General features: G+C 69.7%; 57 protein-coding genes, 1 tRNA gene and 1 riboswitch (1 of these 59 cut by a window edge). Of the genes, 22 read left to right on the top strand and 36 right to left on the bottom strand.

All coding sequences use genetic code 11. From position 1 onward, the window contains the following. The 5 genes from OG206_RS20725 to OG206_RS20705 all read right to left on the bottom strand — a co-directional run. Positions 1–357, bottom strand: the 5' portion of a protein-coding gene (locus OG206_RS20725) for a DNA cytosine methyltransferase (RefSeq protein WP_327118230.1). 939 nt of this gene lie to the left of the window's left edge; 357 of the gene's 1,296 nt are visible here — the first part of the coding sequence; the start codon lies at positions 355–357; its stop codon lies off the left edge, out of view. Between the two features lie 388 nt (positions 358–745). After that, positions 746–1,456: a protein NO VEIN domain-containing protein gene (locus tag OG206_RS20720; RefSeq protein ID WP_327118228.1), complete on the bottom strand. Its 711-nt coding sequence runs from the start codon at positions 1,454–1,456 to the stop codon at positions 746–748. A 43-nt stretch (positions 1,457–1,499) separates the two neighbouring features. Beyond that, entirely contained in the window at positions 1,500–3,323 is a 1,824-nt protein-coding gene (locus OG206_RS20715) for a DEAD/DEAH box helicase (protein WP_327118226.1), read from the bottom strand. Positions 3,324–3,325: 2 nt separating this feature from the next. Further along, positions 3,326–4,750, bottom strand: coding sequence for a transcriptional regulator (locus OG206_RS20710; RefSeq protein WP_327118224.1), 1,425 nt, complete (start codon positions 4,748–4,750; stop codon positions 3,326–3,328). Between the two features lie 101 nt (positions 4,751–4,851). Next, the gene (locus tag OG206_RS20705) at positions 4,852–5,535 is read right to left on the bottom strand and encodes a hypothetical protein (protein ID WP_327118222.1); all 684 of its coding nucleotides are present in this window, start codon (positions 5,533–5,535) and stop codon (positions 4,852–4,854) included. A gap of 282 nt (positions 5,536–5,817) precedes the next feature. On the opposite strand from OG206_RS20705, the gene OG206_RS20700 reads away from it, so the two are divergent. After that, positions 5,818–6,564, top strand: coding sequence for a hypothetical protein (locus OG206_RS20700; RefSeq protein ID WP_327118220.1), 747 nt, complete (start codon positions 5,818–5,820; stop codon positions 6,562–6,564). A 127-nt stretch (positions 6,565–6,691) separates the two neighbouring features. On the opposite strand, the gene OG206_RS20695 is transcribed toward OG206_RS20700, so the two are convergent. Next, positions 6,692–6,883, bottom strand: a complete 192-nt coding sequence (locus tag OG206_RS20695; RefSeq protein WP_327118218.1) for a DUF397 domain-containing protein — start codon at positions 6,881–6,883, stop codon at positions 6,692–6,694. Continuing rightward, entirely contained in the window at positions 6,880–7,743 is an 864-nt protein-coding gene (locus OG206_RS20690; protein ID WP_327118216.1) for a helix-turn-helix domain-containing protein, read from the bottom strand. The genes OG206_RS20695 and OG206_RS20690 overlap by 4 nt, the downstream gene beginning before the upstream one ends. 157 nt (positions 7,744–7,900) lie before the next feature. Here OG206_RS20690 and OG206_RS20685 point away from each other — a divergent pair, with 157 nt between their 5' ends. Continuing rightward, positions 7,901–8,443, top strand: a complete 543-nt coding sequence (locus OG206_RS20685) for an ATP-binding protein (RefSeq protein ID WP_327118214.1) — start codon at positions 7,901–7,903, stop codon at positions 8,441–8,443. Here OG206_RS20685 and OG206_RS20680 read toward each other — a convergent pair. Then, positions 8,434–9,423, bottom strand: coding sequence for an SDR family oxidoreductase (locus OG206_RS20680; protein ID WP_442805877.1), 990 nt, complete (start codon positions 9,421–9,423; stop codon positions 8,434–8,436). The genes OG206_RS20685 and OG206_RS20680 overlap by 10 nt on opposite strands. A gap of 336 nt (positions 9,424–9,759) precedes the next feature. On the opposite strand from OG206_RS20680, the gene OG206_RS20675 reads away from it, so the two are divergent. Further along, a complete protein-coding gene (locus tag OG206_RS20675) occupies positions 9,760–11,967 on the top strand; it encodes a HelD family protein (protein ID WP_327122345.1) in 2,208 nt (735 codons plus the stop codon). Between the two features lie 402 nt (positions 11,968–12,369). Then, a complete protein-coding gene (locus OG206_RS20670) occupies positions 12,370–13,626 on the top strand; it encodes a MarR family transcriptional regulator (RefSeq protein ID WP_327118210.1) in 1,257 nt (418 codons plus the stop codon). Positions 13,627–13,736: 110 nt separating this feature from the next. Here the strand turns inward: OG206_RS20670 and OG206_RS20665 are convergent, their stop codons facing one another. After that, positions 13,737–14,543 (bottom strand): hypothetical protein, encoded by an 807-nt coding sequence (locus OG206_RS20665; protein ID WP_327118208.1) that lies wholly within the window; start codon positions 14,541–14,543, stop codon positions 13,737–13,739. Positions 14,544–14,959: 416 nt separating this feature from the next. Here OG206_RS20665 and OG206_RS20660 point away from each other — a divergent pair, with 416 nt between their 5' ends. After that, positions 14,960–15,826, top strand: coding sequence for an AraC family transcriptional regulator (locus tag OG206_RS20660; RefSeq protein WP_327118206.1), 867 nt, complete (start codon positions 14,960–14,962; stop codon positions 15,824–15,826). Positions 15,827–15,912: 86 nt separating this feature from the next. On the opposite strand, the gene aac(3) is transcribed toward OG206_RS20660, so the two are convergent. After that, positions 15,913–16,833: an aminoglycoside 3-N-acetyltransferase gene (gene aac(3), locus OG206_RS20655; RefSeq protein WP_327118204.1), complete on the bottom strand. Its 921-nt coding sequence runs from the start codon at positions 16,831–16,833 to the stop codon at positions 15,913–15,915. Between the two features lie 256 nt (positions 16,834–17,089). Between aac(3) and OG206_RS20650 the strand changes: the two genes are divergently transcribed. Both OG206_RS20650 and OG206_RS20645 read left to right on the top strand, forming a co-directional pair. Further along, positions 17,090–17,737: a hypothetical protein gene (locus OG206_RS20650; protein ID WP_327118202.1), complete on the top strand. Its 648-nt coding sequence runs from the start codon at positions 17,090–17,092 to the stop codon at positions 17,735–17,737. A 101-nt stretch (positions 17,738–17,838) separates the two neighbouring features. Beyond that, entirely contained in the window at positions 17,839–18,423 is a 585-nt protein-coding gene (locus tag OG206_RS20645) for a cysteine hydrolase family protein (RefSeq protein ID WP_327118200.1), read from the top strand. Positions 18,424–18,457: 34 nt separating this feature from the next. Here the strand turns inward: OG206_RS20645 and OG206_RS20640 are convergent, their stop codons facing one another. Beyond that, a complete protein-coding gene (locus OG206_RS20640) occupies positions 18,458–19,219 on the bottom strand; it encodes a hypothetical protein (protein WP_327118198.1) in 762 nt (253 codons plus the stop codon). Positions 19,220–19,366: 147 nt separating this feature from the next. Here OG206_RS20640 and ligD point away from each other — a divergent pair, with 147 nt between their 5' ends. Next, positions 19,367–20,326 carry a non-homologous end-joining DNA ligase gene (gene ligD / locus OG206_RS20635; RefSeq protein WP_327118196.1) on the top strand — a complete coding sequence of 320 codons (960 nt, stop codon included), beginning with the start codon at positions 19,367–19,369 and terminating at the stop codon, positions 20,324–20,326. 52 nt (positions 20,327–20,378) lie between these two features. Here ligD and ku read toward each other — a convergent pair whose 3' ends face one another. From ku to OG206_RS20620, 3 genes are all read right to left on the bottom strand, one after another. Next, positions 20,379–21,362, bottom strand: a complete 984-nt coding sequence (gene ku / locus OG206_RS20630) for a non-homologous end joining protein Ku (RefSeq protein ID WP_327118194.1) — start codon at positions 21,360–21,362, stop codon at positions 20,379–20,381. 200 nt (positions 21,363–21,562) lie between these two features. Continuing rightward, positions 21,563–21,802: a hypothetical protein gene (locus OG206_RS20625; protein WP_442805876.1), complete on the bottom strand. Its 240-nt coding sequence runs from the start codon at positions 21,800–21,802 to the stop codon at positions 21,563–21,565. A gap of 66 nt (positions 21,803–21,868) precedes the next feature. Next, entirely contained in the window at positions 21,869–22,564 is a 696-nt protein-coding gene (locus OG206_RS20620; RefSeq protein ID WP_327118192.1) for an SDR family oxidoreductase, read from the bottom strand. 138 nt (positions 22,565–22,702) lie between these two features. On the opposite strand from OG206_RS20620, the gene OG206_RS20615 reads away from it, so the two are divergent. From OG206_RS20615 to OG206_RS20600, 4 genes are all read left to right on the top strand, one after another. Continuing rightward, a complete protein-coding gene (locus OG206_RS20615) occupies positions 22,703–23,611 on the top strand; it encodes a helix-turn-helix transcriptional regulator (RefSeq protein ID WP_442805875.1) in 909 nt (302 codons plus the stop codon). Between the two features lie 409 nt (positions 23,612–24,020). Continuing rightward, positions 24,021–24,863 (top strand): class II fructose-bisphosphate aldolase, encoded by an 843-nt coding sequence (locus OG206_RS20610; RefSeq protein WP_327118191.1) that lies wholly within the window; start codon positions 24,021–24,023, stop codon positions 24,861–24,863. A gap of 29 nt (positions 24,864–24,892) precedes the next feature. Further along, on the top strand, positions 24,893–25,672 hold the full coding sequence (locus tag OG206_RS20605; RefSeq protein WP_327118189.1) for a DeoR/GlpR family DNA-binding transcription regulator: 780 nt from the start codon (positions 24,893–24,895) through the stop codon (positions 25,670–25,672). Positions 25,673–25,947: 275 nt separating this feature from the next. Next, a complete protein-coding gene (locus tag OG206_RS20600) occupies positions 25,948–26,247 on the top strand; it encodes a hypothetical protein (protein WP_327118187.1) in 300 nt (99 codons plus the stop codon). Between the two features lie 478 nt (positions 26,248–26,725). On the opposite strand, the gene OG206_RS20595 is transcribed toward OG206_RS20600, so the two are convergent. Both OG206_RS20595 and OG206_RS20590 read right to left on the bottom strand, forming a co-directional pair. Continuing rightward, entirely contained in the window at positions 26,726–27,298 is a 573-nt protein-coding gene (locus tag OG206_RS20595; RefSeq protein WP_327118185.1) for a TetR/AcrR family transcriptional regulator, read from the bottom strand. Beyond that, complete coding sequence (locus tag OG206_RS20590; protein ID WP_327118183.1) at positions 27,295–28,767, bottom strand: MFS transporter; 1,473 nt, start codon at positions 28,765–28,767, stop codon at positions 27,295–27,297. Before OG206_RS20590 ends, OG206_RS20595 begins: the two co-directional genes overlap by 4 nt. A gap of 146 nt (positions 28,768–28,913) precedes the next feature. On the opposite strand from OG206_RS20590, the gene argG reads away from it, so the two are divergent. Both argG and OG206_RS20580 read left to right on the top strand, forming a co-directional pair. Next, on the top strand, positions 28,914–30,362 hold the full coding sequence (gene argG, locus OG206_RS20585) for an argininosuccinate synthase (protein ID WP_327118181.1): 1,449 nt from the start codon (positions 28,914–28,916) through the stop codon (positions 30,360–30,362). Positions 30,363–30,527: 165 nt separating this feature from the next. Continuing rightward, entirely contained in the window at positions 30,528–30,830 is a 303-nt protein-coding gene (locus tag OG206_RS20580; protein WP_327118179.1) for a hypothetical protein, read from the top strand. 151 nt (positions 30,831–30,981) lie between these two features. On the opposite strand, the gene OG206_RS20575 is transcribed toward OG206_RS20580, so the two are convergent. Then, on the bottom strand, positions 30,982–32,373 hold the full coding sequence (locus OG206_RS20575) for a DUF445 domain-containing protein (protein ID WP_327118177.1): 1,392 nt from the start codon (positions 32,371–32,373) through the stop codon (positions 30,982–30,984). A gap of 177 nt (positions 32,374–32,550) precedes the next feature. On the opposite strand from OG206_RS20575, the gene OG206_RS20570 reads away from it, so the two are divergent. Beyond that, positions 32,551–33,810, top strand: coding sequence for an SGNH/GDSL hydrolase family protein (locus OG206_RS20570; RefSeq protein WP_327118175.1), 1,260 nt, complete (start codon positions 32,551–32,553; stop codon positions 33,808–33,810). Between the two features lie 52 nt (positions 33,811–33,862). Here the strand turns inward: OG206_RS20570 and OG206_RS20565 are convergent, their stop codons facing one another. The 7 genes from OG206_RS20565 to OG206_RS20535 form a co-directional block, all read right to left on the bottom strand. Then, complete coding sequence (locus tag OG206_RS20565) at positions 33,863–34,555, bottom strand: DUF1707 domain-containing protein (RefSeq protein ID WP_442805954.1); 693 nt, start codon at positions 34,553–34,555, stop codon at positions 33,863–33,865. Positions 34,556–34,801: 246 nt separating this feature from the next. After that, positions 34,802–35,644, bottom strand: a complete 843-nt coding sequence (locus OG206_RS20560; protein WP_327118171.1) for an alpha/beta fold hydrolase — start codon at positions 35,642–35,644, stop codon at positions 34,802–34,804. A 190-nt stretch (positions 35,645–35,834) separates the two neighbouring features. After that, entirely contained in the window at positions 35,835–36,590 is a 756-nt protein-coding gene (locus tag OG206_RS20555; RefSeq protein ID WP_327118169.1) for an SDR family oxidoreductase, read from the bottom strand. 179 nt (positions 36,591–36,769) lie between these two features. Beyond that, the gene (locus tag OG206_RS20550; RefSeq protein ID WP_327118167.1) at positions 36,770–37,294 is read right to left on the bottom strand and encodes a cupin domain-containing protein; all 525 of its coding nucleotides are present in this window, start codon (positions 37,292–37,294) and stop codon (positions 36,770–36,772) included. Between the two features lie 236 nt (positions 37,295–37,530). Next, positions 37,531–38,511: an ABC transporter ATP-binding protein gene (locus OG206_RS20545; RefSeq protein WP_327122343.1), complete on the bottom strand. Its 981-nt coding sequence runs from the start codon at positions 38,509–38,511 to the stop codon at positions 37,531–37,533. Positions 38,512–38,529: 18 nt separating this feature from the next. Beyond that, positions 38,530–39,396, bottom strand: coding sequence for an ABC transporter permease (locus OG206_RS20540; RefSeq protein ID WP_442805953.1), 867 nt, complete (start codon positions 39,394–39,396; stop codon positions 38,530–38,532). Positions 39,397–39,403: 7 nt separating this feature from the next. Continuing rightward, a complete protein-coding gene (locus OG206_RS20535) occupies positions 39,404–40,204 on the bottom strand; it encodes an ABC transporter permease (protein ID WP_327118163.1) in 801 nt (266 codons plus the stop codon). 166 nt (positions 40,205–40,370) lie between these two features. On the opposite strand from OG206_RS20535, the gene OG206_RS20530 reads away from it, so the two are divergent. Further along, positions 40,371–42,896, top strand: a complete 2,526-nt coding sequence (locus tag OG206_RS20530; protein ID WP_327118161.1) for a transglycosylase domain-containing protein — start codon at positions 40,371–40,373, stop codon at positions 42,894–42,896. 4 nt (positions 42,897–42,900) lie between these two features. On the opposite strand, the gene OG206_RS20525 is transcribed toward OG206_RS20530, so the two are convergent. The 3 genes from OG206_RS20525 to OG206_RS20515 form a co-directional block, all read right to left on the bottom strand. Continuing rightward, a complete protein-coding gene (locus tag OG206_RS20525) occupies positions 42,901–43,221 on the bottom strand; it encodes a DMT family transporter (RefSeq protein ID WP_327118159.1) in 321 nt (106 codons plus the stop codon). A 35-nt stretch (positions 43,222–43,256) separates the two neighbouring features. Next, positions 43,257–43,328, bottom strand: a riboswitch (guanidine-III (ykkC-III) riboswitch). 51 nt (positions 43,329–43,379) lie between these two features. Continuing rightward, positions 43,380–43,715 carry a GroES family chaperonin gene (locus OG206_RS20520; RefSeq protein ID WP_327122342.1) on the bottom strand — a complete coding sequence of 112 codons (336 nt, stop codon included), beginning with the start codon at positions 43,713–43,715 and terminating at the stop codon, positions 43,380–43,382. A gap of 142 nt (positions 43,716–43,857) precedes the next feature. After that, the gene (locus tag OG206_RS20515) at positions 43,858–44,178 is read right to left on the bottom strand and encodes a DUF3618 domain-containing protein (RefSeq protein WP_327118157.1); all 321 of its coding nucleotides are present in this window, start codon (positions 44,176–44,178) and stop codon (positions 43,858–43,860) included. Positions 44,179–44,306: 128 nt separating this feature from the next. Here OG206_RS20515 and bcp point away from each other — a divergent pair, with 128 nt between their 5' ends. The 3 genes from bcp to OG206_RS20500 all read left to right on the top strand — a co-directional run bounded on the left by bcp (position 44,307) and on the right by OG206_RS20500 (position 46,689). Beyond that, positions 44,307–44,774, top strand: a complete 468-nt coding sequence (gene bcp / locus OG206_RS20510; protein WP_327118155.1) for a thioredoxin-dependent thiol peroxidase — start codon at positions 44,307–44,309, stop codon at positions 44,772–44,774. A 126-nt stretch (positions 44,775–44,900) separates the two neighbouring features. Continuing rightward, positions 44,901–46,397, top strand: coding sequence for a glycine betaine/L-proline transporter ProP (gene proP / locus OG206_RS20505; RefSeq protein ID WP_327118153.1), 1,497 nt, complete (start codon positions 44,901–44,903; stop codon positions 46,395–46,397). Between the two features lie 208 nt (positions 46,398–46,605). Next, positions 46,606–46,689, top strand: a tRNA-Leu gene (locus OG206_RS20500). A 62-nt stretch (positions 46,690–46,751) separates the two neighbouring features. Here OG206_RS20500 and rdgB read toward each other — a convergent pair. The 4 genes from rdgB to OG206_RS20480 form a co-directional block, all read right to left on the bottom strand. Then, a complete protein-coding gene (rdgB, locus tag OG206_RS20495; RefSeq protein ID WP_327118151.1) occupies positions 46,752–47,354 on the bottom strand; it encodes an RdgB/HAM1 family non-canonical purine NTP pyrophosphatase in 603 nt (200 codons plus the stop codon). 66 nt (positions 47,355–47,420) lie between these two features. Beyond that, entirely contained in the window at positions 47,421–47,810 is a 390-nt protein-coding gene (locus OG206_RS20490) for a hypothetical protein (protein WP_327118149.1), read from the bottom strand. A 101-nt stretch (positions 47,811–47,911) separates the two neighbouring features. Continuing rightward, the gene (gene rph / locus OG206_RS20485) at positions 47,912–48,649 is read right to left on the bottom strand and encodes a ribonuclease PH (protein ID WP_327118147.1); all 738 of its coding nucleotides are present in this window, start codon (positions 48,647–48,649) and stop codon (positions 47,912–47,914) included. Positions 48,650–48,773: 124 nt separating this feature from the next. After that, positions 48,774–49,046, bottom strand: a complete 273-nt coding sequence (locus OG206_RS20480) for a glucose PTS transporter subunit EIIB (RefSeq protein WP_078597797.1) — start codon at positions 49,044–49,046, stop codon at positions 48,774–48,776. A 182-nt stretch (positions 49,047–49,228) separates the two neighbouring features. Here OG206_RS20480 and OG206_RS20475 point away from each other — a divergent pair, with 182 nt between their 5' ends. After that, positions 49,229–50,488 carry a PTS transporter subunit EIIC gene (locus OG206_RS20475; protein ID WP_327118143.1) on the top strand — a complete coding sequence of 420 codons (1,260 nt, stop codon included), beginning with the start codon at positions 49,229–49,231 and terminating at the stop codon, positions 50,486–50,488. Between the two features lie 239 nt (positions 50,489–50,727). After that, on the top strand, positions 50,728–51,996 hold the full coding sequence (locus tag OG206_RS20470; protein WP_327118141.1) for a PTS transporter subunit EIIC: 1,269 nt from the start codon (positions 50,728–50,730) through the stop codon (positions 51,994–51,996). 77 nt (positions 51,997–52,073) lie between these two features. Here the strand turns inward: OG206_RS20470 and OG206_RS20465 are convergent, their stop codons facing one another. Further along, positions 52,074–52,826 (bottom strand): MBL fold metallo-hydrolase, encoded by a 753-nt coding sequence (locus tag OG206_RS20465; protein ID WP_327118139.1) that lies wholly within the window; start codon positions 52,824–52,826, stop codon positions 52,074–52,076. A gap of 171 nt (positions 52,827–52,997) precedes the next feature. On the opposite strand from OG206_RS20465, the gene OG206_RS20460 reads away from it, so the two are divergent. Continuing rightward, on the top strand, positions 52,998–53,468 hold the full coding sequence (locus OG206_RS20460; protein ID WP_327118137.1) for a type II toxin-antitoxin system PemK/MazF family toxin: 471 nt from the start codon (positions 52,998–53,000) through the stop codon (positions 53,466–53,468). 90 nt (positions 53,469–53,558) lie between these two features. Here the strand turns inward: OG206_RS20460 and OG206_RS20455 are convergent, their stop codons facing one another. From OG206_RS20455 to OG206_RS20440, 4 genes are all read right to left on the bottom strand, one after another. Then, positions 53,559–54,509: a PLP-dependent cysteine synthase family protein gene (locus tag OG206_RS20455; protein ID WP_327118135.1), complete on the bottom strand. Its 951-nt coding sequence runs from the start codon at positions 54,507–54,509 to the stop codon at positions 53,559–53,561. Beyond that, positions 54,509–54,787, bottom strand: a complete 279-nt coding sequence (locus tag OG206_RS20450) for a MoaD family protein (protein ID WP_327118133.1) — start codon at positions 54,785–54,787, stop codon at positions 54,509–54,511. The genes OG206_RS20455 and OG206_RS20450 overlap by 1 nt, the downstream gene beginning before the upstream one ends. 114 nt (positions 54,788–54,901) lie before the next feature. Continuing rightward, on the bottom strand, positions 54,902–55,015 hold the full coding sequence (locus OG206_RS20445; RefSeq protein ID WP_327118132.1) for a putative leader peptide: 114 nt from the start codon (positions 55,013–55,015) through the stop codon (positions 54,902–54,904). 120 nt (positions 55,016–55,135) lie between these two features. Then, on the bottom strand, positions 55,136–55,570 hold the full coding sequence (locus tag OG206_RS20440) for a M67 family metallopeptidase (RefSeq protein WP_327118130.1): 435 nt from the start codon (positions 55,568–55,570) through the stop codon (positions 55,136–55,138). Between the last annotated feature and the right edge of the window lie 39 nt (positions 55,571–55,609).

Below are 55,609 nucleotides of genomic sequence, written 5' to 3'. Positions count from 1 at the left end.
CTGCTTACCCGCATGCGAGAACGGAGGGCACGGAACACCACCGGCGAGAAGGTCTAGATCTCCACGAGAAAGCGGCTTCCCGGTGTACTCCTGAGCCTTTCGCAGATCAGACTCGCAACCCCCATCGGGGGGAATTGGCGAGAAGTTGTTGACGTCACCAGAAATGACGTCACAATACTTCCTCTCCCAGCTCCAGTCATTCAGATTATCAATGTTATTCTGAAGCGTCTCTGCCGCGTGCGGATCAATTTCCACAAGCGCCAGGTGCTTGAATCCGGCCTCATGAAGGCCGATGGCCTGCCCTCCGGCCCCCGCGCAGATCTCGATTGAGGTCAGCACGTCTTCGCTGGGACCCATCGGGTCCTCCGGGTGAGGCGGGAGGCCCATCGGCTCAGGCTCCTTTTCGTACGGTTGATTGACGGTAAGCACGTGTCGCGTCGAGGCAAACCCACAGCGGGCCGATCACCCAGGCAACCGCTTCGGCTCAAAGCTGACGCGCGGTACGCGCAGAGCCTACCCGTGCCCGGGCACCACAAGGCCGCCCAAGGAGGGAACCGGACTCGGCGACGCGTGAAGGCACGCCAGCTCGGCTCAGCGCAGACCAGAGGCTGACGCGGTCGCCAGTATATTCGAACAAGCAATCCATTTGGCTCCGGTTGGAATCATGCGCCAGCTCATCAGCGCACTGCCGCCTGGTGTCTGGTGTCTGGTGTCTGGTGTCTGGTGTCTGGTGTCTGGTCCTGGCTCAGGCAGACGCCAGCGGTGACGGCTGGAATCCCCAGACGGGACCAATCGACAGCAACGCCCCAGTCAGCAGCACCCAGGCCTCCGTGGCCAGACCCTGCATGAGGGCACGACCCGGAACCGTCAACCGCACAGACTCCCAACGACCGCTCCTCCCCTGATCTGTTGGGACCGCCGAATGAAGCCACTCGCGCTTGACGGTGGCGACACTCGCCGCGGTCCCGTCCCTGCCCACCAGAACTGCGGCCAGACACCAGTCGGCATCCGCAGCCATGACCTCATACTCATGGCGCGTCAGGTGAACCACGAGACGGGTCGGGTCGGTAGTGGCCTTGACCTCAATGTGCGCCCGTTCAGATACGGACCGGGCGGCCTCTATGTCGTATCCGAAGGCATCAGACTCCGCAGCCACGTGTCTGACGTGCGGCACTCCGCCCTCCCGCAAGAGCCGAAGCAGTGCCTTTTCGCCAGCCGCCCCGACAGCCTTCTTCGCGTCTTCAGCAGACTGGCTCCAGAGCACACGCGGAACCCGGCCGACTGTTACGTCATCCGGCAACTCCCCGTCGATTACCTGAACCACGGGCCGTCCCGCCGGGGTCACCATGCCCATCCGCCTCAGCCACGCGAGACCCTCGGCATACTGCGCCGGCGTGAGATCCGCGTACAGAGGGTGGTTAGCAAAGAGCACCCGCACCCGTGGCACATCAGCCACCTGCAATTCGCTGAGCCACCGAAGCGCCGCGCGGCGCGTGGGCTCAGTGGCCAGCGAGGGCATCGACGTGATTCAGCAACGCACGGACATCCGCCATATCCATTCCTGCTGCCCCGGACGGCTCATCTTCCAGATCACCCAGCTGCTGCACCGACGGGTCATCGAGTATCCGCCCCATGAATTCGAGCTTCTCCTCAAGCCTCATCGCCACCACTTCATCAATCGTGCCCTCGACCGCGAGTACGGTGACGCGGGTCTGAGTATCAGGCGCCAGTCCGAGCCGGTGAATACGGTCCAGACTCTGAAGAAATCGGCCCGCCATGAAGTCACGATCAACGTACACAGCGTCATGACAGATATGGTGCAGACTGATCCCCTCCCCGAGGGTGGCGGGATTGGAAAGAAGAACATGGCAGTCAGGGTCCTCCCTGAAGCGCCTGATCTGCTCCTCCCGGTCGGGGGTTCCACCGTGCACCACGGCAGGCTTATACGCCTCAAACAGGCGCTCCATCGTCGTGATACTGCGCACGAAGGTCGTCCAGACCAGCGTCTTCCGCCCCATCGCGGCATTCGTCGCGACAATATTGAGGGCTTCCTTGTACTTGGGAGAAAGTTCGTGGGCCGGCAGGTTCCTCATGAGCGCATAAAGTGATTCACCTTGCGGTACTTCGAGTGGCGGGACTTGGTACGTCAGCGGCTCATAGCGGCTTCCGCCCTCGATCAGCAGTGCCGGACTGGTGGCTGCCATGAGGAGCCGAAGCATCGCCTTGCCCAGGGCGTCAAAGTCGTCACGCGACGCCTCCGCCCTCGTGGTGAATCGCCCCACCAGAGCGTCGTACACCTCACGATGCAGGTCCGGCATCTGCAGACGCCGGATACGCGTCTCGAACGGGGGCAGCCCCAGTTCCTTCTTCGTCGTACGCGTGAACAGAGGCCTCAGTACCGAACTCGCGTAGGCGAGATCGCCGCCTGCGACAGCTTGTGTGACCACTCTCCGGCCATGCCCCGGCCAGACAAACGACAGCAGGTTCTCCAGATCACGGGCCCCGTTCGGAGCGGGAGTTCCCGTGAGAATGAGACGTCGCCGGGTCAGAGGTCCAAGCGCCATGCATGCGCTTCCGTACTTTCCCTGAGCCCCGAGCTTCATCCGATGCGCTTCATCCAGAATGATCATGGAAGGCGCACCCCTCAGCCAACTCGCCAGCGAGGCCAGCGACCTGTCGAGACGCTCATAGTTGACCACTAGAATCTCGGCCCTGCCGTCGGGGGTCTTCCCCATGAGAGCAGCCAGCGGAGGCTCCTTGAAGCACAGCTCACTCTCAGTGAGCCACGCCTCGTAGGCGGATTTCGGGCTGACAACCAAGAGTCGGCGGACCTCGCCGCGCTCGCGCATGGCTGCGTATACCGCCAGCCCCACCCGTGTTTTTCCAGCCCCAGGAACACTGAAGTTGGCCCCGTGCTGCAGTGACAGAAGTCGCCCGATATCCCGGCGCTGGAACTCCGTGAGGTCAGCACGCCATGTCGGGCCCAGCGCCGATTCAACAGCGCTGGCAGCCCACTCCGCGTCCGAACGAGGTGTCTGAAGTTGCCGCTCAGCTTGGTCGGCGTCGTCTAGTACCTCTCCGACCAGGGCACTCAGCTCATCAGCCCAGACAACAGACTCAGGGTGCGGCCAGTCAGCAAGGACGTCGATACCGACCAGAAAATCATCGAGAGCCAGTTCAAGGGCGAGACGGTCGCGCGTCCCCCCGGGGAACCTGGCCGCAAGCCGGTTCAGGTCGCTGCGGCACTGCTCGCTCGCGCGCAGCACGGCTTTGGTCCGCGTGACATCAAAGCCGATATGCAAGGACGATTCTGCAGATGTCATGGTCACGCCTGTCCCTGCCGCACCGCGTCACGCAGCCACTCGACGCCCTCTCCAGGCACTTCGATGGTTTGTGTGGTGGCCTGGGCCAGCTTCTTCAGGGTGGCCCTCAACTTCATGACCGCCTCGTCCAGTGCCTCCTCGTCCAAACTGCGGGAAGCACTCGCCAGCACCATGTCAGTGATGCACTGTTCGATGTCCTGGCAGGCATCGTTGAGACGGTCGGGGGCGGCTTGCTTGCGCTTCCGGACACGAGCATCCTTGCCGGCAGGCTCAAGTGCGTCCTCGACCGCCTTGTGCGCCGCTTCGAAGACAGAGGTGGCCGCATCCAGCTGGGCCGAGGGCACCTTCTCCTTCGCCCGGACTACAGCCTTCGCCTGGAGCACCGCGTCAGTGAAGGCACGAGCCGCGGCTACCTGGGGCGCCTCTGCCTTAACCGCACGGTTGATACCGGGGATCACCCGCGCCGGGGAAGTCGCGGGCGCCGCCTTCAGTTCGTCCGGCAGCCGGTGCTCCAAGTAGCGACCACGAAAATCAGCTTCGATGAGACGGACGTCAGTCTTGGAGAAGTTCATCACGATGGCGGCCAGGCGGTTCTCCTTGAGCAGTTCGGCCTTCTGTGCATCAGCCTTCGATTCCTTGGCGAAGGCGCGGTGCACCTCCCGGAAGCTCTCCTGCGCGTCCTCAAAGTCCAGTAGCCGCAGCTGCACGCCTCCGGCCGCAGACCTGTCGCTCATATCCCGGAGGCAGGAGAGTACCCACAGATCCTGTTCAGCCGTGGACTCCCTGATGCGGAAGTCCCGGGCAACCTCCTTCAGCGGGCGGCCCGATTCCACCTGCTCGTCGATCGTGAGGAGCCTGTTGATGTACGAATAGGGCCGCCGAGTGTCGTGGCGGAGCTGAAGGGAGAGTTCGACCCTGTTGATGTCTGCCCAGGTGCAGGAGTCCGGCAGTACGGCCACCCGGATGTCTCCGACACCCAGCTCGCGCAGGGCTGCTGCCCTGGTGTTGCCGTTCACCAGGATGCCTTCGCGGGTGATAAGCCCCGGCTCGTTCTGCTTGAAGTCAGCAAGGCTCTGCTTCAGCGTGTCGAAATCCTTGTCCCTCTTCGACGGATCAGAAGGTTCCGCTTGGAGCAGGTACTGAAGGTACTTCTGGCTGTCCTCACTCCAAGGGTCCTCGTCAAGCCGGCGATCAAGCTGGGGGTCGTAGCTGCGCTGCGCCCTGATCCGGTGAGTCCCCGGGTTGTAGTAGAGCGAGTCCACCGGCATGTCGATGACCTGAACGACCTGCGGCTTCGTACGCCACTCGATGGTCAGGGTCTCCTGCAGCCCGGTGCCGGCGGATACGTCGCGGAGACGCTTCTCCACAACATCCCGGTTCTCGGCGGCGTACGGCGGCAGCCCAATGTCTCCGTCGTTCTTGATCACAGCTCGTTCTCCTCTGACTGGCGAAGGGTCTGACTGGGCACACGGGTGGGGCTGGCTGCTGCCGGCAGCAGCCAGCCCCACCACGGCGCTACGGGAGGGCCTCAGGCGGGAGGCAGGCCAAGGGACTCGCGGACCTCGTCACGTGCATCTGCCGGCAGCGAGCGGAAGTCCGCCCACACCCGCTCCACGACGCTGAACTCACGCTCGTCAGCCGAGACCCAGTCCTTGAGAGTCTGCAACTGCAGGCCTCCGAGCTTCTGGACGCGTTCAAGCACTTCAGCGAGATCTGCTTCCAGAGCCCGGCCGCCCACCCGGCAGCGATTGCATTCAGCGATGAGCTGCACCGACGAGGTGCCGTTGGGCAGCTTCACCTTCCTGCGGGCAATGTCGATCTGCGCGGTCTCGAAGGTCTCGGAGTAGGTCTGCCCAGGCGTGATCCCGCACGACCGGCAGCGGTTGCCGTCACGGGTCAGGGTCGTCCGCCGCTGAGTGTCCGTGATGGCCGAGCTGCTCTTGGTGGCCTTGCCCGGCTCCCAGACAGGCTGGCCCGCCGCGACAAACCGCTGCTCGTGCTGGCCCAGACTCGCGTCCTCACGGTGAGTATCGATCTTCCACCCGTAGTCGCGGAGGTCACGCACCCTGCGATCCGCTTGACTGATGCCAGGGAAAGCGGCCTTGACGTCTTCCTTGGTGAAGGTGCCGCCCTCCTGCACAACATGAACCAGCCACAACCCGGCCCTCTTCATCGTGCCGAGCTTCTCGTTCTCCCACGACGGCATAGTCATCCACAGCCCCCAGCTACGTCCGATGCATGACAGTCCCGGATACCAGTCCTCTGACACCCCTCGCTGACTCCACCACTCTCGCTGCTTGACGACCTGTCACGCCAGGTTCTGCAAGGTTTCGAGGGGTGATGGAAAACATCCATGCGCTGCCGAAATCTGCCCGTGTGGCACACAATTGGTGATCAACGCCGCCCTCACGAAGAACGGAAACTGTGCGTGACGCCGAGGCCGAGGACATGGAAAGAGCTGCCGTCTGGCATCACCGCCGCACACAGGGCGTTAGTGACCGCACTACGTCAGATCCGGGAGTGCAGCACGCGGACGCAGGCCGCCATCGCCAGGGACGCTCACCAGGAGCCGACCACCCTCTCCAACCATCTGAACGGCGGCCGCATCCCTGATGAACCACTTCTGCGTGACTTTTACGCCGTTGTGGAAAAGGACGCCTCGGGCAGTGGCCCTCTGCCGCATACCCTGGAGTCCCTTCTTCATCTCCGCGAACACGCCAGGAAGAAGCACTGCGCATGCTGCTCGGTGGGCTACCCGGTCACAACCGCACCTGCCCAGGCAGAGCCACAGCCGCCGGCTTCGGGCAGCGTCAAAGAACCCGAGCTGGCGCGAGCGCGGTACCTTCGCCGCCAGGTCTTGCAGCACGAACTCCCGATCCTCCAGGAACGCGCCGGGGTGCCGGTCCCCCGAGTCGAGGGGGACCGGCACCCCGCAGACGCGGCGGAGCTCAGCTGGTCCGAGACTGGAGTGGTGGCCCGATACCTTGCCGATGGCCAAAAACGAGACGCTGGCTTCCTGCTCTGGCAGGCGGGCACGTCCTACTCGGCCGCGGAAGTCGTGCTGGCCGTCGGCTCCTGCCGCAGAGCCGGACTGAACGATGCCGCCGAGGCAATACTGATCAATGTCGCAGAACGGACAGATAGACAGGCGGTCTTGAACATCGCCGCAGCGCTGAACGAGGCCGGCCGGCACGACGACGTCACGTTCGTGCTCGCTGCGGCGCTCCAGGCCACAGAGTGACACGGGGAGGGCGAGCCAAGATCGAAGTCGGATACGGTCGAGCAACTCCTGTGGCGTGATGCCCGGCTGTACTCACATCAGCGCCGCAACCCAGAGCCGGCCGGTGAACCTGCGTAGGCATCCGCCCTCAGGCGCGTGAGCCGACAGCGAGTGCTGTGAACGCAGACCACGCGCGAGGAGAGACCGCCAGTGCGGACCTCTGCGTGTCCTTCGAGTCCCGGACCAGTACGACCTCGGTGCGTACGGCGACCTCGATGCAGTTGTCACCGCCAGTGCCGCTGTAGCTGCTCTTGAACCAGGCGGGTTCAAAGTTGGTCATAGCGCTCCTCGCAAGTGCTCAAGCAGGCTGGTGGAGGCCTCATGACTGAGGGCCTGCGACCGCATCTTGCCATAGCGCTGGAGCATGGAACTGACCTGATTCCCATGGGTGGCAAGCGCGCTGGTGTCGTGCCCCTCGACGTATCCGACCCACTGATGACCGGGAGTCTCTGCCAGATACATCGAGCCGTCCAGCCCCGCGTGCGCCGCCTGCCGTAGTGGCATGAGCTGGATCTCCACGTTGCGCTGACGGCTCACCATCAACACGTGGTCGATCAGGGAGCGCGTCACGTCCGGACCGCCGGTGCCCCGCTCGATCAGAGCCTGCTCGATGATGAAGCTGAACGCGGTATTGCCCTTGTCCGTGAGCAGACGCTGACGATCCAGCCGGGCAGCGACCTGCGTCTCCAGCTCACCGTCCGTCAAGGGCGGCAAGCGGCTACTGAAGACCGCCCTGATGTACGGATCCGGCTGCAGCAAGCCCGGAATGACGCGGCACTCGTACGCGCACAGCGTGACCGCCTCCTCCTCGATCGCCGCCCACTGCAAGAACCACGACGCAAGCCCCACCTTCCGCGTCAGGCTCTTCGCCGCCGCCTCCAGCACCCGCGCAGCCGTGGCCCCCAGCACCTCCTCCGACCGGTCCAGCAGGTCCCGCGGCGGGTAGCGCTTGCCCTGCTCGATCTTGGCGATGTACGCGGTGGAGTACTGGACCAGCGGCGCGAACTGCTCCTGTGTCAGGCGGGCTTCGTCGCGCAGGGCCTTGAGTACCGCCCCGAACGTTCTGAGGCTGTCGGACAACTCGGGCTCGCCGCAGCCCGCGCCGCCCCCGCCCCTGACACCGCCGTTGTCCGTCACCATGCGCGCCCGCGTCTCCCTGTGCCGCACTGAGCCATGCCCGACCGAATCCATGGTTACGCACCGTGACTCGCCCAGTCCAGCGCGTGAACCAGTACAAGGCGATCTGTATCGGTGCCGTGCCTGCCGCCGGGTCCCACATCTCCGCAGGCTGGACTCCATGCCAGCCCCTCGCACCCAAGCGCCCGTCCGTCCACGTGCGTTCGCTCAGCGTTTCTCCGCCACCCGGCGCGGAGCACGCCTCGCGCGCCTGCTCGCCGCACTCCAGCTCGTCGAGTGGGGGCATCCGCGCGGTTCGGAGCACCACGACACGGTCACGGTCGTCGTCGCCGAGCTCGCTGCCAACGCCGTGCTGCACGGTCTCGTCCCCGGCAGGGACTTCGCCCTGTTCCTCGCACACGACGACAGCAGGGGCATCACCCGGGTCGAGGTGTCCGACACCCATCCCTCCCGCCCGGCCCATGACCTCCGGCCGGCCCACGTCGCGCCGGCCCTGGACGAGGACCACGGCCGTGGCCTGGTCCTCGTCGACGCCCTCGCCGTCCGCTGGGGTGTCCGTGACCGCCTCGGCCCCGGCAAGACGGTCTGGGCGGAATGCGGGCTCTCCGAGCGACCGGGTACACCCGGGCACGGAGAGCCCGCCGCCCCAGGAGCCGGAGCCGGGCAGGAGCCGGAGCCCTGGGAGGCTGAGCCTCAGCGGTAGTCCTCGGGGGATCCTTCCTTGCCGCCGTAGACGACGTCCTCGAAGTACGCCCAGGCGTCCGGTCGGCTGCCGTCCACGTCCGTCACCCCGTACACCCTGGCGAGTTCCCCGCTGGAGGTGGACTTGCCGTTCCACCGCTTCGCCCGGTCCGGGTCGGTGGCCAGCGCCACGAGCGTCCGGGCCAGGTATCGCGGGGACTCCGCGATCGCGAACGCCGGCTGCTGCGCAATCGCGTCACGCCAGTTCTCCTCACTCACACCGAAGTGGGAAAGCATCTGCTCCGAGCGCAGGAAGCCCGGCGAGACGGCGACCGCCGCACCTCCGTACTCAGCCAGCTCCTGCCCCAGCCCGAACGCGAGGCGGATGGGGGCGTTCTTCGCCAGGTCGTAGTACATGTTCTCCCGGTAGCGGCGATTGGAGTGCGCGGTGCCGTCGGTGACCTCCACGTGCAGCGGCGCGTCGGAGCGGATCAGCAGGGGAAGCAGCAGCGCCGCCGTGATCACGTGCGAGCGTGCGCCGAGTTCCAGGATGCGCAGGCCGTCAGCGAGTGGTGTCTCCCAGCTCTTCTTCCCGAACACCGAGGTGGCCAGAAGGTGCTCACCGCCCCACAGATCGTTGACGAGGATGTCGAGCCGCCCGTACTCCCGGTCGATCCGCTCGACGAGGGCACGTACCTGGACCTCGTCGAGATGGTCGGCAGGAACCGCGATCCCGGCGCCGCCCGCTGCTGTGACCAGCTCGGCGGTCTCCTCGATGGTCTCGGTGGTCCGGCCGACCTCGCTGGCCCGAGCCCGGGTGGTACGGCCGGTTACGTACACGGTCGCGCCTGCCCTGCCCAGCTCCACAGCCTGAGCCCGCCCCGCCCCGCGGGTAGCACCCGCCACGAGCGCGACCCGCCCCGCGAGTGGACCCGCCGGGGCAGCCTGCGGAGTGTTCCGAGTGTTCCGAGTGTTCCGGGTGGTGCTGTTCTCGTTCGTCATGCCATCCATCGTTCACGCCAAACCCGACAGAACACGTCACCTTTTGGAGCTCCTTTTTGGAGGTCGTTTTGGGAGGTCGTTCAAAGGGGTCGGACGTGTCGGCCCGTCAGCCGGCCGGACGGGCCGGCCCTCGCGCTCGGAGGGACTCGTGGGCGGTCTCCGCCTGCGCCCGCTTTACCGGAACGCACGAAATCCCCGCTCCGCAATTGCCGGACGGGGATTTCCTCACGTATATTGGGTGTTTCTGTGCGCCCACAGAAAAGGCCCCACACCGGGGGCCACAAGAATCACCTTATCCGGCAGGGAGCGGTTTTGTCAACTCGCGAAAACGTCGAATTGCAGAAGGAGCAGGAATTCGTCGACCGGCTCTACGACCGTGTCGACGCGCTTCGCGGGGACACCGCGCTGGGGGTCGAGGACGCGCTGACCCCGGTCGGGAACGGCCTGCAGGCCCGGCTGGAGCGGGACGTGCTCGTCTCCGAACGCTCGGGCCTTCTGGCTGCCCTCAATGCGGTGGACGGCTCACTGTGCTTCGGTCGCATCGATCTTGTCGACGGGGCCGCGCACCATATCGGCCGCATCGGAATTCGCGAGGACGACACCGAGCACACGCCCCTGCTGATCGACTGGCGTGCACCCGTCGCCCGGCCTTTCTATCTCGCCACCGGGCATACGCCGATGGGGCTGCGCCGGCGTCGGCACATCACCAGCGAGGGCCGCACGGTGACCGAGCTGCACGACGAGATCCTCGACCTCGGGGACGACGAGCGCAGCGGTTTCGAGGACCCGACCGGTGACGCCGTGCTGCTCGCCGCGCTGAGCTCCGCCCGTACGGGCCGCATGGGCGACATCGTGCGGACCATCCAGGCCGAGCAGGACCGCATCATCCGCGCCCCGCACCGGGGCGTCCTCGTCGTCGAGGGCGGTCCCGGTACGGGCAAGACGGCGGTCGCCCTGCACCGTGCCGCCTTCCTGCTGTACGAGCACCGCGAGCTCCTCGCCAAGCGGGCGGTGCTGGTGGTGGGCCCGAACCCGGCGTTCCTCCGCTACATCGGTGAGGTGCTGCCCGCGCTCGGTGAGACCGGTGTCATGCTCGCGACGCAGGCCGAGCTCTTCCCCGGTGTACACGCCCGGGGCACGGACACCCCCCGTGCGGCGGCCGTCAAGGGCGGGGCGGGGATGGCGGAGGCGCTGGCGCTGGCCGTACGCGACCGGCAGACGCTGCCCGAGCCCGGCGCCCCGGTCGTCGTCCCGCACGACGACGGTGACCTCGTCCTGGACTGGGAGATCGCCTACGAGGCCCGGCAGGTCGCCCGCGACACCCTGCTGCCGCACAATCTCGCCCGCCCGTACTTCGCGTTCCAGATCATCGACGCCCTCACCGCGCAGCTCACGGAGCGCATCGGCGCGGACCCGTACGGCGGGCCCAACTTCCTCGGTGCGGACGACATCGCCCAGCTCGGCAAGGCCGTCGCCGCGAGCGAGCAGGTGCACGCCGCCGTCGCCGAGCTGTGGCCGATGCTCACCGCCGAGGAGTTCCTCGCCGACTATCTCGCCGAGCCCGTGTACGTACCGGACGAGGAAGCCGAGGCCATCCGGCGCTCTCCCGGCGGCGAGTGGACTCCGGCCGACGTGCCGCTCCTCGACGAGGCGGCCGAGCTGCTCGGGTCCGACGACAGTGCCGCGCGGGCCGCCCAGGAGGCCGAGCGCCAGGAGCGCGTCGCCTACGCGCAGGGTGTCCTGGAGCTGTCCCGGGGTTCGGAGTCCTTCGAGTTCGAGGACGAGGAGTCCGAGCGTCTGGCCGCCCACGACATCATCGACGCCGAGCGGATGGCCGAGCGGCAGGAGGAGGCCGATCACCGGAGCGCGGCCGAACGTGCCGCAGCCGACCGGACCTGGGCCTTCGGCCACATCATCGTGGACGAGGCGCAGGAGCTGTCACCGATGGCGTGGCGGCTGCTGATGCGCCGGTCGCCCACCCGCTCGCTGACGCTCGTCGGCGACCCCGCGCAGACGTCGGAAGAGGCGGGCGTGGGGTCCTGGGAGAAGATCCTGGAACCGTACGTCGGCGACCGCTTCGACCATGTGCGCCTGCGGGTCAACTACCGTACGCCCGCGGAGATCATGGACCTGGCGGCCAGAGTCGTCCAGGCCGAGGATCCCTCCTTCGAACCGCCCGGGTCGGTGCGTTCGACGGGTGAGACGCCGTGGACAAGGGAGTCCGGGGCCGATCTGGCGGGTACCGTGGCACGCGCCGTCGCGGAGCTGACGCCCGAGGAGGGGCGGCTCGCGGTGATCGCGCCGCGTGCGCTGCACGAGGAGATCGCGGCGCCGCTCGACGGTGTCACGGCCGGCGCCGAACCCGACCTCACCCGGCCCGTGGTGCTGCTCGGCCCCCGCGAGGCGAAGGGCCTGGAGTTCGACCACGTCCTGGTCGTGGAGCCCGCGCACTTCGGGACCAGCGATCTGTACGTCGCGCTGACCCGGGCTACGCAGCGTCTCGGCATCGTCCACCGGGAGGAGCTGCCCGACTCGCTGCGCTGACAGGGTGATCGGTTCTCAAGTCCGGCCCCGGCGTTCGGAGTCCGGATCCCGGTGCCCGGATCTCGGAGCCCGGCGCCCGTACCCCGGGTCCCGAGCTCCGGGCGTCCGGTTCACACGTTCGAGGGACCCGGAACGCCTGGTTCGCCCGAAGCCTGAGCTTCGGGACCCGGGCTCCGGGATGCGGGATCCGGGATGCGAGCGCCGTCTTTACCCGGGGGGAAAAGAAGGTTCAGGAAAACCTCCCCGACCTCCCTGACCCGTCACGGCCAGCAAGTATGACTAATCGTGAGCAACTTGCGGCGGAGCGTGGCGACTGCCTACGGTGCGAGAACCAAGCGACCCCGACACGGTGTTGGAAGCACCGGGCCGGGGTCTCACCGCAAGATCTCCGAAAGCGATCCCGTGGTTACCCAGCACAGTAGCTCCGCCCTGCGCGCCCCTGCATCCTCGAAGCCGTACCCGATGGCCAAGCCCGGCTACGGCAAGCGCGCGGCGCCCGGACAACCTCCGTGCCGCACAGCTGACTTCGCGCTGCTGCCCGACCGTGAGCGCTACGTCGCCGGATTCATCGACCGGCTCCCCGACGGCGCCGCGATGGACGTCAAGAGCCTCGCCAAGCAGCTGCCGCTGTACGGCCAGCAGGCCGTGGGCTCCGCCCTGAGGATCGTGGCCTCCGCGGGTCATCTGCGCCGCGTGCGGTGCCTGGTGCGCGTGATGGGCCAGTTCCGCTGGGTGTTCAGGACGTTCTGGTCGCGCACCGCCCGCACCGACGAGTGGTGGGCCGCGGCAGTCGAGAACCTTCCGGGCGTCATCAAGACCGTCGTCATCGGAGTCCAGGACGTCGCCGGGGGCCTGGCCGGAGGGCACGTCGGCGAGCGGTTCGGCGAGCCCGTCGAAGGCGAAGACGCACCGGGAGCCGTTGCCTCCTGCGGTCCGGACATCCCCGATGCCCATGCCGTCACCGCCGGGCCCGCGCCGACCAGGCCGTCCGGCGCCTCGGCTCCTCCGCAGGCGGCAGCCGTGACGGCCACCGACGCCACGCCGAGCGCGAGCACGCCGCACTCGCGCCCCTCGTCACGTACGCCCGGTCCTCCCACGGCCGGTCTTCCCACGCCCGGCCTGCCTTCCCCCGCTGCCGCGTCGGTCGATGCCGTCCTGCCGCAGCGGCGAACTCCGGCCTCCGGCGGGCATTCCGCCGCCTACCTCGCGCTGGCGAACCTCGGTCGCATCGACTCCCGGCTGACCCTGTCCGCCGCCGACTGCGCGGTCCTGGAAGCACGGGCCGCCGAGTGGCTCGCGCGCGGTGTGAACACCGACTACCTCACGCAGGCCCTCACCGCAGGGCTCCCGCCCCAGGTGGGTTCCCCCGTGGGCTTCGTACGCCGCCGCCTCACCGACAAGATCCCACCGCATGTGTCCGACACCCCGGCTCCGCCCCCGCCCGCCGCACCCGCACGCCGCGCGATGGACGAATGCGTCAAGTGCGCCGCACCCGGCCGCCCCGAAGCGCTCCCCGACGGTCTCTGCCGCCCCTGCCGCACCTCCGCCCAGGGAGGAGCAGCTGCAGGAGCAGCACCCGAGCCTGCGCCCGGCCTGCCGAGCGAGCGGGACGTGCGCGCCTTCGCCGCCGACCTTCGCGTGCTGCTCAAGTCCCCCTGATCAGAGCCCGGTTCGACGAAGGACTGCCGTGCGATCCGTGCAGGGACGCGTGGGCCGCGCCCCAAGACCCTGAACCGGCCGTCGACCGGCCCAGGGCTCGACCGGCCGCGTCAGTCGGCTTGATGCGTCCTGACGCCCCTGGCCTCGAAGTCATAGACGTTCCGATTGATGCGGAGGCCGTCGACCGCGCCGATCCACATGTGGTCACGGCCCTTGCCCACGGCTGCCGTCAGGATGGTCGCTCCGGCGCCGCCGTCGTTGAGCGCCGCCTGCATCTCCTGGAGGGTGCACCGGGCGGCCTGGTTGCAGGCAGGGGCCTCGTTGCCCGTGAGGTACCAGTAGCCGGACGAGGTGGCGTCGATGAAGTCGCTCCAGCGGTTCGTCACCGGCGAGGCATCCGGTACCCACACCAGCGAGGAGTAGTTGTCGGCCGGAGCCGTGGCCAGGTTCGGATCGATCTCGAACCTGATGTTCGGCATGTTCTCGGCGCCCCCGTAGGTCACGTTCTCCCCGGTCTGGAAGACGTGGAACCCGACCTGCCGCAGGCCCCGCACGGGGTCCCCGAAGAAGTCGACCTCGTTGCCGAAGTCGACCTTCTCGCTGGGCGGACTGAGCGTGGTGGAGTTGTCCGCCACCTCGATGCCGAGACTGCCCCGCCCGTAGGGCGGTGCGGCCGAGGGACCCGTGACGCCGAACGAGCCGAACGGGCCGTTCCGCAGTTCGGCCACGGGAGAGCCGATGGTGTTACGGGCGATCACGCCCCAGTGGTCCGCCTGTCGCGCGTGGTTCCCGTCGTTTCCCTCGCGTCCGTCGTCCCCGTCCGCGACGGCGACCACCGGCCCGGTCATCGAGACGATCAGGGCCAGGGCTGCGACCGCGAGGGCGCGGCCTCGGGTCACACCGAAGTGAGTGCTCACACTCATTCCCTTCAAGTAGGCGCAGGGCTCCCTGCGGGCGCAGGTGCCTCAGCGCGGCGCGCCCACCGGACATGACCCTCAGTGAGTGCGCACTCACCACATAGGGGTACGAACACCCATCACGCAACGGATGATTCAGCGTGCCCATTACTCTCCGTGTCGCATATGCCCGTCGCATCACCGTCGGGCGTTGCGCGGGCTCCGGTGCGCGCGCCCGATCGGCGGAGATCACCGCCGGGGCGTGCGGCACCCATTGGAGGGCCGTGCGGCCTCGGAGCGGAGCGCCGGACGGCCCGGCTCCACGGCTCACGTGGCCATCGGCGAGGCTCATCGCCACCCGACCGCTTCGGGCACAGGATGTCGGGTCCGGCAGGGTGGGCCCTTCCTAACGTGGTGCCGAAAGGAAGGAGTCCGGAATGCTGGACCGGCTGAACCAGGCCCTGGAGCACGTCGAGGCGCACCTCGACGAGCCGATCGACGCGGCCGGTCTCGCGCGCATCGCCGTGACCTCGGAGTACCACTTCCGGCGGATGTTCTCCGCCCTCGCGGGCCTCCCGCTGTCGGAGTACATCCGGCGCAGGCGGCTGACCGTTGCGGGCGCCGAGGTTCTCGACGGGCGGCGGACGCTCCTCGACATCGCGACGCGGTACGGCTACGGATCGGGCGAGGCGTTCGCCCGCGCGTTCCGGGCCATGCACGGCGTGGGTCCGGGCGAGGCCAGGCGCACGGGCGCGGCCCTGCACTCCCAGCCCCGGATGTCCTTCCGGATCGTCATCGAAGGGAGCAGCAGCATGCGATACAGGATCGTGGACCGGGCGGACTTCCGCGTCGTCGGCAGGAAGGCCCGGGTACCTCTCGTCCACGAGGGGATCAATCCGGCGATCGCCGACTTCATCAGGGGCATCGGCAAGGACACCCTGCGGAGGATCGCCGGACTGTCCGACCAGGAGCCTGCGGGGATCGTCGGGGTGAGCGACCAGCTCGACCCGAGCCGTGCGGAGGGAACCGAACTCGACTACTGGCACGGTGTGGTGACGGGCGCCGAGGCCCCCGACGACCTGGACGTGCTCGCCGTCCCCTCGGGGCTGTGGGCCGTCTTCGACACCTCAGGTCCGTTCCCGCAGGCTCTCCAGCACCTGTGGCGGGACGTGTTCACGCAGTGGTTCCCGTCGAACCCGTACGCGAGCAGGCCCGGCCCGGAGATCCTCAGCGTGCAGGTGTCCCCGGACGGGTCCACGGCGGAAGCACAGCTGTGGATTCCCGTGGAGCGTTCGGCGGCCTGAGATCCGGAGGACTGACGGTACGGCCCTCCCGGTCCCGGCTGCCGGGACCGGGGGCTCGTCGAGGAGCGGGGCTCGGTCGCAGTCCCTCAGTGGGCGCCGCCGCCGAGCTTCTCCTCGATCCAGGCGCGTCCGTACGCCACCACCTCACCGGCCTCGAACACGTGGCTCTCCGCCGCACCGACCCTGCCCCGCAGGCCGACCCCGGCCGCGATCATGTCCCGCGTGATCGTCTCGAACGGATCCTGGCCGGCGGGCGTGACGGAGGAGTAGTCGAAGGCCCCGCCCGACGAGTCGATGTCCCGGAAGCGGCGCCAGACCCGCTCCCCGTCGATCACGACCGGCTGCTCGTACTCCACGTACCGCTTGCCCGGCGCGTCGGCGAGCGCCTCGGCGTGGTGCAGCAGGGTGAGCGTCTCCAGCGGTGCGCCCAGCATCAGCACCCGCCCGCCCACGGCGACCAGCCGGGCGAGCGGACTGCCCGGTCCGTGCGGGTCGTCCCACGGATGGTCGGCCATCAGCTCGCCGGCCGACGCCCCGAGCGCGGCGAGGCTCACGTCGGGGTGCCGGCTGCGTACGGCCCCGGGCCACCGGCGCAACGCCTCCGGGAGGCGGCCGTTGTCGCGCTCGGCCTCGCTGACCCGGGGGTCGTACGCGGGGTGCCCGGCGCGTACGGCGTCCTGCCAGGCCTGCGGCCAGTCGGTGAAGTCGTACGGCGGGGCGTCGTTCCAGCCGCACGTCACCACGAGGGTGCCGCGCTCCCCCACGGCCCGGCGCAGCGCGCTGATGAGGGTCGGGGGCCCGCCGGCCACGTATCCGATGGCGGACATCCGCGTGTGGAACATGACGGTGTCGCCCTCGGTCAGGCCGAGCGCCTTCAGGTCGCGGACGAGCCGGTCCCGGGTGACGGGCCCGTCGGCACGCGCGAGCAGAGCCGCCCGGTCCCCGCCCGGTGGCGGTGTCCCGGGTGCCGGAGCGGACTGCCGGACGGCGGAGCTCGGTTCGTGCATGCACGAGACGGTATCGGGCGCCGGCCGCCCCGGTCGGGACTCCGACGGCGTCGGCCCTCGACGGCGGGCCGTCGGCGGAGGATGCGGGCATGGTGCCCGCCGCGCCCGTACGCCGCCCGGTTGCGACTGCGTGACGGTCCCGCGTGCGTCGTGATTCCCGGGAACCACGGCGCGCGCCCTCGCCGTCCTCCCGCGCGAACCACCGTGCGGTCACAAGGGGTGCCGTCCGGAACACGCCTGGTACCCAAGGAGCAGCATGACCGTCCCCGGCAGTACGTCACCCTGGAACAGCCGCCCCGGGAGCACCCGTTCCGCGTCGGGACGCGGTGCTCGACCGGTCCTCCTCGGCTCCGCGAAGGCGGTCCTGTCGCTCGCGCTCGTGCTCGGTGCCGCCACCGCCTGCAGCCAGACATCGGAGGGCGGCAGCAAGGCGGCCAAGGAGTGGAAGGTCGGCGACTGCGCCGGGCCGGACACGTCCACGTCCAAGGACGGCTTCCAGGCCGTCGACTGCGACGACCCCAAGGCGACGGTCAAGGCACTCGCGGTCAAGGACGGCGAGCTCTTCGCCGGGGCCGTCGAGTGCCCGGCGGGGACGGACGAGATCATCTCCGTGAAGGTGTCCTTCGGCGGGGACGCCGCGACCAGCGGCATCCCCAGCAAGACGGTCTGCGGCCGCAACCTCTCCGGCGATCACCCCGGCGACGCGGGTGCGGGCGGCGGCCAGTTGGTGGTGGGTGACTGCGTCGACGACCAGGCCAAGGAGATCGCCTGCGCGAGCGGCGGCAACAAGGTGCTCGCCCTGGCCAAGACCGCCGACGGGTGCCCTGCGGACGCGGACAACCCCATCGAGCTGTTCCCGAGCCCCGGCCGCCCCTACGACGCGATCTGCACCAAGAAGGCCTGACGCGGCCGCCGGCCGGACCCAGGACGTCTGCACCCCGCGCCTCTCGCTCGCCGGGCACGCTCCGGAGGCGTGACGTCGGCGCCGCACGTCATCATGACCGCATGACCACTCACACAAGTCCGGTACAGGCGCTGCTCGTTGTCGACGTGCAGAAAGCGTTCGTCGGCGGTGACGGCGCCCTGCCCGATGCCCTGCGCCTCGTGGACCGGACGGCCGGCCTGATCGCCCGCGCCCGGTCGGCCGGCGCGCTCGTCGTGCACGTCCAGAACGACGGAGATCCCGGAGCGCCCGACGAGCCCGGTACCCCCGGCTGGGAGCTCCACCACCCCGTCGGGAGCGGCCCGGCGGAAGTGGTGGTCCGCAAGACCCACGACGACGCCTTCCAGGAGACCGGGCTGGGTGACCTGTTGGCTTCGGCGGGGGTGGACTCGCTCGCCGTCTGCGGCCTGATGTCGGAGATGTGCGTGCAGGCCACGGCGCGTACGGCCGTGGCACTCGCCTACCGGGTCGTGCTGCCGCACGACGCCCACGCGACGTACGACATCCCGGCGGAGCCCGGCATCAGCCCCGTCGTCCCGGCGGCGGCCGTCTCCCGGGTGGCCGCGTGGCCGCTCAGCCGGGACGCGGACGTCACCGCGCGCGCCGCCGACGTCACCTTCACCGCCCCGCCGCCGTCCGCCGCCTGACACGGGCCCCAGGGTGAACCGGGTCCGTCCCGTGTCAGTACGTGTGTCCCGGCCAGTGCGGGTCGTCCCAGCGGGCTTCGCCCGTGAGACCCAGCAGCCGGACCCGGTGGAGCAGGCCGGCGGGCGCGCCCGCCGACCTGAGCCGCGCCGGGGCGTGCCTGACCAGCCAGGCGGTCATCTCCCCCACGACGGGGCCGTCGTCCTCCCAGGAGTACCAGGGAAGGGCGTCCCCCAGCAGCTCGCACTCCCAGTGCTCCACGGCCGCCCTCAGGCGCAGGTCGGCCACGGGATGCGCGGTCTCCTCCCACACCGCCAGCCACGGGACGGCCGTACCCGAGCCCTCGGCGCAGACCGCGAACACCTCGTACGCCGGTACGGGGGCGTCCTCGGACAGGAGCGCGTCGGTGAGCCACGCCCGCAGGAAGGTCCTGACCGCCTCCGCCTGGGCGGCGGGCCACTCCTGCCAGCGCCCCCGCCCGAAGGACTGCCCGACGTTCCCCATGTCGAAGAGCGGCTTCACCCGGCCTGCGACGAGCTCGGTCGCGAACTGCGGAAGTATGCGGCGCAGCACAGCGGGGTGGTCCGACCAGTCGACGGCCTCCCAGGTGCGCCGCAGCAGGTCCGGATCGAGCGGCACGTCCGGCACCTTCAGCAGGGCGAGCTCCTCCGCGCTGCCCCAGTGGCACTCGCAGTTGGTCTCGTCCGGCCGGGCCGTCATGCCGCCGAAGACGGCGGACAGGTCCTCCAGTGCGGTGCGGAGTTCGCGCCGGGCACGGGTGGGAGCGGTCTGGTTCATGGGCGTCGCGCCTTCGGGACTCCGGATGCCTGCGCCTTCCGAAGATCGTCACCTTACCGGCCTCCCCGGGTCGGCGTACGGCGATTTACGCGGGCTCACCGGCCCTGATCGCGGGCCCCGCGCGGGCGGTGCTGAGATGGTGCTGCCATGGCCTCCTTGCCCCGTATCGCCCCGATGCTCGCCACCCCGGGCCGCCTGCCGTCCGCAGCCTCCGACGACCGGTGGGCGTACGAGGTGAAGCAGGACGGCCAGCGCGCCATGGCCTACGCGGAGGGGGACGGAACGCTCCGGCTGCTGGCCAGGTCGGGCGCCGACATCACCCCCGCCTATCCGGATCTGGCGGCGCTCGGGGCGGCTCTGGGCGGCGTTCCGGCGGTGCTGGACGGCGAGATCGTCGCTCTGGACAGCCAGGGGCGCGGTGACTTCGAGCGGCTGCAGTCGCGGATGGGGCTCTCCGGCTCCCCGCAGAAGGCCGCCCGCATGGCCGAGTCGGTCCCCGCTCACCTGGTGTTGTTCGACGTCGTGTTCCTGGACGGGACGAGCCTGACGGCCCGGCCCTACGCCGAACGGCGTGCGGCGCTGGAGGCTCTGAGGCTCGACGGTCCCCACTGGTCGACGCCCGCGGCCGTCGTCGGACACGGCGAGAGCGCGCTGGCCATGACGCGGAAGGCCGGACTGGAAGGCGTCATCGCCAAGCGGCTGACGTCGGTGTACGAGCCCGGGGTCCGGGCGCGTACCTGGATCAAGATCCGGCACGTGCGCACGGTCGACGTGATCGTCGGCGGCTGGGTGCCGGGACGCGGCCGTCTCGGTGGCCTGCCGGGCGCGCTGCTCGTGGGTGAGCGGCACCCGGGCGGGTTCCGGTACGCCGGCAGCGTCGGCACGGGGTGGAGCGACGCCGAGCGGACCCGGCTCGCGGGACTGCTCGACGTGGCCGCCGTCGGCACGTGCCCCTTCGACGAGGATCCGCGGGTCGCGGGCGCCCGGTGGGTGCTGCCGCGGCTGGTCGGTGAGGTGGGGTACGCGACCCGCACGAAGGCCGGGCGGCTGCGCCATCCTTCCTGGCACCGGTTGCGGCCCGATCTCGCGCCGGACGACATCGGCTGAGGGGGCCGCCGCCGGGGCCCCTCACCCACAGCGGACGGGGCGGCGGAGCGGGTCAGGAGGCCGTCCGCTTCCTCGCCGCCGTCTTCCTGGCCGGCTGCTTCTTCGCCGCCGACTTCCCGGAAGCCGAAGCGGTCTTCTTGGCGGCGGTCTTGCGCGCAGACGTCTTCCCGGCCGCCGTCTTCCGGGGCGCCGACGCCGCCTTCTTCCGGGTGCGGGGCTTGCCGGGCGTCATCTCGTGCACGGTGGCGTCCTCGCCCCGCGTCTCCTTCGCCGCCTTCACCGAGGCGTTCAGCGCCGCCATCAGGTCCATGACCTTGCCCGGCTCCTCCTCCTCGCCGCCCGGCGCGGCCGGCAGGGGCTTGCCCTCGGACTTGGCCGCGATCAGCTCCTCCAGCGCCTCCCGGTAGCGGTCGCGGAAGCCGGAGATGCCGTCCAGGGCCATGCTGTCGGTGAGCTGCACGGCCCGCTCGATCTCGTCCTCGTCCAGCTCCGTCTCCCGGGGGGCCAGCGATTCGGGGCTGCGGATCTCGTCCGGCCACCGCATGGAGTGCAGCACGATCGCGTCGTCCCGCACCCGCAGGAGTCCCAGCCGCTCACGGTTGTGCCAGGCGAACTTCGCCACGGCGACCTTGTCGCTGCGCTCCAGGGCCTTGCGCAGCAGGGTGTACGGCTTGGCCGCGACCTGGCCGTCGACCGCGAGGTAGTAGCTGTCGCTGATCCGGACGGGATCGATGCTGTCGGCGTCGACGAACGCCACGATGTCGATGGCCTTCGCCGTCGGCAGCGGCATCCGGTCGAGTTCCTCGTCCGTGACGGGCACGGTCCGGTCCTTGGCGATCTCGTAGCCCTTGCCGATCTCCTCCTGGGTGAGGACCTCGCCGTCGAGCTCGCACACCTTGCGCGTGCGGATCCGCCCCATGTCCTCCCGGTGGTACTGGTGGAAGGAGATCGAGTGGTTCTCGGTGGCGGAGACCACCTTGATGGGAATGGTGACCAGGCCGAAGCTGATCGCTCCGGTCCACAGGGGCCTCGGCATCCGATTTCCTCCAGACCCCCCTGGCGGCTGGGCCGGGAGGTGGACCGGAGCGCCCGGAAGGGAGAACCGGCCCGAGAGGGCCGAGGCGCGGCCGGGCCACCGCCCGTAAGCCGATACTCGCGCCCCCGCCTGCGGACCGCATGTGGATCACCGGCCGGCCGCCGGAGCGGACGGCGGCGCGGACCACCGGCCGGCAGGCCCTACGGCAGGTCCAGCTCGCCGATCACCTGGTCCTCGCTCTGGAAGGCCATCACGAAGCCGACCAGCCGGTCACCGTAGTGGACCAGCCGGGGCCAGGCCGTACCGGGGTCGGCGTACGCCTCGGCGAGTGACCTGGCGACCGAGGCGACGAACCGTTCCTGCTCGGGTGCGACCTGCAGGCGGCACGCGTCGAGGACGTTGGCCGGGGTCACCTGCTCCAGACGGAGCTGTGTTGTCATGCGCGCACCGTACGGGCACACGGGGCACCAGCCCAGCGATTTCTCCGCCCGCCCCCGGGAGCGGGGTCACCAGGCGGCGGGGCCGTCCGCGTCGAAGAACCCCCCGGTAGGGCCGTCGGCTCCGATGGACGCCATGCGGACGATGATGTCCGCGCCCTCCTCCACCGTGTTGGTGCCGGTGTGGCCGTTGAGGTCGGTGGCGGTGTAGCCAGGGTCGACGGCATTGAAGCGGATGCCGGGGAACGCCTTCGCGTACTGCGAAGTCACCATGACCAGGGCCGTCTTGGAGGAGCAGTAGGCGAGCGCCGGCACGGTGAACTCGATGCGGTCCGGGTCGTTCGTCGCGGCGAGCGAGCCGAGCCCGCTGCTCACGTTGACGACGACGGGGGACGGCCCGCCCTCCAGCAGCGGCAGGAAGGCGCGGGTGACGCGGACGGCCCCGAAGACGTTCGTGTCGAACGTGTCGCGCATGTCGGCGCCCGTCACCTCGCCGACCGCCTTGCGGGCACCGGCGATCCCCGCGTTGTTCACCAGGACGTCCAGCCGGCCGGCCTCCTCACGAACGAATGCGGCGGCGGCCTGGACGGAATCCTCGTCCGTGACGTCGATCCGGACGAACCGGGCCTCGAGCTTCTCGGCGGCCTCCTCGCCGCGCCGGGCATCCCGCGCGCCGACGTAGACGGTGTGCCCCGCCTCGACGAGACGGCGGGCGGTCTCGTAGCCGAGGCCCTTGTTCGCTCCGGTGATGAGGGTGGTCGTCATGGCTGTGCTCCCGTGTTCTGCGTACGGACGGTTCGTGGCTCCAGCCTGCTCGTGCCGCCGCACCACAGGGAGTGCCCGCTCCAGCGGGTGGACCGGCAGTACCAGGCTGTTCGGCGGCTCCGCCCCGATACTGAAGAGGTGAGCACTTCCGAGGACGCATCCACGCACGGCGCGCCGCAGGCTCCGCCGGCCGGCCCGTCCGGAAACCGGGCCGAGTCCAACGACCTGGGGCGAGCGCTGCACGGCTGGCGCGACAGGATCGCACCCGAGACGGTCGGACTGCCCGCCGGAGGGGTGCGGCGTGCGGCGGGGCTCCGGCGCGAGGAACTGGCCCGGCTCGCCGCCCTGTCCGTCGACTACATCACCCGCCTCGAACAGGGCCGGGCCACCTCGCCCTCGCCCCAGGTGCTCGCCTCACTGGCCCGCGCCCTGCGCCTGTCCGCCGACGAACGCACGTATCTGTACCGGCTCGCCGGGCAGCCCGAGCCGGGCCCCGGGCACGTCTCGTCCCACATCCCGCCGGGACTCCGCCGGCTGCTCGACCAGTTGGCAGGCGCACCGCTGAGCGTGCACGACGCCGCGTGGAACCTCGTCGAGTGGAACCAGCAGTGGGCGGCGTTGTTCGGCGACCCGTCCACCCTGCGCGGACGCGAACGCAACATCGTCTGGCGTCACTTCGCCGGACGGACCGGAAGGGTGCGCCAGACCTCCGAGCAGCGGTCCGCCTTCGAGACCACCACCGTCGCGGACCTCAGGGCCGCGACCGGCCGGTACCCCGCAGACCACGAACTGCGGTCCCTGGTCAGGGATCTGCGGTCGGTCTCCCCCGCCTTCGCGGAGCTGTGGGACTCGGGGATCGTGGGGACACACGCATCCGGCAGCAAGAGCGTCGTCCACCCCGAGGTGGGCACCCTCAGCCTCGACTGCGACATCCTCGTCGCCGCGGGGAGCGACCTGCGCGTGGTGGCCTACACGGCGGCGCCGGGCAGCGAGGCCGCCGAGCGGCTGAAGCTGCTCGGCGTCATCGGCACCCAGGCGATGACCTGACCGGGCACGGGCCCGACAGCTTCCCTTGCCCCGCCTCGTCGTGGACCGGCGGGCCGTCGAGGGCACCCGCGGTCGCGGGCGGTCGGTGACCCGAGCCGGCCTGCACGCGGCCGTCGCCGACGGGCCGGCCGTCGAACAGGTCCTCGCGGCACAAGGACGTCGACCGCACGGTGTACTGGGCCGCCTCCTCGCGGACCTCCGCGCGACCGTCAGGGGCAAGGTGCACCCGGTTACGCACGCGGGGCGAGGGCTCTGCCCCCGGCCTCCCACCGCACATCCCGCGACGGCACCGCGCAAGAGGGCCCTCAGAAGCAATCCCTGTTTCATACCTGCTTGATACACGCTATAAATGAGCAACTTCGAGCATCACTCGCCTGGATTCACGCATCCCGCCCCGCGAAGGAAGCCCATGCCGCTCATATCCACCGGTGACATCACCCACGGCGCCCGCACCGGCGCGGCCGGCGTCGGGGCCTTCAACGTGGTGCAGATCGAACACGCGCAGGCCATCGCGCGCGGGGCGGAGACGGCCCGGCTGCCGGTCATCCTGCAGGTCAGCGAGAACACCGCCCGCTATCACGGCACCCTCGAAGCGATCGGCCTCGCCTCGCTCGCCGTCGCCCGGGCCGCAGACGTACCCGTGGCCGTGCACCTCGACCACGCCGAGTCGGCCGGGCTGGTGCGCGAGGCCGTCCGGCTCGGCTTCACCTCGGTGATGTTCGACGCGTCGAAGCTGCCCTACGACGACAACGTGGCCGCCACCCGGGAGATCACCGACTACTGCCACGGCCAAGGGGTGTGGGTGGAGGCCGAACTCGGCGAGATCGGCGGCAAGGACGGGGCGCACGCACCCGGTGTGCGCACGGATCCGGACGAGGCGCGCGCGTTCGTCGAGGCCACGGGCGTCGACGCCCTCGCCGTGGCCGTCGGCAGTTCCCACGCGATGCTGACCCGCGACGCCGCCCTCGACTTCGCGCTCATCACCCGGCTGCGCGACTCGGTGGGCGTCCCGCTCGTCCTGCACGGCTCCTCCGGTGTCGGCGACCAGGGCCTCACCGAGGCGATCGCCGCGGGCATGACGAAGGTCAACATCTCCACCCACCTCAACAAGCTGTTCACGCGCGCCGTCCGCGCATACCTGGACACCCACGCGGACGCCGCCGACCCCCGCGCCTACCTCGGTCCCGCCCGCGACGCCGTCGCCGCAGAGGTGGCCCGCCTGCTGGAGATACTCGCCCGCCCCGGGCGATAGGGTTTCGCTCCGAGCAAGGAGGAGACCAGGTGGCGGCGCACACACGATGGACCCGGCTGCTGGAGATCCTCGGCGACCAGGGCCACCTCGACGTACTCGAAGCGGCCGAACAGCTCGGCTGCTCCCCCGCCACCGTCCGCCGCGACCTGGACGAACTGGCGCGGCAGAACCTCCTGACCCGCACCCGGGGCGGCGCGGTGGTGAGCACCGTCGCCTACGACCTGCCGCTGCGGTACAAGGCGGCCCGCAGGGCCGACGAGAAGCAGCGCATCGCCAAGGCCGCGGCAGAACTCGTCCCCTCCGGTTCCACCGTGGGCATCAACGGCGGCACGACGACCTCCGAGGTGGCCAGGGAGCTGGCCGTGCGGCCCGAACCCGCGGGCGGCGGCACGGCGCTGACCGTGGTGACCAACGCGATCAACATCGCCAACGAGCTCGCGGTCCGCCCCCAGGTGAAGATCGTCGTCACCGGCGGGGTGGCCAGGCCGAACTCGTACGAACTCGTCGGCCCCCTGGTCGACTCCGTCCTGCGCACCCTCGCGCTCGACTACACGATCCTCGGCGTGGACGCCGTGCACCCGCGCTTCGGCGCGGCCACGCACGACGAGTCCGAGGCGGGTGCCAACCGGGCTCTCGCCGAGTGCGCGGGCACGGTCATCGTGGTGGCCGACTCGTCGAAACTCGGGCGCCGGGCCTTCGCCCAGGTGTGCGAGACCGGCGCCGTGTCGGTCCTGGTCACGGACCGGGACGCACCGGCGGACGTCGTCGAGGAGTTCAGCGCGCTGGGCATCGAGGTCCTGCGGGTGTGACCCTCGGCGCGATCATGTCAGAAGGCGCCAGAGGTGCGGGCAGCGGTCAACCACTGGGGGAATTCCTGGCGGACGACTCGGCACATGCCTCTCTCCGTTCAGGGTCAGCCGGTGCCGGATGAGCGGCGCCGACCTCTGCGTTCATGTGACGTGTCCCCTGTTCGACGAATGAGTGAACCTGGACGTCGGCGAGAGACGTGCTACTGACAGTGGATCTGATTGCCAGTCACATCCATGTCAGATCATGCTCTTTACGTGAGAAGGGAATGGACTGCGTGAAGAAGACAGTGCGCGCGGCGGCGGGGATGATGGTGGCCGGGGTCGCAATGACCGGCCTGCTGACCGCAGGTGCGGGGGCGGCTCAAGCGGCCGCCAACGGGTACATCAATGTGCGGATCACGCCCAACGCCACGGACCCCCACACCGGTGAGAACACCTGCGAGATCGACGCCGCGAGGAACAACCAGGCCGTCTACGGCAGTACCTCGGGCAGCGCCGATGGGCAGGAGTACTTCTACTGCACGCCGAACGGCGACGGCACCTCGGCCCTCTGGTACCGGTACTGGGCGGAGTAGTTCAACCTGACCCGTAGGATTATTTCGTGCAGGCCCGCGCAGAAACGCCCGGCTGTGGATCTCGGCGTACACGTCGCTCTTCCTCTGGTTGAAGGGCAGCCGGACTGAAGCTCACCGTGCGTGAGCCTGTGGCCGGCGGAGTGGCAGGGTGTGCGCGGGGATCGACCGCGCGAAGCGGCGAAGCTCTTGGCGTGCGGGGTTACGAACGAAGTCGCCCATTCATGCCAGGAGCTTCGCTTCCGCCCATCCGCGAAGGCTCCCCAGCACCGGAGCCGCCTGGACCGCCCAATTTTCGCGCCTCACCCTGGGCGGCCGGCCTGGTCAACGCTTTCGCGGCCTTGAAGGCCGGTGCCCCCGCGATGTCTTTCGCGGCAACGGGGCCGCCGGGTCCGACTCCGCGATCGTTTACCCGACACCCGGAGGGACTCGGGGCATGGCTGATAATGGTTCTTCGTCCAGTTGGCAACAACCTTAGCGGTCAGCCCTCCACCAGGCTCTGCAGCGCGGGCGCGTACAGGTCCGCGAGGTGCTCGGGCGTGGCCTGCGCGCCCGCGCCCTCCCGGTGCAGGCTCAAGGTGGCGCCCAGACCGATGAGGTGGCCGGCGATCAGCTCGGCGCGCAGGGCGCGCTCGCGGCCGGTGAGCCGTGCCGTCAGGCGTGCGGTCACCTGTTCGTGGAAACGGTCCCGGAGCAGGGAGCGTTCGTCGTGGTTGCCCAAGGAGAAGACGACCCGCAGGAGCGGGTCCCCCTTCTGCTCCCTGCGCCTGCGGACGAGCGTCAGCACCATGTGGCGGCCCAGCCCGTCGAGCGGGGCGTCGAAGAGCTCCCCGGCGGCCGGGCCGAAGTCGGCGACCGTGTTGAAAAGTTCCTCCTTGCGGCCGAAGTGCTTCACCACGAGGGACGCGCTCACCCCCGCGTCGGCGGCGATGCCCCGGATGGTCACCTCGGCATACGGCCGCTGGGTGAACGCCCGGCGCGCGGCGAGCAGGATCGCGTCCTTGCCCGTGGCGGTCGCCTCGGGCACTGTCGGTGCGGTGACTCGGGCGGTCATGCGCCCTCCTGGATCGGCATCGCCCGCGTACGGCCGTTGCTCCGGCGTTTGCCTGCGACCGTACCGTCACCCGCGCGGCCGCCGGGCAGGCACAGCGTCACGCCGAGCGCCAGCACCGCGGCCCCGGCCGCGATCAGGAAGACCAGCCGGTAGGCCCCGAGGGTCGGGGCCTCGCGGCCTCCGGCCAGAAACGTCAGGTTGGCGAGCACCGCCGCCACCGTGGCGCTGCAGAAGGCCTGGCCGATCGACCGCATCAGGGTGTTCAGGCCGTTGGCCGCGCCCGTCTCGCTCACGGGAACACCGCGCATGACCAGCGCCGGCAGCGCGGAGTACGCGATCGCCGTGCCCGCCGAGACGACCGTGGCGCCGGCGATGATGAACGAGAGGCTGTGACTGGTGAAGTACCGGACCACGTATCCGACGGCGATGATCCCGGCGGCCAGCGCCAGACTCGTCCTCGGCCCGTGCTTCGCGGAGATGCGCGCCGACACGGGCGAGAGCGCCACCATCGTCACACCACCGGGCAGCAGGCACAGTCCGCTGACGACGAGCGAGGCGCCCAGACCGTAGCCGGTGGCCTTCGGCTCCTGCACCATCTGGGCGGTGACCAGGGAGTTGGCGTAGAAGGCGAAACCGATCAGCAGCGCGGCGACGTTGGTGAGGAGCACGGCGGGCCTGGCCGAGACCCGCAGATCGACCATGGGTGTACCCACCCGCAGTTCGTACGCCCCCCAGACCAGGGCGATCACGAGCGCGGCCACGAGCAGACCGAGGGTGCGGACCGATGTCCAGCCCCAGTCGCCGCCCTGGGTGACGGCGAGCAGCAGGCAGACGAGCGCGGCGGTCAGTCCCAGCGCGCCGACCGCGTCGAACCTGCCGCGGGAGCGCAACGGGGACTCCGGCACGAAGCGGAGCACCAGGGCGATGTCGATGAGGCCGATGACGGCGGAGACCCAGAACATCGTGTGCCAGTCGAAGTTCTCGATGACGACCGCCGCGACGGGCAGCCCAACGGCCGCCCCGATGCCCAGCGTCGAGCTCATCAGCGCCACGGCCGACAGCACCCGCTCCGGCGGGAGTTCGTCGCGCAGGATGCTGATGCCGAGGGGGACGACGGCGATGGCCGCGCCCTGGAGCGCGCGTCCGGCGATCAGCAGACCGATGTGGGAGCTGACCCCGCACAGGACGGAGCCGACGACGAGGACGCCCAGGGACGCGACGAGGACGCGGCGCTTGCCGTACATGTCGCCGACCCGGCCCAGGACCGGGGTGAAGACCGCGCCGGTCAGGAGGGTCACGGTGACGAGCCAGCTCGCGGCGGCGGGGGTCGCGCCGGTGAGCCCCGGTATGTGCGGGAGCAGCGGCACGACGATCGTCTGCATGATCGCGACCACGACGCCGCAGAAGGCCAGAACGCCGACGGCGAAGCGGGGGTGGTCCGGGGCGGCGGCGGGCGCGGGTGCGGTCATCGGGTCTCCGTACGCAGAGGGGTGCACAAGCGTTCACCCTCAGGGTAAACGCTTGTGCACCCCTCGGACGCCGGCCGGCCCGGCCGGGCCCAGGCGCCGCTCGCGGGACATTTGCATATACATGCAAGAGCATGCATACTCTTCCCATGTCTAAGGTTCTCACCTCCCTGCCCACCGGCGACCGCGTCGGCATCGCTTTCTCGGGCGGCCTCGACACGTCCGTCGCGGTCGCGTGGATGCGCGACAAGGGTGCCGTCCCGTGCACCTACACCGCCGACATCGGCCAGTACGACGAACCCGACATCGCGTCGGTGCCGGGCCGCGCGAAGGCCTACGGCGCCGAGATCGCGCGTCTGGTCGACTGCCGGGCGGCACTGGTCGAGGAGGGCCTGGCCGCGCTCGCCTGCGGCGCGTTCCACATCCGCTCCGGCGGCCGCGCCTACTTCAACACGACGCCGCTGGGCAGGGCCGTCACCGGGACCCTGCTGGTCCGGGCGATGCTCGAGGACGACGTCCAGATCTGGGGCGACGGCTCGACGTTCAAGGGCAACGACATCGAGCGGTTCTACCGCTACGGCCTCCTGGCCAACCCCCACCTGCGCATCTACAAGCCGTGGCTCGACGCCGACTTCGTCACCGAGCTCGGCGGGCGCAAGGAGATGTCCGAATGGCTGGTCGCCCACGACCTGCCCTACCGCGACAGCACGGAGAAGGCCTACTCCACGGACGCCAACATCTGGGGCGCCACCCACGAGGCGAAGACGCTGGAGCACCTCGACACCGGGGTGGAGACCGTCGACCCGATCATGGGCGTCCGCTTCTGGGACCCCTCCGTCGAGATCGCCCCCGAGGACGTCACGATCGGCTTCGACCAGGGCCGCCCGGTGACGATCAACGGCAAGCCCTTCGCGACCGCCGTCGACCTGGTGATGGAGGCGAACGCCATCGGCGGACGCCACGGCCTGGGCATGTCGGACCAGATCGAGAACCGCATCATCGAGGCGAAGAGCCGCGGCATCTACGAGGCCCCGGGCCTGGCGCTCCTTCACGCCGCCTACGAGCGCCTCGTCAACGCCATCCACAACGAGGACACCCTCGCCCACTACCACAATGAGGGACGGCGCCTCGGCCGGCTCATGTACGAGGGCCGCTGGCTGGACCCGCAGGCCCTCATGGTCCGTGAGTCCCTGCAGCGCTGGGTCGGCTCCGCCGTCACCGGCGAGGTCACCCTGCGGCTGCGGCGCGGCGAGGACTACTCGATCCTCGACACCACCGGCCCGGCCTTCAGCTACCACCCGGACAAGCTGTCGATGGAGCGCACCGAGGACTCGGCGTTCGGCCCGGTGGACCGGATCGGCCAGCTCACCATGCGCAACCTCGACATCGCCGACTCGCGCGCCAGGCTGGAGCAGTTCGCGGGCCTCGGCCTCGTGGGCACCGCGCACCCGGCGCTGATCGGCGCGGCCCAGGCCGCGGCCACCGGCCTGATCGGGGCCATGCCGGAGGGCGGCGCCCAGGCGATCGCCTCGCGCGGCGAGGTCTCGGGCGACGACGAGCTGCTGGACCGCGCGGCGATGGAGTTCGGCACCGACTGACCGGGCGGCCCGGGCACCGGGCACCCACCCGCCGGCCGGGCACCGGCGCGATCACCCGCCCGCAGACCGGCCCGGCCGCAGGGCACCGAGGACCCGAGAACTATTCTCGGGTCCTCGGCACATGCCGGCAGCAGGCCGGCACCCGCGAGATCGAAGGTGGCGGCAATGGCGAAGGTTCCGACAGCGGCAGTGGCGGCAAGCGGTCTCGTCGGCGGGTACGGAATCGCCCGGTGGACCCGGAAGCGCCAGCTGGGCGGCGTCGCCCTGGCCGCCGCCGGCTCGGTGGCGGCATACGGGTGGAACCGGCAGGCCGGACCCCGCGCGGCCACCGCCCTGACCGTCGCCTACGTCGCCGCCTTCGCCGGATCGCACCCGCTGGCCAAGAAGGTCGGCGCCTGGCCCGCCGTGTTCACCGTGGCGGGCGGCATCGCCGCCGCGTCCTGGGCGGTCACCCGGCGCAGCGCCTGAGACAGCGCACGGCACCGCGAGGGAAAACACCCGGCCGCACAGAAAACGAGTGCCGGGGGATTGAACACGGGCGCCGCGGGGCGCGTACTGAACAGCAACTCCCCGCACGACCCGGGGGCGTGTCCGTACGACAGGACGGGCGCGCCCCCGGTCAGCCCCCCAGGGCCCGTGACACGGAGTAGATCGCCAGACCGGCCAGCGCGCCGACCACGGTGCCGTTGATCCGGATGAACTGCAGGTCGCGGCCGATGTTCGCCTCGATCTTCTTCGACGTCTGGTGGGCGTCCCAGCCGGCCACGGTGTCACTGATCAGCGACGTGATCTCGGTGCGGTACGTCGTGACGACGTACGCAGCCGCGTCCTCCAGCCACCCCTCCAGCTTCGCCTGCAGCCGCTCGTCCGTGGACAGCCTCGCGCCGAGGGACATCAGCGAGGCCCTGGCCCGCAGCCGCAGCTCGCTGCGCTCGTCCTCGGCCGCCGCGAGGATCATCGCGCGCACGGACGACCAGGCCGACGCGATGACGTCCTGGACCTCGGCGCGCCCCAGGATCTCCGACTTCAGCCGGTCGACCCGGGCCCGGGTGTCGCTGTCCGTCTGGAGGTCGGCGGCGAAGTCGGTCAGGAACGTGTCGATCGAGCCGCGCGCCGGATGCCCCGGCATGTCCCGCATCTCCGTGACGAAGCGCAGCAGCTCCTTGTAGACCCGCTCCCCCACCCGCTTGTCGACGAAGCGCGGGGTCCAGCCCGGCGCCCCGCCCTGCACCGCGTCCATCACGGAGTCACCGTGCAGCACCAGCCAGTCGTGCGCCCGTACGCAGACGAGATCGACGACCCTGCGGTGCCCGCCGTCCGCGACGATCCTCTCCAGCATCTTGCCCATGCCCGGGCCGACTTCCGCGGCGTCCGCCCGGCGGGTGATCGCCTCCCCGACGACCGCCTGCACATCGGAGTCCCGAAGCACCGTCAGCGCGCCCCGCAGTGCCGTGGCGAGCTCGGCCGTGACACGGTCGGCGTGAGCGGGCTCGGCAAGCCACCTCCCGAGGCGCGCACCGACCCCCAGCGCGTGAATTCGGTCACGAACGACGTCTCCGGAGAGAAAATTCTCGCCCACGAAGGAACCGAGTGACTCCCCCAACTGGTCCTTCTTGGTGGGAATGATGGCAGTGTGGGGGATGGGCAGGCCGAGCGGGCGCCGGAAGAGCGCCGTGACGGCGAACCAGTCCGCCAGCGCACCCACCATTCCAGCCTCGGCAGCCGCTGCGACGAAGCCCGGCCAGCCCCCCACACCCGAGTTCTCCGCCCACGTGGCGAGGACGTACACGAGCGCGACGAGGAGGAGCAGTCCCGTGGCGGTGGTCTTCATGCGGCGCACGCCGCGCTGTTTCTCCTCGTCGGCGGCGGTGTACGCGAAACCGCCCAACGGCAGCCCGGACGGCCGGACACCGGACCTCCCGGGCGGCGCACCACCCGGCTCCGCCCCCGGCCGCCCGGGGCCGTGGCCGTCCGGTCCGGGTCCCGTTCCCTGCCCCGCGTCCTGTTCCATCCGCTCCACCCGTCCGCGTACGCGTCACGCCGTGCCGTACGCATTGTCCCTACCCCACCTACTCCCGGGCCGCATGACGAGTTCCCCGGGGGCTGCCGCATCATGAGAACAACTCGAACACCGCCCCGAACGCAGGACCCTGCGCCGGGCAGTACACCGCAAGGAGAAGCACCACAGATGCCCAGGCGCCAGGGGTATGCCCTGCTCATCGCCCTCGTGGCAGGCACCGCCGCACTCGCCGCCGCCGTGGCGTTCGGTACGTCGTTCATGGCGGCGCAGCGGACGGCACCGCTCGGACCGGAGGCACACGCGGCGTCCCGCAACCAGGCCGCCCCGGCGAACTCCACCGGCACCTGGGTCGCGACCTGGACCGCAGCGCCCGTCAGCGCCGAGCCGAACTCCACCCACGGATACCCCGGCCGCACCATCCGGAACATCGTGCACACCAGCATCGGCGGTGACGCGGCACGCATCACCGTGTCCAACCTCTTCGGCGCCGCCCCGCTCGTCGTCGACCAGGCGACCGTCAACACCCGCCGGGTCACCTTCCGCGGCCTGCCCACGGTCACGGTCGCCGCGGGCGGACAGGTCGTCAGCGACCCGGTCGTCGTCCCCGTCGCCCCCGACGCCGACCTCGTCGTCACGCTGCGCACCCCGCACGCCTCCGGGCCCGTCACCCAGCACCCCACCAGCCACCAGACGTCGTACCTGGCCGACGGGCACGGCACCTGGAGCACCACCCAGTGGCGCTACCTCACGGCCGTCGACGTCCACAACGACGCCTCGCCCGGCGCGATCGTCGTGATCGGCGACTCGCTCACCGCGGGCAGCGGCTCCACCACCGACGCCAACAGCCGCTGGCCGGACGTCCTCTCCGACCGGCTGCGGCACCGCTTCGGCGTCGCCAACCAGGGGATCGCCGGAAACCGGGTCCTGCGGGACAGCCCGCTCAGCAACCGCGGCGTGAAGAAACTGGGCGGCCCGAGCGCCACGCAGCGCTTCGAACGCGACGTGCTCTCCGTCGCCGGAGCGAAGACCGTCGTGATCTCACTCGGCATCAACGACGTGCAGCAAGCCCCCCAGGAGGTCGATGCCCGCCGCATCACCGCCGGACTCCGCGCACTCGCCGAGCGGGCGCGCGACCGGGGACTGCGGGTCGTCGGGGCGACGCTGACCCCCTTCCAGGGCTACCCGAGCTGGACGCCCGAGCGCAACGCCGTACGCCTGGCGGTCAACGACGAGATCCGGTCCGGCGGCGTCTTCGACGCCTTCGTCGACTTCGACCGGGCAATCCGCGACCCGTACGCCCCGAACCGGATCCTGCCCGCCTACGACTCCGGCGACCACCTGCACTTCAACGACGCCGGATACCGCACCCTGGGGCACGCCGTCGACCTCGACGAGGTCGACGGGACGCCGAGGAGCGACACGTTCTGACGGGAGGAGGACGGGCCGCTTCCGGGCACGCTCCCGGCGCGAGCCGCCGGGTTCAGCCGAGCTCCTTGCGCCCGTCCCCCGTGTCCGGCTTCCGGAGGCGCAGCAGCCGCTCCTGCTCAAGTTCCTGCAGCCGCCGCTTCTCCGCCTTGCTCCGCTTGCGCTCCACACCGACACCGCCCATCAGCGCGAACCCGGTGATCCTCACCCGCGGGGAGTCCGGGTGGGGGTCCTCCTCGTCGATCTTGGAGTGCTCGCCGAAACCGCCCATGAAGCCGAGCCCGCTCACCTGGACGTCGAGGTCCGGCGGGACCGTCACCTGCATGCCCCCCATGACGGCGAAGCAGCGGATCACGACGTCGCGCTCCGCGAAGTGGGCCTCGCGAAGATCGATCTCCCCGCCGCCCCACATCGCGAACGCGGTGAACTGCCGCCCCACCGTCCACCGGCCCTTGCGGTTGAAACCGCCCCAGAAGGCGAAGGCCCCCGACGACGTCGCCCGCCCACCGATCCGCCCGGCCCATCCGGCGTCCCGCCCCGTCCGCGCGGCGACCGCCCCGGTCACGGGCCGGGCGGGGGCGCCCGGCACCGGCAGGTCCTGTACGAGCGGTTCCAACTCCCCGTGGGTGCGCGCCCGGTAGGTCGCGTCCAGCCGCTGCTCGAACTCGTCCATCTCCAGCCGGCCCTCGGCCACGGCCTCCCGCAGGGTCTCCGCGACCCGCTCACGTTCCGCGTCGGAGGCACGCATGTCCGGGTTTTCGCTTGTCATACCGCGCACCCTATAGAGCAATGACCGGGCGGCCTACCGGCCGTTCCGCCATTCACGCAGGATCGACGCCGTCGCGCCGGAGGCGCTGCCTCGCACCTGGACGGCACCGTGCGGCGACCGGACATGACGGGGCAGCCATCACGCGGGTCCGGCCACTGGTGCCCGGTGCACAACCGCGCACGCGAGTTCTGTACGCCCGCCTGCGCCACCGCGGCAGGCGCCCCGTCAGCTGAAGAACTTCTTCAGCTCGGCGACGAGCGCCTCCGGTTGCTCCTCGGCTATGTAGTGGCCACTGTCCTCGATCTTGGCGTACACAGGGTTCTCGACCCTGCCGTCCATCATGATCCGAATGAAATCGAGGTACCGGGCGCCGATCACGAGGGTCGGCATGGTCAACGGCGCGTACGTGTCGTAGTCAGCCATGTCCTGGTGCACGGCCCTGTACACGCGGAAGGCGGCGGCGACCGCCTCGGGTGCGTCGTACGACGCGGCGTAGATGGCCCGGCTTTCCTCACTGACGCGCTCCGGGTAAAGGGCGAGGGAGTCGGTCGTCGCGTCGATGATGTGCCGGAAGCGCCCGGCGAGCAGCTTCTCGGGCAGGCCCTCGATCATGGCCAGTGGATACCACCAGACATTCGGCTCCGTGTCCTTGGGGAAGACGCTGAGGTGCTCGTACACCGCAGGCCGGTAGGGCCCTCCCTCCCAGACAGCCAGTTTGTCGGTCGCCTCCGGGTAATTCGCGGCGAAGCTGTAGGCAACCATGGCGCCCACGTCCCCGGCGGCGATGTGCACCCGCTCGAAACCCAGGCTCCGGACCAGTTCGTAGACGTCCTTCGCCATGTTCTTCTTGTCGTAGCCGCCCTCAGGCTTGTCCGAGGCGCCCTGACCCCGGTAGTCGACGGCGATGACCCGGAACTGCTCAGCGAGGGAGGGAATGATCTTGTGGAGTCCGTAGATCGTGCGCGGCCATCCATCCATGAGCACCAGCGGTTCGCCCTCACCACCGATGAAGTAGTGAAGCCGGGTGCCGTTCACCTCGGCAAAGCCCTCTTCGAAATTCTCGATCATGCCGACGACCTTCCTTGTTCCTGTCCTGCGATGTGGGAGTTTCGGTCCCCGAAAGACGGGCCACCCGGCCCCTCCGGCAGCGCCGGCCGGAGTTGGCTTCATCCAGACCGTGCCACCCGATGCGAGGGGCCGGGGGCCCGTGGTCACCGCGCGGTGTCTACCGCGCGCACGTTGACCGTGCGAGCAGCGCTCAGGCGTGGAAGCCGAGGCCGAAACCGCCGTCGACATTCCAGCTCGCACCGGTGACGTACCAGGCTTCCGGACTGGCGAGGTAGGCGACCGCGCTGGCGATGTCCGACGGCTGGGCGAACTTGCCGATCGGCGTCAGGCCCGTCAACACCTGCGCGAAGGGGCCCGAGTCCGGGTTCGATTCGGTGTTCGTCGGACCCACCTGCAGGTTGTTCACCGTGATGCCGCGGGGGCCGAGCTCGGCGGCGACACCACGCGTCAGTCCGGCGACCGCGGCCTTCGAGGCGCTGTACGCCCCCAGCCCGGCGAAGGGGACGATGTCGGCGTTGACGCTCCCGATGGTGATCACCCGACCGCCCTCGGTGAGGTGCTCGGAGGCCGCCTGGATGGCGGTGAAGGTGGCGGTGACGTTCAGCGCCATGATCCGGTCGAAGTCGTCGTCCTTGAACTCGGCCAGCGGAGCGACCATTCCGTGGCCGGCGTTGTTGACCAGAATGTCGAGACCACCCAGTTCGGCGACGGTGGTCGCCACCGCCGCGCGGACCGCGGCCCGGTCCGCGGCGTCGGCCTGGATCGCCACCGCCTTGCCTCCGGCCGCCGCGATCTCCGCGACCAGGGCCTCCGCCGTGTCCTTCGCCTGTACGTAGGTGAATGCGACCGCGGCTCCGTCGGCGGCCAGTCGGCGCACCACTCCCGCGCCGATGCCACGCGATCCTCCGGTGACCAGGGCCTTCTTACCGCTCAGAACGTCCGTCATCTCATTACTTTCTGTTTGTTGAAGAATTAGTTCATGGGCGCCCGCCTCGGTAATATCCGAAGGGCGGGCGTACCGGATTTTACGAGGGACGGATCGGCCGGGGTGATTCCCCCGGCCTCACCGATTACGCCCCGCTCCTGATGGGCTCGCATGCCCACTGGTAGACGATTGCGTTTTCGCTAATTGTCTTCAGGGAGGACGATATTGCCCATCTGGATGTTCGCCTCGATCATCTGCGGAGTGAATCGCTCCGGCGTCCACAGCTGCGGCGCGTGACCGGGCAGCGGTTCGTCCCCGAAGTCGAGGAAGAAGTTCTCCGGACCACCGGGAGTGAAGAAGAACGCCATCTTCACATCCTCGGTACCGACGTTCCTGAACCGGTGCCGAATCCCTCGCGGCACGAAGACGAAATCGCCTTCCCTCGCCATGAAGGTATCGTCGCCGTTCAGGAACTCCAGCTCGCCCTCCAGGATGAAGAAGGACTCGTCGCTGTGCTGGTGAAGATGGGCGATGGGGCCGTTCCCCGGAGGGACCGTGGCAACCACGAAGCCCAGGGTTCCATCAGTGTCTTTGGTGCTTACCTTGATCGTGTATTCGTCCCCGGCCACCCACTTGACCGGCCCCTCGTCGGCACGCACATGCAGCGCGCCGTTCTCGTAGCCGCTCCTGGGCGTTTCGGAAAAGTTTGAGGATAATTCAGACACAAAAGCTCCCTGGTTGTGCGGCATGGTCCACCGAGCGACATTCCCGCCCCATCGGCACCGGATCACGGAGGCCGCTTCGAGACGCTGAACAGTCAATCCAATTTTGATTGACTAGTCAACTGAATCTTCTTTCCTGTGCTCGATATCCGGACACATTCGAAGATGATCCAGGGCGCTTAAAGCAGGTCAAGACGCGACATCTACCCCCACACTCCGTCGAGAACCGGCCAACTCACTCAACGGCCGGGGCGAGCAGCGGCGTCCGAGACGTACATCTTCGCGATGACGGACTCGATGTCCGGCTCACGCACCGACAGATCGACCAGGGGATAGTCCGCCGCGATGCGCGCCACCAGCGGCGCCGCCGACACGGCGGCCGGGAAGGCCAGCCACTGCCGGGGCCCCTCCACCTTCACCACCCGCACCGAGGGCTCCGACGCCAGCTCGATCGGCGGGAGTTCGCGCTCCAGGTCCACGACCAGCGTCCGCTCGCTCTCCCCGACCTCGTGCAGCCCGGCGAGCGCACCGTCGTACACCAGGCGGCCGTGGTCGATCACCATCACCCGCTTGCAGAGCTGCTCGATGTCGGTCAGGTCATGAGTCGTCAGGAGCACGGTCGTGGCGCGCTCCGCATTCAGGTCCCGCAGGAAACCCCGCACCTTGGCCTTGGAGATCACGTCGAGCCCGATCGTCGGCTCGTCCAGGTACAGCACCTCAGGATCGTGCAGCAGCGCCGCCGCGATGTCGCCCCGCATGCGCTGCCCCAACGACAGCTGCCGCACCGGCACCTCCAACAGCTCACCCAGGTCGAGGAGTTCGACGCAGCGGTCCAGGTTCTCCCGGAAGCGACGGTCCGGGATCCGGTACATCCGGTGCATCAGCCGGTACGAGTCACGCAGCGGCAGGTCCCACCAGAGGGTCGTGCGCTGCCCGAACACCACACCGATCCGGTGCGCCAGCTTCGTACGCTCCCTGGACGGGTCGATCCCCGCCACCCGCAGTCGGCCGCCGCTCGGCGTCAGGATGCCCGTCAGCATCTTGATCGTCGTCGACTTGCCCGCCCCGTTCGGGCCGATGTAGCCGACCATCTCCCCGCGCGGCACCCGGAAGCTGATCCCGTCCACCGCGCGCACCTCACGCCGTTCACGGCGCAGGAAACCCGTCCTGCGCCGCACGTCGAAGACCTTCTCGACGCCGTCGAGTTCGATGAAGTCCATGTCGTCCACGTCCACTCCTCAGCTTCCCGTACTGCGGTACGACCGCAGCCCCACCCGCCACACCAGACCCGCGAGCACCCAGCAGCCACCCGCGACCAACGGCGGCAGGAAAGCCACCCACCGGGGCAGGTCCAGTGGGTAGTCCCGGCCCAGCACGTACAGCGCGGGCAGCCAGCTCACGAACGCGAGCGGCACGATGAACGTCACCCCGCGCACCAGGTCCCGCGCGAACACCGACGGCGGATACTGCAGCAGCGTCGTCCCCCCGTACGTGAACGCGTTCTGCACCTCCGAGGCGTCCTGCGCGTAGAACTGGAACGCGGCACCCGCCACGAACACCGCCCCGAAGATCGCCGCCCCGCTGAGCACCATCACCGGCAGCAGGGCCACCTTCAGCGGGGTCCACGCGATGTCCAGCGTCACCAGGGCGTACCCCAGCACCAACAGCGCCTGCGAGATCCGGCCCAGCCGGCGCAGCGCGAACTGGTCGGCCGCCACCTGCGCCAGCACCGGAACCGGCCGCACCAGCAGCGTGTCGAGCGTCCCGTCACGCACCCGCTGCCCGAGCCGGCCCACGGAACCCAGCAGGAGATCGCACAGCCCGAACGCCGACGCCGACACCCCGTACAGCAACGCGATCTCCGGCAGCGTGTAGCCGCCCAGCGCGTCCACGTGCGAGAACATCAGCATGATCGTGACGAAGTCGAACCCGGTCATCAGGAAGTTCCCGACCGTCGTCATCACGAACGACGCCCGGTACGCCAGCGTCGAGCGCAGCCACATCGCCACGATCAGCCCGTACGCGCGGACCCCCTCGACCAGCCGGGACCGGTCGGCGAACGCGACCTCCGCGGTCCCCGGCCGCGGCCCGGCCGCCGCCTCCACCCGGACGTCAGCCACCCTGCACCACCACCCTCCTGGTCGCGACGGTCTGCAGCAGGCGCCCGGCCAGCAGCAGCGCGACCGCCCACCCGGCCTGGAAGGCGTACGCCCTCAACAGGCCCCACCCCGTGTACCTGCCGAGGAACACATCCGCCGGGACCTGGAGCAGCGACGACCACGGCAGAGCCCGCGCCACCTCCCCCAGCACACCCGGGAACAGCGTCAGGGGCAGCAGCATCCCGGAGAAGAAGAGCCCCGCCAGCATGGCCATCTGCAGGGCACCGGCCCCGTCCATCAGCCAGAACGCCGACAACGCGACCAGGAAGCGCAGCGCGAAGCTGACCACCACCCCCAGCAGCACCGACACCAGGAAGGCCGGCCACATCCAGGGCGAATCCGGCAACGCCAGGTCGAACGCCAGGGCCCCCAGCACCATCGGCGCGACCCCGCGCCCCAGCAGGTGGAAGGCCGCCCGGCCCAGGTCCCCGGCCAGCCACCACAACTGGAGGTCGGCGGGCCGGTACAGGTCGACCGCGATGTCACCCGTACGGATCCGCTCCGTCAGCTCGCTCTCGAAGCCGGCACCCATCATCGCGCAGGTCATCAAGAGCGCCTGACCCAGCCACACGTACGTCAGGGCCTCCGACTGGTCGTAACCGCCGAGCCGCGGGCGCTCGTCCCACAGGGCCAGATAGGTGTACGCGACGATGAAGCCGAAGACGGTGTTCGTGAACACCCCCGCCAGCGTCGCCGTCCGGTAGGTGGCGTACCGCCGGAACCCGCCGGCCGCCACCACCGCATAGAGCCGCACCGCAGCCCCTCCCCACGTGTCATTCCGCCAGTCAGGACCAAAGCGCACGACGCTAGTCCATGGCGTCCGGCCGCCGCGACCCCATTTCCGTGGAGGGATCCGAGGGTTATCGGTCCGAAAAGTGCACTATGGGATAATCGTCCGCAGTCGAGGAGCCTCCACAGTCATGAGCCACGAGCCACCGCAGAACGGCGGAGACCCTGGTCAGCAGGGCTCCGGGGGCTGGGCCCCCCGGGACACCTCGACCCCGGCCGCAGCCCCCGGCCCGCCGCAGCCCGAAGGCGCACAGGACGGCAGGAGGCGCGCGAAACGCCCCAAGCGACCCAAACGCACGGGCTGGCGCAGAGCCGTACCCACCTGGCGCATGACGCTCGCCGGCTTCCTCTTCCTCGCACTGCTCCTCGTCGGCGGATTCATCGCCGGTTACCAGCTCGTCGAGATCCCCGCCGCCAACGCCAGCGCCACCGCGCAGTCGAACGTCTACCTCTACGAGGACGGGACCGTCATCGCCCGCGACGGCGAGATCAACCGCGAGAACATCCCGCTCCGCAAGATCCCCCGCACCATCCAGCACGCCGTACTCGCCGCGGAGGACCGGGACTTCTACTCCGAGAACGCCATCGACATCAAGGCCACCCTCCGCGCCGGCTGGAACACCGCCACCGGCAAGGGCAGGCAGGGCGGCTCCACGATCACCCAGCAGTACGTCAAGAACTACTACCTGGGCCAGGAACAGACCCTCGTCCGCAAGGCCAAGGAACTCTTCATCTCCATCAAGCTCGACCGCGAACAGAGCAAGGACGAGATCCTCGAGGGCTACCTCAACACCAGCTACTTCGGCCGCAACGCCTACGGCATCCAGGCCGCGGCCCACGCCTACTACGGCAAGGACGTCGACCGCCTCGACGCGGGCGAAGGCGCCTACCTCGCCTCCCTCCTCAACGCCCCCAGCTCCTACGACGTCGTCGCCCACCCGGAGAACAAGTCCGCCGTGCTCGCCCGCTGGGACTACGTCCTCGACGGCATGGTCAAGCAGAAGTGGCTCACCCCCGCCGACCGTGCCGCCATGGCCTTCCCCGTCCCCGGCAAGGCGAAGCCCGCCACCGCCCTCTCCGGCCAGCGCGGTTACGTCGTCCAGGCCGTCAACGACTACCTCGCCGCCAACCGGATCATCGGCGAGGACACCCTCGCCACCGGCGGCTACCGCATCACCACCACGCTGCAGAAGAAGAAGCAGCGCGCTCTCGTCGAAGCCGTCAAGGACAACGTCCTCACCAAGACCAGCAAGGACCGCGAGGCCGACCGCAACGTCCGCGCCGGCGGCGCCTCCATCGACCCCGCCACCGGCCACGTCGTCGCCCTCTACGGCGGCATCGACTACACGAAGCAATACGTCAACAACGCGACCCGACGTGACTACCAGGTCGGATCCACCTTCAAGCCCATCGTCCTCGCAGCCGCCCTCGCCAACGGGTCCACCACCCAGAAGGGCCGCGCGATCACCCCCAACACCCGCTACGACGGCACCAACGAACGCACCGTCAGGAGCGCCACCGGCTCCACCGGCTACTCCCCCGCCAACGAGGACGACGTCGACTACGGCTCCATCACCGTCCGCGAGGCCACCGACAAATCCGTCAACGCCGTCTACGCCCAGATGGCCCAGGACGTCGGACCCGACGAGGTCAAGGACACCGCGATCGCCCTCGGCATCCCCCGGAACACCCCCGACCTCACCGCGTCCCCCTCCATCGCGCTCGGCCCCGCCACCGCCAGCGCCGTCGACATGGCGTCGGCCTACGCCACCCTCGCCGACCACGGTAGGCAGCGCCCGTACACCCTCGTCGCCAAGATCAGCAAGAACGGCAACGCGCTCAGCCTCCCCGCCAGGACCGCCCGACGTGCCGTCAGCCGCGAGGCCGCCGACACCACGACCTCGGTCCTGCGCAGCGTCGTCGACGGCGGCACCGGAACCGCCGCCCAGGGCGCCGGCCGCCCCGCCGCCGGAAAGACGGGCACCGCCGAGGAGGACAAGGCCGCCTGGTTCGCCGGCTACACCCCCGACCTCGCCACCGTCATCGCCGTCATGGGCCAGGATCCCGAGACGGGCGTACAGAAACCGCTGTACGGCGCCCTCGGCCTGGCCCGCATGAACGGCGGCGGCGCACCCGCCCAGACCTGGGCCGCCTACACCCGGGCAGCACTGGAAGGCGCCGAGGTGCGGGACTTCGACCTGGAGGCAGACGAAGGCCCCGAAGAGCCCGACCCGGACGAGAGCGCGGGGGAAGAGGACACGGAAGACACGGAAGACACCGAGGACACGCAGGACACCGAGGACACACAGGACGCCGAGAAGTCCCCCGGCCCCCGCGCATCCCGTGAGGCCCGTGAATCCGGCGAGGCCCGTGAATCCGGCGAAGGGCAGGACGGCACCCGCACCACCACCGAAAGCTCCCGCGCCCCGCGGGGGCCACGCACCGCCACCCCCGCCGGCGGCGCCACCCCCGCCCCCCGCCGGGAAGCGGAAGGACGGGGGCCCGGAGACCACGAGAACGCCGGCAGCGAACCCGGAACCCCCGACGACAGCCGCCCCGGCGAAGACCCGTACCGGCACACCGAAGAGGACCGCGGCAGGCAGCCGGAGGACCACGAACCCGGCGAGCCGGCACCCCTCGCCCCCGGCCGCACCTGAACCGTCAGTGCCCGGACGTCGCCTTCAGCCCCACCACCGCGACGAGCAGCAGACAGACGAAGAAGATCCGGGCCGCCGTCACCGGCTCGTGCAGCACCACCATGCCCAGCACCGCGGCACCCGCCGCACCGATCCCGACCCACACCCCGTACGCCGTGCCGATCGGCAGCGTCTTAGCCGCCTGCGACAACAGCATCATGCTGGCCACGATCCCCACACCGGTGAACACGCTCGGCCACAGCCGCGTGAACCCGTCGGTGTACTTCATCCCGATCGACCAGCCCACCTCGAGCAGACCGGCGACGATCAACAGAACCCAGGCCACGACGGCACCTCCACGACGAACACGCGAACAGAACGGGTGCGTCGTCTTTACGGAAACCCGGTACGGCGCGTCTCGTCGGGGTCCCACCACCGTAGCAAAGGGCAGGCAAAAGGCCTGGTGACAACCGTCACCAGGCCTCACGCACGAACCACCGCGTCCTACAGGTACAGCCCCGTCGAGTCCAGCGAGCCCTCGAACCGGTCAGCGGCCACGGCGTGCAGATCCCGCTCCCGCATCAGCACGTACGCCACACCCCGCACCTCGACCTCGGCACGGTCCTCCGGGTCGTACAGCACCCGGTCACCCGGCTCCACCGTCCGCACGTTCTGGCCCACCGCGACCACCACGGCCCACGCCAGACGCCGGCCCACCGCCGCCGTCGCCGGAATCAGGATGCCGCCGCCGGAACGCCGCTCGCCCTCGGGCGAATCCGACCGGACCAGCACACGGTCGTGCAGCATCCGGATCGGCAGCTTGTCGTCGGTGTTGCTCATGCCGTTGTCGCTCACGCGCAGAAACCTACCTGCCCCGCCCCGCACGACACGCCCCAGGGCCCGCCCGGAAACCGACCTCGGCACTCCGCACGACACGCCGAGACCAGCCCTCAGCGCCCCGCACCACGCGCGACACGGGCCCTCAGCGCTTCCTGCGGCTCGTCGACAGCGTCAGCAGCGCCACCGCGCCGACCACCACCACGGCCGCCGGAATCACCCGCTCCAGCCGCGGCGAACCGTCCTCCGACACGAACTGTGCCCGCACGTCCGAAACCGAACGGTTCACAGCGACGAAAGCGCGCCCGGCCGTCCGGTCCACCGTCGACGCGACCTTGGCCTTCGCGTCACCCATGATCGTCTTCGGGTGCACCCGCACCCCGATCTCGTCCAGCACCAACGCAAGCTGCTGACGCCTGCTGATGATGTCCGCCTCGATCTGCGCAGGGGTCCTCGTATCCGACACTGCGCCGCCTCCGTGGTCGTCGTCGGTAAACCTTCATCGACAGTCTGTCAGCTCGACCGCCCCTACACCCGGCGGCACCCCCTATTACGCTCGGTGCGACACAGCCCGCGTGCCACTCGAGGAGAAACATGAGCGAGCGACTGCAGACAGGCGACACCGCCCCCGCCTTCACCCTTCCGGACGCCGACGGCAAGGAGGTCTCGCTCGCGGACCACAAGGGCCGCAAGGTCATCGTCTACTTCTACCCGGCGGCGCTTACCCCCGGTTGCACCAAGCAGGCCTGCGACTTCACCGACAACCTGGAGCTGCTCACCGGCGCCGGATACGACGTCATCGGCGTGTCGCCCGACAAGCCCGAGAAGCTCGCCAAGTTCCGCGAGAAGGAGAACCTCCAGGTCACCCTGGTCGGCGACCCCTCCAAGGAAACCCTGGAGGCGTACGGCGCGTACGGCGAGAAGAAGCTCTACGGCAAAGTGGTGACGGGCGTCATCCGCTCCACGATCGTCGTCGACGAAGAGGGCAGGGTGGAGAAGGCCCTCTACAACGTCAAAGCGACCGGCCACGTCGCCAAGATCATCAAGGACCTGGGGATCTGACCCCGGTCCGGGGCGCCTGCCCCAGGAGATGTGACCGAGGTCGCACTCGGCCACGAATTCGGTTTGCAACCGCCATGACCGCGCAGAAGCCTTTCCTGGAACACCGTTCGACGAAAGGAACCGGCCATGGCGGCCTCCGACCCCCACCAGGCGGCCGACCCTGATGCGGTCAAGCGGCACCCCACGCTCTTCCGGGCCATCCGGAAGCGCCGGAACCCCCGGCTCCGCCGGACGGACATCACCGTCACCGACGACCAGGCGGTCAAGCGTGCGGTGAAAGCGGCGTCGCTCGGCAACGCCATGGAGTGGTTCGACTTCGGCATCTACTCCTACCTGGCCGTCACCATCGGGCACGTGTTCTTCCCGTCCGGGAACGACACCACCCAGCTCCTCTCGTCGTTCGCCACCTTCGCCGTGGCCTTCCTCGTACGGCCGCTCGGCGGCATGTTCTTCGGCCCCATGGGCGACAAGATCGGCCGCAAGAAGGTCCTCGCCCTCACCATGATCCTCATGGCCGTCGGCACCTTCGCGATCGGCCTCATCCCCTCCCACGGCACGATCGGCGTCTGGGCAGCGGTACTCCTGATCTTCTTCCGGATGCTCCAGGGCTTCTCCACCGGCGGCGAGTACGGCGGCGCGTCGACGTTCATCGCCGAGTACGCCCCCGACAAGCGCCGGGGCTTCTTCGGCAGCTTCCTCGAATTCGGCACACTCGCCGGATACGTCGGCGCCGCCGGCCTGGTCACCCTCCTCTACGCCCTCCTGGACACCGGCCAGATGGAGTCCTGGGGCTGGCGCATCCCGTTCCTCGTCGCCGGACCCCTCGGCCTCGTCGGCCTCTACCTGCGACTGCGCCTGGACGAGACCCCCGCCTTCCAGAAGCTCGAAGGCGGCACCGCCCACGCCACGGATGCCGCCGACCACGTCGAGTCCACCGCCAAGGGCGACCTGGCCAAGATCTTCCGCCAGTACTGGCCGACGCTGATCCTCTGCATCGCCCTGGTCGGCGCGTACAACATCACCGACTACATGCTCCTGTCGTACATGCCGACCTACCTCTCCGACGAGCTCGGTTACAGCGAGACCCACGGGCTGCTCATCCTGCTCGGCGTCATGGTCGTCCTGATGGTGATCATCAGCCGGTTCGGCAAGCTCTCCGACCGCTTCGGCCGCAAGCCCCTGCTGATGACCGGCATGCTGGGATTCCTGTTCCTCTCCCTGCCGGCCTTCCTGCTGATCCGCCAGGGCAGCATCCCCGCGATCATCATCGGCATGCTGATGCTGGGCCTCTCCCTCGTCTGCCTGCTGGGAACGATGTCGGCAGCCCTCCCGGCCCTGTTCCCGACCAACGTCCGCTACGGCTCCCTGTCGGTCGGCTACAACCTCTCGGCCTCGATCTTCGGCGGCACGACACCGCTGGTGATCACGGCCCTGATCAGCTGGAGCGGCACGAACCTCATGCCGGCGTACTACGCGATGGCGGCGGCCCTGGTCGGCGTGATCGCGGTGGCCTGCATGAAGGAGACCGCCAACCAGCCGCTCGCCGGTTCCCCGCCCTCGGTGGAGACCGAGCAGGAGGCGGCCGAACTGGTCCAGGCCCAGAGCCCGGAACCGAAGTTCTGACGCACCGTCCGGAAGGGCCCGTACCGCTTCAGGTGAAGCCGTACGGGCCCGCGTCTTCACCGGGCGCTGCGGGAGATCGGCGCGGGTACCGATGTACCTCGTGCGGGGAACACCGGCGAGTGACCGGGGAGGCGGATCGGGGACGGGAACCCGATCCGCCTCGGCGTACCCGTGCGGGACGCCATCCCGTTAGCATGGTCGATGGCATGCGGCCGTGTCGTAACTGGCAGCCGAGCGGCGTTTAGATCGCCGTGGGAGAAATCCCGTGTGGGTTCGAGTCCCACCGGCCGCACGGAAACCGAGAGGGGCCCCCGACCGTGGGTGGGCCCCTCTCGGTCTGTGGCGAGGCGGGTCTCAGCCCACCAGCTCCCGCACCACCGGCACCAGCGCCCGGAACGCCTTCCCCCGGTGGCTGATCGCGTTCTTCTCCGCCGGGGTGAGCTCGGCGCACGTGCGGGTCTCGTCGTCCGGCTGGAGGATCGGGTCGTAGCCGAAGCCGTGCGTGCCGGCCGGGGTGTGGCGCAGGGTGCCGTTGAGGCGGCCCTCGACCACGCGTTCCGTGCCGTCGGGCAGGGCCAGGGCGGCGGCGCAGGCGAAATAGGCGCCGCGGTGGGGGGCGTCGATGTCGCCGAGCTGGGCGAGGAGCAGGTCCAGGTTGGCCCGGTCGTCGCCGTGGGTGCCGGACCAGCGGGCGGAGAAGATCCCGGGGGCGCCGCCGAGCACGTCGACGCACAGTCCGGAGTCGTCCGCGATGGCCGGGTGGCCGGTGGCCCGGGCCAGGGCGTGTGCCTTGAGGAGTGCGTTCTCGGCGAAGGTGACGCCGGTTTCCTTGACGTCGGGGATGTCCGGGTACGCATCCGCGCCGACGAGGTCGTGGGTCAGGCCCGCGTCGGCGAGGATCGCGTGGAGTTCGGTGATTTTCCCGGCGTTGCGGGTGGCGAGGATCAGGCGCGTCATGCCTCGATTATCGCCGCCTGTCGACGGGGTGCGGCCCTCCCTGCGACGGGGTGGGGGCGTCTCCGGTCAGGGGGTGCAGACCTTGCCGATCTCGGCGGCCGCGTCCGTGACGGGGGTGATGTCGGGGGTGGCGTCGCCCTTGTCGAGGGAGTCGCGGACGTTGGTCACGCCGGCCTGGAGGTCGTCGACCGCCTTGCTGAGATCGGCGTTGTCAGTGGTGTCGCCGAGGTCCTTGAGGTCCTTGTCGATCTGGTCCAGGGCTTCCGATGCCTGCGTGGGGTCGTTGGAAGCGTTGGATATCGCCTGCTGGAGACTGTTGACGCTGGTGGCGATGGCGTCGGCGGTGCGTACGCAGTCGAGGGCCTTGTCGACGGCGCCGCAGCCTGCCGCGGCGGTGAGCGTCAGCAGGGTGGCCGTGACGGCGAGTGCGGTGCGGTGGTGGCGGCGCGAGGCCATGGTGCGGTCCCTCCCCGGAGCGGATACGTGGACGGACGCACGGTTCGACCCGTGCGCCCGTGCTCGTTACGACGCTGTGCGCTGCGCTTTTGGTTGCTTCTTTACTCGCCGAGTGTGCGGGCGAGGGCTTCTTCCTGGAGCTTGGCCAGGTCGACGCAGCCCGCGGTGGCGAGGTCCAGGAGGGCGTCGAGTTCGCTGCGGTCGAAGGGCTGGGCCTCGGCGGTGCCCTGCACCTCGACGAAGCGGCCGTCGCCGGTGCAGACGACGTTCATGTCGGTCTCGGCGCGGACGTCTTCCTCGTAGCAGAGGTCGAGGAGGGGGGTGCCGTCGACGATGCCGACGCTGATGGCGGCGACGGTGCCGGTGAGGGGCTTGCGGCCGTGCTTGATGATCTTCTTGCCCTGGGCCCAGGCGATGGCGTCGGCGAGGGCGACGTAGGCACCGGTGATGGCGGCCGTGCGGGTGCCGCCGTCGGCCTGGAGGACGTCGCAGTCGAGGACGATGGTGTTCTCGCCGAGGGCCTTGTAGTCGATCACCGCGCGCAGGGAGCGGCCGATGAGGCGGCTGATCTCGTGGGTGCGGCCGCCGATCTTGCCGCGCACGGATTCACGGTCGCCGCGGGTGTTGGTGGAGCGGGGAAGCATGGAGTACTCGGCGGTGACCCAGCCTTCGCCGCTGCCTTTGCGCCAGCGGGGGACGCCTTCGGTGACGGAGGCCGTACAGAAGACCTTGGTGTCGCCGAAGGAGACGAGTACGGAGCCTTCGGCGTGCTTGCTCCATCCGCGTTCGATGGTGACGGGGCGGAGCTGTTCGGGGGTGCGGCCGTCGATGCGAGACATGGCGTCGAGCCTATCGGCTGCGGGCGCGGGGTCTGTTCGGGTGCACGGCAGGCCCTGCTCCCGGCCGGTCGGGGGCGGAGCGGGGCCTGCGCGTGGGTTCGGGTGGGCCGGTGGTGTCAGCCGGTCACATCATGTCTTCGATGTCGGCGGCGATGGGGTCGGCGTCGGTGCCGATGACGACCTGGATCGCGGTGCCCATCTTGACGACGCCATGGGCTCCGGCGGCCTTGAGCGCGGCTTCGTCGACCTTGCTGGGGTCGTGGACCTCGGTGCGGAGGCGGGTGATGCAGCCTTCGATCTCGTCGATGTTCTCGATACCGCCGAGCCCGGCGACGATCTTCTCAGCCTTGCTGGCCATGTCCTTCTCCCTGGTCTGTGCGTGCGTGGGGCGGCCCACCGTGGGTCCGTTTCGTCACGGTAACGCACGGTTGGCCCAACTTCACGGGCGGGTAACCGGACGGTCCCCAATGATGACGATCACCGACACCCTGCCTTCCGGCAGGGCTCCGCACCGTATCGCAACTGGTCTACACCAGTTTCCAACGACCGCCAAACCAGGCTTGTTCCGGGAGGAAGCCGATGAGTTCGAGCGCGGCGGCAGTACCGCAGCGGCAGTGGTGGAACGGGCCGGTCCAGGGTTTGCAGAAGGTGGGCCGCAGCCTGCAGCTGCCGGTGGCCGTCCTGCCCGCCGCCGGCCTCCTGGTCAGCCTCGGCAACCTCTTCGGCTCCTCGCTGCACGGCGCCTTCTGGGACAAGTTCGCCAAGGTCCTCCTCAACGGCGGCGGGGCGATCCTCAACGGCGACCTGGGCCTGCCCCTGCTGTTCTGCATCGGTGTGGCCATCGGTTTCGCGAAGAAGGCGGACGGCTCGACCGCACTCGCGGCGGTCGTCGGATTCCTCGTCTACCGGGGCGTGCTGACGGCGTTCCCGGTCGACGGGACGGTGACCGAGGCGCTGCCCGCCGGGACGCCGCAGAACCCGGGGGTCCTCGGCGGCATCATCATCGGCCTGCTGACCGCGGTCGTCTGGCAGCGCTACCACCGCACCAAGCTGGTCGACTGGCTGGGCTTCTTCAACGGCCGCCGCCTCGTACCGATCCTGATGGCGTTCCTCTGTGTGATCCTGGGCACGCTGTTCGGCCTCCTCTGGCAGCCGGTCGGTGACGCGCTGACCTGGTTCGCCAAGCAACTGATCGATCTGGGCGCCTGGGGCGCGGCGATCTTCGGGTTCGCGAACCGGCTGCTGATCCCGATCGGCATGCACCAGTTCCTGAACACGTTCTTCTGGTTCCAGGCGGGTGAGTTCACCGGCGCGGACGGGGCGACCGTCCAGGGCGACATCTCCCGGTTCTTCGCCGGGGACCCATCGGCGGGCCAGTTCACCTCGGGCTTCTTCCCGATCTTCATGTTCGGCCTTCCCGCCGCCGCCCTCGCCATCGCGCACACCGCGCGGCCGGAGCGGCGCAAGGAGGTGTCCGGGCTCATGCTCTCCGTGGCACTGACGTCGTTCGTGACGGGCGTGACGGAGCCGATCGAGTTCTCGTTCCTGTTCGTCGCTCCGCTGCTGTACGGGGTGCACGCCATCCTGACCGGCGTCTCGATGGGCGTCACGTGGGCGTTCGGTGTGCACGCGGGCTTCAGTTTCTCGGCGGGACTGATCGACTACGTCGTCAACTGGCACCTGGACACCAAACCGTGGCTGATCGTCCCGATCGGGCTGTGCTTCGCGGTGATCTACTATGTGATCTTCCGGTTCGCGATCACCAAGTTCAATCTCCAGACCCCCGGGCGGGAGCCCGCGGAGGAGGAGAGGAAGACGGAGGACGACCTCACCAGGTAGAGGCCCCTCCCCTTCCGCAAGGCCCTCGGACCCACCGGTCCGAGGGCCTTCGCCGTGTCACCCAGGGTGGCGTCGGGGCTACGGATTTGCAGGTTCCTTATCTCACCCTCACCGTGCTAAAACTGGTCTACACCACTGAGTGGTCCAGACCACGCGGCTGTCTCTCCGCCGCGTTCCTCAAGTCGTCGCCTCCCCGGTAACCCGTCCCCGGCGACGCCTTGCCTTACCGGAGGAAGTTCATGAGTACGGATACCGCTGCCGCCCCGGCGGCTCCCGCGAAGAAGCGGGGTGCCGGCGTGTTCCAGGGCCTGCAGAAGATCGGGCGCAGCCTCCAGCTGCCGATCGCCGTCCTGCCTGCGGCGGGCATCCTGCTCCGCCTCGGCCAGCCCGATGTCTTCGGGGAGGAGGGCCTCGGCTGGGGGAAGGTCGCCACGGTCTTCGCTACCGCCGGTGACGCGGTCTTCGCGAACCTGCCGCTGCTGTTCTGCGTCGGCATAGCCATCGGCTTCGCCAAGAAGGCCGACGGTTCCACCGCGCTCGCCGCTCTGGTCGGCTTCCTGGTCTACAAGAACGTGCTGACCGCGTTCCCGACCTCCGACGCCGTCGTGAACACCACAGCCAACAAGGGTGTCGACGTCGCCGCGACGTACAACGACCCCAAGGTCTTCGGCGGCATCATCATGGGCCTCCTGGCCGCCGTCATCTGGCAGCGCTACCACCGCACCAAGCTGGTGGACTGGCTCGGCTTCTTCAACGGCCGCCGCCTCGTCCCGATCATCATGGCCTTCGTCGGCACCATCATGGGTGTTCTCTTCGGTCTGCTCTGGGAGCCGATCGGTGACCTCATCACCAACTTCGGTGAGTGGATGACGGGTCTGGGCGCCGTCGGTGCCGGCATCTTCGGTGTCGTCAACCGTGCGCTTCTGCCGGTCGGCATGCACCAGTTCGTGAACACGGTGGCCTGGCAGGAGATCGGTTCCTTCAAGGACTCCGCCGGCGGCACGTGGCACGGCGACCTTCCGCGCTTCTTCCACGGTGACCCCACGGCCGGTCAGTTCATGTCCGGCTTCTTCCCGATCATGATGTTCGCGCTGCCCGCCGCCGCTCTGGCGATCACGCACACGGCCCGGCCCGAACGCCGCAAGGCCGTGGGCGGCATGATGATGTCCCTGGCGCTGACCTCGTTCGTCACCGGCATCACGGAGCCGATCGAGTTCGCGTTCATGTTCATCGCGCCGCTGCTGTACGTCATCCACGCGGTGCTGACCGCCGTGTCGATGGCCGTCACGTGGGGCCTGGGCGTGCACCACGGCTTCAGCTTCTCCGCCGGCGCGATCGACTACTTCCTGAACTGGAACCTGGCGACGAAGCCGTGGATGATCATCCCCATCGGCCTGGTCTTCGCCGTGATCTACTACGTGGTCTTCCGCTTCGCCATCACGAAGTTCAACCTCACCACCCCGGGCCGTGAGCCCGAGGAAGAGGTCGAGGACCTCACCAAGGCGTAAGCCCTGGCGGACGCATCGAGAAGCCCCCACCTCCCGCGACGGGAGGTGGGGGCTTCGTCGTGCGTGGGGCCGGCGTCTCAGACCTCGTACACCGCTCCGGGTACCGCCAGCTCCACCGGGCCGTCGTAGACCTCGCGGGCGTCGGAGAGGTTGCGTGCGGCGTCCGTCCACGGCGGGATGTGGGTGAGGACGAGGCGGCCCGCTCCGGCGCGCGCGGCGTACTCGCCCGCTTCCCGGCCGTTGAGGTGGAGGTCCGGGATGTCCTCCTTGCCATGGACGAACGATGCTTCGCAGAGGAACAGGTCGGCTCCCTCGGCCAGTTCGGCCAGCGCCTCGCAGGTGCCCGTGTCACCCGAGTACGTGAGGGTGCGGCCCTCGTGCTCGATGCGGATGCCGAAGGTCTCGACCGGGTGGCAGACCTTCTCCGTACGGACCGAGAAGGGGCCGATCTCGAACGATCCGGACTTCAGCGTGTGGAAGTCGAAGACCTCGCTCATGGCATGGTCGGACGGGGTGTCGGCGTGAGCCGTGGTCAGGCGCCCTTCGGTTCCCTCGGGTCCGTACACGGGGATCACGGCGGGTCTGCCGCCGTCGAAGCGGTAGTAGCGGACGACGAAGTACGCGCACATGTCGATGCAGTGGTCGGCATGGAGGTGGCTGAGGAAGATGGCGTCGAGGTCATAGAGACCGACATGGCGCTGCAGCTCGCCAAGGGCACCGTTGCCCATGTCGAGGAGCAGCCGGAAGCCGTCGGCCTCTACGAGGTAGCTCGAGCATGCCGATCCCGTGGAGGGGAACGAGCCGGAGCAGCCGACGACGGTGAGCTTCATGGAGCGTGAACCTCCGAGGCGTGGGACGGGGAGGGTTCGTGCGGTCCGTCGAGCCTAAGGCGCGAAACAGGCGGTCGCTCCTCCATGGCCTGCCGTTGTGGGGGAACTCACCTGTGCTGTCACCGGTTCGATGGAAGACCGGGGGTCGTGGGGCGCGGGTACGGTCGGGGGATGAACACGTGGTGGTGGGCGGCACTGGCCGCCGTGGTCCTGCTGGCGCTCGTGGCGTCCGTCTCCGATGCGCGGGGCCGGGGCGGGCGTGGTCCGCGGCGGCCGGGCGGGCGGAGCCGTCCTCCGGGGCGGGCTCCGGAGCGGAAGAGGGGGCGGCCGCACGGTGAGCCGCGGCCCGGGGAGATCTGGTGGGCCGACGTGCCGTACGAGGACGGGCCCGGGTCGAAGGACCGGCCGTGTCTGGTGCTGTCGGTGCGGGGTGGCACGGCGGTCGTCGCCAAGATCACCAGTAAGCATCACGAGGAGCGGCCGGGAGTGATCGCGTTGCCGCGGGGTGCGGTGGGGGACGCGCGTGGGCGGCAGAGTTTCCTGGAGACGGACGAGCTGCGGGACGTGGCGGTGTCGGCGTTCCGCCGCAAGGCCGGTGAGGTGGACCCGGGGCTGTGGGACCGGGTGCGCGGTCTGGGGTGACGCACGGGAGGCGTGGGGCGGGTCGCACTTCCCGCCTCACGCCTCCTGAGGTTCCGGTGGTCCGGGGGCCCGTTCGTGTGCCGGCCGGTGTCACGCCCAGAGCTGGCCGTGCAGCGTCTCGATCGCGGCCTCGGTCGTGGGGGCGGTGTAGACACCGGTGGAGAGGTACTTCCAGCCGCCGTCGGCGACGACGAAGACGATGTCCGCACTCTCCCCCGCCTTGACGGCCTTCCGGCCGACGCCGATCGCGGCGTGGAGCGCGGCGCCGGTGGAGACGCCCGCGAAGATGCCCTCCTGCTGGAGGAGCTCGCGGGTGCGGGTGACGGCGTCGGTGGAGCCGACGGAGAAGCGGGTGGTGAGCACGGACGCGTCGTAGAGCTCGGGGACGAAGCCCTCGTCGAGGTTGCGCAGGCCGTAGACGAGGTCGTCGTAGCGCGGTTCCGCGGCGACGATGCTGACGTCGGGCTTGTTCTCCCGCAGGTAGCGCCCGACGCCCATGAGGGTTCCGGTGGTGCCGAGGCCGGCCACGAAGTGGGTGACGGACGGGAGGTCGGCAAGGATCTCCGGGCCGGTGGTCGCGTAGTGGGCGCCCGCGTTGTCGGGATTCCCGTACTGGTAGAGCATGACCCAGTCGGGGTGTTCGGCGGCGAGCTCCTTGGCCACGCGTACGGCCGTGTTGGAGCCTCCCGCGGCGGGGGACGGGATGATCTCCGCGCCCCACATGGTGAGGAGGTCGCGCCGTTCCTGCGAGGTGTTCTCCGGCATGACGCACACGATGCGGTAGCCCTTGAGCCTGGCCGCCATGGCGAGTGAGATGCCGGTGTTGCCGCTGGTCGGTTCGAGGATGGTGCAGCCGGGTGTCAGCCGGCCGTCCTTCTCGGCCTGTTCGACCATGTGGAGGGCGGGGCGGTCCTTGATCGAGCCGGTGGGGTTGCGGTCCTCGAGCTTGGCCCAGATCCGGACGTCGTCGGACGGGGACAGCCGCGGCAGGCGGACGAGGGGCGTGTTGCCCACCGCCGCGAGCGGGGAGTCGTACCGCATCAGCGCATGCCGCCGGCGACGGCCGGGAGGATGGTGACGTTGTCGCCGTCGGTGAGCTTGGTGGAGATGCCGTCGAGGAAGCGGACGTCCTCGTCGTTGAGGTAGACGTTCACGAAGCGGCGCAGCTGGTCACCGTCGACGATGCGCTCACGGATGCCGGTGTGGCGGCTCTCCAGGTCGGCGAGGAGGTCGGCGATGGTCTCCCCGCTGCCCTCGACCGCCTTGGCGCCGTCGGTGTAGGTGCGGAGGATGGTCGGGATGCGGACCTCGATGGCCATGGCGTGGGCTCCTGTCGGATGCGGGGACGTGGCGTGGGGCGCGCGTGTGACGGCCCCCCGCGCGGGGGTGGTGCGTACGTGGTGGCGCTCGGGCCGCGGCTCAGGCCGGGCGGTTCACGGGCAGCCCGCGGCCGGACACATCGCGCTGCACAGCCTGCACAGGTCGACGTGCAGCCGCGCGACGAGCAGCATGCCCGGCGTCTTGTCGCTCACGTCATGGGGAACCATGGGCTCATCGTATCGATTCCCCACCGGGAATCCGGAGTGTGATCCCACATGGTGGATGGTGAGCGTTCAACAGTCGGACACCGGGGCGGGGGCGGCGCTTCCGGCGCCGCCCCCGGGGTGTCAGGCGGTGGTGGGGTACGCCTCCACGACCTGGACCTCTTCCTCGGTGATCGCGCCGTCGACGATGCGGTACGAGCGGAACTGGAAGGGGCCCGCGCCGTCGGTGTCGGCGGTGGAGACCAGCACGTAGTGGGCGCCGGGCTCGTTGGCGTAGGTGAGGTCGGTGCGCGAGGGGTAGGCCTCGGTCGCGGTGTGGGAGTGGTAGATGATCACCGGCTCCTCGTCGCGGTCGTCCATCTCGCGGTAGAGCTTCAGCAGGTCCCCGGAGTCGAACTCGTAGAACGTGGGCGAGCGCGCGGCGTTGAGCATGGGGACGAAGCGTTCGGCGCGGCCCGTCCCGGCCGGGCCCGCGACCACTCCGCACGCCTCGTCGGGGTGGTCGGCGCGGGCGTGCGCGACGATCTGGTCGTGGAGCGCCTGGGTGAGGGTCAGCATGGCGCCAGGATAAGCAGACGGGCCCGCGCGTACCGAGGA

The organism is Streptomyces sp. NBC_01341, assembly GCF_035946055.1.
Classification (GTDB): Bacteria; Actinomycetota; Actinomycetes; order Streptomycetales; family Streptomycetaceae; genus Streptomyces.
The sequence above is the reverse complement of the archived record's forward strand: the minus strand, read 5'-3'. Positions and strand labels throughout refer to the sequence as shown.

Bases quoted from the DNA above. Each gene is read 5' to 3' on its own strand.
- OG206_RS20475 (WP_327118143.1), top strand. From the start codon at position 49,229: ATGAGTTCGAGCGCGGCGGCAGTACCGCAGCGGCAGTGGTGGAACGGG.
- OG206_RS20440 (WP_327118130.1), bottom strand. From the start codon at position 55,570: ATGCTGACCCTCACCCAGGCGCTCCACGACCAGATCGTCGCGCACGCC.
- OG206_RS20465 (WP_327118139.1), bottom strand. From the start codon at position 52,826: ATGAAGCTCACCGTCGTCGGCTGCTCCGGCTCGTTCCCCTCCACGGGA.
- OG206_RS20715 (WP_327118226.1), bottom strand. From the start codon at position 3,323: ATGACATCTGCAGAATCGTCCTTGCATATCGGCTTTGATGTCACGCGG.
- OG206_RS20685 (WP_327118214.1), top strand. From the start codon at position 7,901: ATGCCAGCCCCTCGCACCCAAGCGCCCGTCCGTCCACGTGCGTTCGCT.
- OG206_RS20595 (WP_327118185.1), bottom strand. From the start codon at position 27,298: ATGACCGCCCGAGTCACCGCACCGACAGTGCCCGAGGCGACCGCCACG.
- OG206_RS20530 (WP_327118161.1), top strand. From the start codon at position 40,371: ATGAGCCACGAGCCACCGCAGAACGGCGGAGACCCTGGTCAGCAGGGC.
- OG206_RS20645 (WP_327118200.1), top strand. From the start codon at position 17,839: ATGACCACTCACACAAGTCCGGTACAGGCGCTGCTCGTTGTCGACGTG.
- OG206_RS20580 (WP_327118179.1), top strand. From the start codon at position 30,528: ATGGCGAAGGTTCCGACAGCGGCAGTGGCGGCAAGCGGTCTCGTCGGC.
- OG206_RS20650 (WP_327118202.1), top strand. From the start codon at position 17,090: ATGACCGTCCCCGGCAGTACGTCACCCTGGAACAGCCGCCCCGGGAGC.
- OG206_RS20470 (WP_327118141.1), top strand. From the start codon at position 50,728: ATGAGTACGGATACCGCTGCCGCCCCGGCGGCTCCCGCGAAGAAGCGG.
- OG206_RS20460 (WP_327118137.1), top strand. From the start codon at position 52,998: ATGAACACGTGGTGGTGGGCGGCACTGGCCGCCGTGGTCCTGCTGGCG.
- OG206_RS20690 (WP_327118216.1), bottom strand. From the start codon at position 7,743: ATGGTGACGGACAACGGCGGTGTCAGGGGCGGGGGCGGCGCGGGCTGC.
- OG206_RS20610 (WP_327118191.1), top strand. From the start codon at position 24,021: ATGCCGCTCATATCCACCGGTGACATCACCCACGGCGCCCGCACCGGC.
- rdgB (WP_327118151.1), bottom strand. From the start codon at position 47,354: ATGACGCGCCTGATCCTCGCCACCCGCAACGCCGGGAAAATCACCGAA.
- OG206_RS20450 (WP_327118133.1), bottom strand. From the start codon at position 54,787: ATGGCCATCGAGGTCCGCATCCCGACCATCCTCCGCACCTACACCGAC.
- OG206_RS20555 (WP_327118169.1), bottom strand. From the start codon at position 36,590: ATGACGGACGTTCTGAGCGGTAAGAAGGCCCTGGTCACCGGAGGATCG.
- ligD (WP_327118196.1), top strand. From the start codon at position 19,367: ATGGCCTCCTTGCCCCGTATCGCCCCGATGCTCGCCACCCCGGGCCGC.
- OG206_RS20560 (WP_327118171.1), bottom strand. From the start codon at position 35,644: ATGATCGAGAATTTCGAAGAGGGCTTTGCCGAGGTGAACGGCACCCGG.
- OG206_RS20520 (WP_327122342.1), bottom strand. From the start codon at position 43,715: ATGAGCAACACCGACGACAAGCTGCCGATCCGGATGCTGCACGACCGT.
- OG206_RS20570 (WP_327118175.1), top strand. From the start codon at position 32,551: ATGCCCAGGCGCCAGGGGTATGCCCTGCTCATCGCCCTCGTGGCAGGC.
- OG206_RS20625 (WP_442805876.1), bottom strand. From the start codon at position 21,802: ATGACAACACAGCTCCGTCTGGAGCAGGTGACCCCGGCCAACGTCCTC.
- OG206_RS20640 (WP_327118198.1), bottom strand. From the start codon at position 19,219: ATGAACCAGACCGCTCCCACCCGTGCCCGGCGCGAACTCCGCACCGCA.
- OG206_RS20680 (WP_442805877.1), bottom strand. From the start codon at position 9,423: ATGACGAACGAGAACAGCACCACCCGGAACACTCGGAACACTCGGAAC.
- OG206_RS20695 (WP_327118218.1), bottom strand. From the start codon at position 6,883: ATGACCAACTTTGAACCCGCCTGGTTCAAGAGCAGCTACAGCGGCACT.
- OG206_RS20455 (WP_327118135.1), bottom strand. From the start codon at position 54,509: ATGCGGTACGACTCCCCGCTCGCGGCGGTGGGCAACACGCCCCTCGTC.
- proP (WP_327118153.1), top strand. From the start codon at position 44,901: ATGGCGGCCTCCGACCCCCACCAGGCGGCCGACCCTGATGCGGTCAAG.
- OG206_RS20445 (WP_327118132.1), bottom strand. From the start codon at position 55,015: ATGGTTCCCCATGACGTGAGCGACAAGACGCCGGGCATGCTGCTCGTC.
- rph (WP_327118147.1), bottom strand. From the start codon at position 48,649: ATGTCTCGCATCGACGGCCGCACCCCCGAACAGCTCCGCCCCGTCACC.
- bcp (WP_327118155.1), top strand. From the start codon at position 44,307: ATGAGCGAGCGACTGCAGACAGGCGACACCGCCCCCGCCTTCACCCTT.
- OG206_RS20575 (WP_327118177.1), bottom strand. From the start codon at position 32,373: ATGGAACAGGACGCGGGGCAGGGAACGGGACCCGGACCGGACGGCCAC.
- OG206_RS20705 (WP_327118222.1), bottom strand. From the start codon at position 5,535: ATGACTATGCCGTCGTGGGAGAACGAGAAGCTCGGCACGATGAAGAGG.
- OG206_RS20545 (WP_327122343.1), bottom strand. From the start codon at position 38,511: ATGGACTTCATCGAACTCGACGGCGTCGAGAAGGTCTTCGACGTGCGG.
- OG206_RS20490 (WP_327118149.1), bottom strand. From the start codon at position 47,810: ATGGCCTCGCGCCGCCACCACCGCACCGCACTCGCCGTCACGGCCACC.
- ku (WP_327118194.1), bottom strand. From the start codon at position 21,362: ATGCCGAGGCCCCTGTGGACCGGAGCGATCAGCTTCGGCCTGGTCACC.
- OG206_RS20660 (WP_327118206.1), top strand. From the start codon at position 14,960: ATGCTGGACCGGCTGAACCAGGCCCTGGAGCACGTCGAGGCGCACCTC.
- OG206_RS20620 (WP_327118192.1), bottom strand. From the start codon at position 22,564: ATGACGACCACCCTCATCACCGGAGCGAACAAGGGCCTCGGCTACGAG.
- OG206_RS20565 (WP_442805954.1), bottom strand. From the start codon at position 34,555: ATGCGTGCCTCCGACGCGGAACGTGAGCGGGTCGCGGAGACCCTGCGG.
- argG (WP_327118181.1), top strand. From the start codon at position 28,914: ATGTCTAAGGTTCTCACCTCCCTGCCCACCGGCGACCGCGTCGGCATC.
- OG206_RS20590 (WP_327118183.1), bottom strand. From the start codon at position 28,767: ATGACCGCACCCGCGCCCGCCGCCGCCCCGGACCACCCCCGCTTCGCC.